General features: G+C 36.6%; 44 protein-coding genes (1 of these 44 running past the window's edge). 8 read left to right on the top strand and 36 right to left on the bottom strand.

Translation table 11 applies throughout. The features are described from left to right. The 3 genes from B9Y84_RS07625 to B9Y84_RS07635 all read right to left on the bottom strand — a co-directional run. On the bottom strand, positions 1-1,016 hold a 1,016-nt coding region (locus B9Y84_RS07625; protein WP_176223742.1), incomplete at its 3' end, for a RagB/SusD family nutrient uptake outer membrane protein. Positions 1,017-1,036: 20 nt separating this feature from the next. Beyond that, the gene (locus tag B9Y84_RS07630) at positions 1,037-4,102 is read right to left on the bottom strand and encodes a SusC/RagA family TonB-linked outer membrane protein (protein WP_085516506.1); all 3,066 of its coding nucleotides are present in this window, start codon (positions 4,100-4,102) and stop codon (positions 1,037-1,039) included. A 624-nt stretch (positions 4,103-4,726) separates the two neighbouring features. After that, the gene (locus B9Y84_RS07635) at positions 4,727-7,189 is read right to left on the bottom strand and encodes a DUF5916 domain-containing protein (RefSeq protein ID WP_085516507.1); all 2,463 of its coding nucleotides are present in this window, start codon (positions 7,187-7,189) and stop codon (positions 4,727-4,729) included. A 375-nt stretch (positions 7,190-7,564) separates the two neighbouring features. Between B9Y84_RS07635 and B9Y84_RS07640 the strand changes: the two genes are divergently transcribed. Beyond that, positions 7,565-9,457: a S9 family peptidase gene (locus B9Y84_RS07640; protein ID WP_085516508.1), complete on the top strand. Its 1,893-nt coding sequence runs from the start codon at positions 7,565-7,567 to the stop codon at positions 9,455-9,457. A 71-nt stretch (positions 9,458-9,528) separates the two neighbouring features. Here the strand turns inward: B9Y84_RS07640 and B9Y84_RS07645 are convergent, their stop codons facing one another. The 4 genes from B9Y84_RS07645 to B9Y84_RS07660 form a co-directional block, all read right to left on the bottom strand. After that, a complete protein-coding gene (locus B9Y84_RS07645; RefSeq protein WP_176223743.1) occupies positions 9,529-10,158 on the bottom strand; it encodes a FecR domain-containing protein in 630 nt (209 codons plus the stop codon). Between the two features lie 92 nt (positions 10,159-10,250). Then, the gene (locus B9Y84_RS07650; protein WP_085516510.1) at positions 10,251-11,270 is read right to left on the bottom strand and encodes an Ig-like domain-containing domain; all 1,020 of its coding nucleotides are present in this window, start codon (positions 11,268-11,270) and stop codon (positions 10,251-10,253) included. Continuing rightward, the gene (locus B9Y84_RS07655; RefSeq protein WP_085516511.1) at positions 11,261-12,361 is read right to left on the bottom strand and encodes a hypothetical protein; all 1,101 of its coding nucleotides are present in this window, start codon (positions 12,359-12,361) and stop codon (positions 11,261-11,263) included. Before B9Y84_RS07655 ends, B9Y84_RS07650 begins: the two co-directional genes overlap by 10 nt. Positions 12,362-12,449: 88 nt before the next feature. After that, the gene (locus B9Y84_RS07660; protein ID WP_085516512.1) at positions 12,450-14,438 is read right to left on the bottom strand and encodes an alpha amylase C-terminal domain-containing protein; all 1,989 of its coding nucleotides are present in this window, start codon (positions 14,436-14,438) and stop codon (positions 12,450-12,452) included. A gap of 144 nt (positions 14,439-14,582) precedes the next feature. Between B9Y84_RS07660 and B9Y84_RS07665 the strand changes: the two genes are divergently transcribed. Next, on the top strand, positions 14,583-14,987 hold the full coding sequence (locus B9Y84_RS07665; protein WP_085516513.1) for an OsmC family protein: 405 nt from the start codon (positions 14,583-14,585) through the stop codon (positions 14,985-14,987). A gap of 33 nt (positions 14,988-15,020) precedes the next feature. Here B9Y84_RS07665 and B9Y84_RS07670 read toward each other — a convergent pair whose 3' ends face one another. From B9Y84_RS07670 to B9Y84_RS07760, 19 genes are all read right to left on the bottom strand, one after another. Then, a complete protein-coding gene (locus B9Y84_RS07670) occupies positions 15,021-15,530 on the bottom strand; it encodes a hypothetical protein (protein ID WP_085516514.1) in 510 nt (169 codons plus the stop codon). An 18-nt stretch (positions 15,531-15,548) separates the two neighbouring features. Then, entirely contained in the window at positions 15,549-16,412 is an 864-nt protein-coding gene (locus B9Y84_RS07675; RefSeq protein ID WP_085516515.1) for a substrate-binding periplasmic protein, read from the bottom strand. Between the two features lie 55 nt (positions 16,413-16,467). Continuing rightward, complete coding sequence (locus tag B9Y84_RS07680) at positions 16,468-17,157, bottom strand: tetratricopeptide repeat protein (protein ID WP_176223744.1); 690 nt, start codon at positions 17,155-17,157, stop codon at positions 16,468-16,470. 64 nt (positions 17,158-17,221) lie between these two features. Beyond that, on the bottom strand, positions 17,222-18,637 hold the full coding sequence (locus B9Y84_RS07685; protein WP_085516517.1) for a CCA tRNA nucleotidyltransferase: 1,416 nt from the start codon (positions 18,635-18,637) through the stop codon (positions 17,222-17,224). A 448-nt stretch (positions 18,638-19,085) separates the two neighbouring features. Next, positions 19,086-20,651, bottom strand: a complete 1,566-nt coding sequence (gene ftsZ / locus B9Y84_RS07690; protein ID WP_085516518.1) for a cell division protein FtsZ — start codon at positions 20,649-20,651, stop codon at positions 19,086-19,088. 28 nt (positions 20,652-20,679) lie between these two features. Continuing rightward, on the bottom strand, positions 20,680-21,996 hold the full coding sequence (ftsA, locus tag B9Y84_RS07695) for a cell division protein FtsA (protein ID WP_085516920.1): 1,317 nt from the start codon (positions 21,994-21,996) through the stop codon (positions 20,680-20,682). A gap of 24 nt (positions 21,997-22,020) precedes the next feature. Beyond that, complete coding sequence (locus B9Y84_RS07700) at positions 22,021-22,785, bottom strand: cell division protein FtsQ/DivIB (protein WP_085516519.1); 765 nt, start codon at positions 22,783-22,785, stop codon at positions 22,021-22,023. After that, on the bottom strand, positions 22,775-24,172 hold the full coding sequence (murC, locus tag B9Y84_RS07705) for a UDP-N-acetylmuramate--L-alanine ligase (RefSeq protein WP_085516520.1): 1,398 nt from the start codon (positions 24,170-24,172) through the stop codon (positions 22,775-22,777). The genes B9Y84_RS07700 and murC overlap by 11 nt, the downstream gene beginning before the upstream one ends. Further along, positions 24,169-25,275 (bottom strand): undecaprenyldiphospho-muramoylpentapeptide beta-N-acetylglucosaminyltransferase, encoded by a 1,107-nt coding sequence (gene murG, locus B9Y84_RS07710; RefSeq protein WP_085516521.1) that lies wholly within the window; start codon positions 25,273-25,275, stop codon positions 24,169-24,171. The genes murC and murG overlap by 4 nt, the downstream gene beginning before the upstream one ends. After that, on the bottom strand, positions 25,276-26,457 hold the full coding sequence (locus tag B9Y84_RS07715; protein WP_085516522.1) for an FtsW/RodA/SpoVE family cell cycle protein: 1,182 nt from the start codon (positions 26,455-26,457) through the stop codon (positions 25,276-25,278). After that, positions 26,451-27,824, bottom strand: coding sequence for a UDP-N-acetylmuramoyl-L-alanine--D-glutamate ligase (murD, locus tag B9Y84_RS07720; RefSeq protein ID WP_085516523.1), 1,374 nt, complete (start codon positions 27,822-27,824; stop codon positions 26,451-26,453). Before murD ends, B9Y84_RS07715 begins: the two co-directional genes overlap by 7 nt. Positions 27,825-27,887: 63 nt before the next feature. Next, complete coding sequence (gene mraY / locus B9Y84_RS07725) at positions 27,888-29,105, bottom strand: phospho-N-acetylmuramoyl-pentapeptide-transferase (protein WP_085516524.1); 1,218 nt, start codon at positions 29,103-29,105, stop codon at positions 27,888-27,890. A 12-nt stretch (positions 29,106-29,117) separates the two neighbouring features. Continuing rightward, positions 29,118-30,584, bottom strand: a complete 1,467-nt coding sequence (locus tag B9Y84_RS07730; protein WP_085516525.1) for a UDP-N-acetylmuramoyl-L-alanyl-D-glutamate--2,6-diaminopimelate ligase — start codon at positions 30,582-30,584, stop codon at positions 29,118-29,120. Continuing rightward, positions 30,584-32,680: a penicillin-binding protein gene (locus tag B9Y84_RS07735; RefSeq protein WP_085516526.1), complete on the bottom strand. Its 2,097-nt coding sequence runs from the start codon at positions 32,678-32,680 to the stop codon at positions 30,584-30,586. Before B9Y84_RS07735 ends, B9Y84_RS07730 begins: the two co-directional genes overlap by 1 nt. After that, positions 32,670-33,053, bottom strand: coding sequence for an FtsL-like putative cell division protein (locus B9Y84_RS07740; RefSeq protein ID WP_085516527.1), 384 nt, complete (start codon positions 33,051-33,053; stop codon positions 32,670-32,672). The genes B9Y84_RS07735 and B9Y84_RS07740 overlap by 11 nt, the downstream gene beginning before the upstream one ends. After that, positions 33,050-33,955, bottom strand: a complete 906-nt coding sequence (gene rsmH, locus B9Y84_RS07745) for a 16S rRNA (cytosine(1402)-N(4))-methyltransferase RsmH (protein ID WP_085516528.1) — start codon at positions 33,953-33,955, stop codon at positions 33,050-33,052. The genes B9Y84_RS07740 and rsmH overlap by 4 nt, the downstream gene beginning before the upstream one ends. 6 nt (positions 33,956-33,961) lie before the next feature. Continuing rightward, a complete protein-coding gene (gene mraZ, locus B9Y84_RS07750; protein ID WP_085516529.1) occupies positions 33,962-34,408 on the bottom strand; it encodes a division/cell wall cluster transcriptional repressor MraZ in 447 nt (148 codons plus the stop codon). A gap of 362 nt (positions 34,409-34,770) precedes the next feature. Further along, positions 34,771-35,907: a CaiB/BaiF CoA transferase family protein gene (locus B9Y84_RS07755; protein ID WP_085516530.1), complete on the bottom strand. Its 1,137-nt coding sequence runs from the start codon at positions 35,905-35,907 to the stop codon at positions 34,771-34,773. A 248-nt stretch (positions 35,908-36,155) separates the two neighbouring features. Then, positions 36,156-37,553 carry an MATE family efflux transporter gene (locus tag B9Y84_RS07760; protein WP_085516531.1) on the bottom strand — a complete coding sequence of 466 codons (1,398 nt, stop codon included), beginning with the start codon at positions 37,551-37,553 and terminating at the stop codon, positions 36,156-36,158. Between the two features lie 89 nt (positions 37,554-37,642). Here B9Y84_RS07760 and B9Y84_RS07765 point away from each other — a divergent pair, with 89 nt between their 5' ends. The 3 genes from B9Y84_RS07765 to B9Y84_RS07775 all read left to right on the top strand — a co-directional run bounded on the left by B9Y84_RS07765 (position 37,643) and on the right by B9Y84_RS07775 (position 40,280). Beyond that, the gene (locus tag B9Y84_RS07765; protein ID WP_085516532.1) at positions 37,643-38,131 is read left to right on the top strand and encodes a QcrA and Rieske domain-containing protein; all 489 of its coding nucleotides are present in this window, start codon (positions 37,643-37,645) and stop codon (positions 38,129-38,131) included. A gap of 77 nt (positions 38,132-38,208) precedes the next feature. Then, positions 38,209-39,108, top strand: a complete 900-nt coding sequence (locus B9Y84_RS07770; protein ID WP_245830838.1) for a glycerophosphodiester phosphodiesterase family protein — start codon at positions 38,209-38,211, stop codon at positions 39,106-39,108. Between the two features lie 167 nt (positions 39,109-39,275). Next, positions 39,276-40,280: an adenosine kinase gene (locus tag B9Y84_RS07775; protein WP_085516534.1), complete on the top strand. Its 1,005-nt coding sequence runs from the start codon at positions 39,276-39,278 to the stop codon at positions 40,278-40,280. Between the two features lie 80 nt (positions 40,281-40,360). On the opposite strand, the gene B9Y84_RS07780 is transcribed toward B9Y84_RS07775, so the two are convergent. From B9Y84_RS07780 to B9Y84_RS07800, 4 genes are all read right to left on the bottom strand, one after another. Further along, the gene (locus B9Y84_RS07780; protein WP_085516535.1) at positions 40,361-40,732 is read right to left on the bottom strand and encodes a VOC family protein; all 372 of its coding nucleotides are present in this window, start codon (positions 40,730-40,732) and stop codon (positions 40,361-40,363) included. Positions 40,733-40,805: 73 nt separating this feature from the next. Then, the gene (locus B9Y84_RS07785) at positions 40,806-42,095 is read right to left on the bottom strand and encodes a vanadium-dependent haloperoxidase (RefSeq protein ID WP_139827982.1); all 1,290 of its coding nucleotides are present in this window, start codon (positions 42,093-42,095) and stop codon (positions 40,806-40,808) included. 113 nt (positions 42,096-42,208) lie between these two features. Next, complete coding sequence (locus B9Y84_RS07790) at positions 42,209-44,506, bottom strand: acyl-CoA dehydrogenase family protein (protein WP_085516536.1); 2,298 nt, start codon at positions 44,504-44,506, stop codon at positions 42,209-42,211. Positions 44,507-45,115: 609 nt separating this feature from the next. Further along, positions 45,116-49,855: a tetratricopeptide repeat protein gene (locus B9Y84_RS07800; protein WP_085516538.1), complete on the bottom strand. Its 4,740-nt coding sequence runs from the start codon at positions 49,853-49,855 to the stop codon at positions 45,116-45,118. 139 nt (positions 49,856-49,994) lie between these two features. On the opposite strand from B9Y84_RS07800, the gene B9Y84_RS07805 reads away from it, so the two are divergent. Together B9Y84_RS07805 and B9Y84_RS07810 are read left to right on the top strand one after the other, a co-directional pair. Further along, positions 49,995-51,065, top strand: a complete 1,071-nt coding sequence (locus tag B9Y84_RS07805; protein WP_085516922.1) for an isoaspartyl peptidase/L-asparaginase family protein — start codon at positions 49,995-49,997, stop codon at positions 51,063-51,065. Positions 51,066-51,584: 519 nt separating this feature from the next. After that, positions 51,585-52,727: a fatty acid desaturase family protein gene (locus B9Y84_RS07810; protein ID WP_085516539.1), complete on the top strand. Its 1,143-nt coding sequence runs from the start codon at positions 51,585-51,587 to the stop codon at positions 52,725-52,727. A gap of 103 nt (positions 52,728-52,830) precedes the next feature. Here B9Y84_RS07810 and B9Y84_RS07815 read toward each other — a convergent pair whose 3' ends face one another. From B9Y84_RS07815 to B9Y84_RS07840, 6 genes are all read right to left on the bottom strand, one after another. After that, a complete protein-coding gene (locus B9Y84_RS07815; RefSeq protein WP_085516540.1) occupies positions 52,831-53,646 on the bottom strand; it encodes an ABC transporter permease in 816 nt (271 codons plus the stop codon). Further along, entirely contained in the window at positions 53,643-54,545 is a 903-nt protein-coding gene (locus tag B9Y84_RS07820) for an ABC transporter ATP-binding protein (RefSeq protein WP_085516541.1), read from the bottom strand. The genes B9Y84_RS07815 and B9Y84_RS07820 overlap by 4 nt, the downstream gene beginning before the upstream one ends. Before the next feature lie 5 nt (positions 54,546-54,550). Further along, positions 54,551-55,135, bottom strand: a complete 585-nt coding sequence (locus B9Y84_RS07825) for a DUF4252 domain-containing protein (protein ID WP_085516542.1) — start codon at positions 55,133-55,135, stop codon at positions 54,551-54,553. A 78-nt stretch (positions 55,136-55,213) separates the two neighbouring features. Next, positions 55,214-55,744, bottom strand: a complete 531-nt coding sequence (locus tag B9Y84_RS07830) for a DUF4252 domain-containing protein (protein ID WP_085516543.1) — start codon at positions 55,742-55,744, stop codon at positions 55,214-55,216. Between the two features lie 191 nt (positions 55,745-55,935). Beyond that, on the bottom strand, positions 55,936-56,454 hold the full coding sequence (locus B9Y84_RS07835; protein ID WP_085516544.1) for a hypothetical protein: 519 nt from the start codon (positions 56,452-56,454) through the stop codon (positions 55,936-55,938). Next, positions 56,423-56,956: an RNA polymerase sigma factor gene (locus B9Y84_RS07840; RefSeq protein ID WP_085516545.1), complete on the bottom strand. Its 534-nt coding sequence runs from the start codon at positions 56,954-56,956 to the stop codon at positions 56,423-56,425. The genes B9Y84_RS07835 and B9Y84_RS07840 overlap by 32 nt, the downstream gene beginning before the upstream one ends. Positions 56,957-57,400: 444 nt before the next feature. Between B9Y84_RS07840 and B9Y84_RS07845 the strand changes: the two genes are divergently transcribed. Continuing rightward, positions 57,401-57,671, top strand: partial view of a hypothetical protein gene (locus tag B9Y84_RS07845; protein WP_085516546.1) — the 5' portion only. It continues 302 nt past the right edge of the window; only the first 271 of its 573 coding nucleotides appear in the window; it begins with the start codon at positions 57,401-57,403; its stop codon lies beyond the right edge, outside the window.

Consider the following 57,671-nt stretch of genomic DNA (forward strand, 5'->3'; position numbering starts at 1 on the left):
TCCTGACCTAAAGTCTCAGTGTTAAACATCCCGCTTCTCACATCACCTGCTTGAGACTCAATAGCTGCAATAAGCTCGTCACTAGCTGTAATAATGAATTGGCTACCTCCTGTATCATTCATTAGCAATGAATGCAAACTGTTATTGGCACCGTCAACTCCATTCCAATCAGCAACACCTAAATCTGATGAAAACACTGCTTCTGGATGAAATACGAAATTAGCATCATCCCATGAAGCTACATAATCAGCAGCTGCCACTAGGTCAGAACCGTCTCCAGCAATCGCTTGCTGAGCGAAGTTAGCTGCGTCACCATTTCTACCCCAGTATAAATATACTCTTGCTAACAAAAGTCTAGCGGCATTTTTATTAGCTCTTGCTACAGCAGACGTTCCAGCACCAGCTTCAGGTAAATCAGCTATCGCTTCCAATAAATCTTGCTCTATTTGCTCGTATACCTGCTCATTGGTGGCTCTTGGTCTATCGTCCGCATTGGCAGAACCAACAGTAGCTTCAGTTCTTAATATAGCAGATAAGTTAAACCCATTCACTTCCTGACCTGGCTCATAGCCTAAAGTTCTCGCTAAATCGTGATAGAATAAAGCACGTAAAAATTTAGCTTCGGCCTTCAACACATTTTTAGCCGCTTGATCTCCAGCAACTTCCTCGCCATCAATCAGGTTAATAACGATATTACATTCGTTAATAGCAATGTAACGATTAAACCAGATATTGATACCCGAATTCACTGCGTTTACATAGTCATCTTCATATCGACCGGTAAACTGTACAAGCTGCATGTTATCAGCTAAAATTTCAGGTGCTATCATCATTTCTTGACCATAATACTCAAAATCGTTCACGCTTTCATAGGCAGCGAACAAAACTGCTTCAAAGCCGCCTGTATCGCCTAGTACCACTTCTTGAGGAAGTGCCTCCTTATTCTCAACATCTAGATCTGTACAAGATGTAAAAAGGATGCCTCCCATTAAAAATATATATAATAATTTCTTCATGATTATCTCTTGTTTAAAAATTATAATCCGATGTTAATACCTGCTGAGAACTGTCTTCCTAAAGGATATGCTCCGAAAGAAGATTCACCGGTACCGTTATTATTGGCCACTACTTCAGGATCAATACCATCATATTCGGTCCAAGTTAAAAGATTCACTCCTTGCACAAATACTCGTGCTTGTCTCATATTCACTCTTTCCATTATTGATTTAGGTAAATCATAAGACAAGGTTAAAGTCTTCAATCTTATGTAAGAAGCATCGGACAAGAATCTATCGGTTACCAAATTAGTACTAGTTTGGGCTACACCTGCTATCGTTTGATTAGGCGTTACCTGAGGATAGTTGGTTAAATCCCCTGGCTGTTGCCATCTGTTCATGATGTCTTGCCTTTTATTTCCAACTCCACCTGTACCAAGAAGATTATACAAATCACCATTATAGGCCATATTACCATACTGGTATTGGAAAAATACATCTAAAGACAATCCTTTGTAAGAGAAGGTATTACTCCATCCACCAAAATGCGTTGGAATAGCACTTCCTGCAACATAGCCATCTTCAAAGTTTTCAGTGTAAGAAAGGTTACCATCTTTGTTGACAAACATTTGACGCCCGTTAGCAGGATTCACACCAGCTGATTCTGCAAAGTAGAAGAAATCTGACGGCTCACCTACAATTAACTCTGGAACTCCTGTATCTGCATCAAAAATAGTATCTTGACCACCAACTAGTTCTATTACCTCATTCTGCAAGAATGAAATATTAAATCTTGAATCAAATCTGAAACCTCCTTGATCGACAACAATACCACCAATCTCGATATCAATACCTTGGTTTCTTACTGCACCCACATTATCAAATATGGAGTTATTCCCTACACCTGCATTTTGGAAGAATGGAACTGCAAATAATAAATCTCTATTATTTGTTCTCCAGAAATCAATATTACCAAATAATCTATTATTCAATAATGAGTAATCTATACCAATGTTGATGGCTTCTTCTTGCTCCCACTGAACAAAGTCGTTACCCAGTTGAGTTATCGTAACAGTGGAACCTCCTAAATATTGACCAGTTGCACCTCCCCAATTGGTTAAAGGAACGTAGTTGGCTGGAAGTCCGTCCTCAGGATCTCTTAACTCAGCGTTTCCTAATACACCGTAACTCGCTTTTAATTTTAAGTCATCCACAAAACTTACATCTTGTAAGAACACCTCATCAGATAATCTCCATCCAAGGGAACCTGCATAGAAAGTACCATACTTAGACTCAGATCCAAATCTTGAATGACCATCACGTCTTACAGTCACACTAGCTAAATAACGATCATCGAAATCGTAATCCACTTTTCCGAATACTCCCAATCTTTTATATTCGTCATAGAAACCTCCTACAGAAGTTGGCTGACCATCTCCTGGTAATCTAAAGAATGGATTAGCAAATGAGTTGGCACCTAAGTTTGCTCCTTCTCTTTCTTCAAACTTATACTCATAACCTACAATACCTTTCACTCTATGAACATCAGCAAATATCTTACTGTAATTCAAGTTATAGTTGGTGTTCACGTTTATGGTTCTTCTATTATTAACCAAAATTGAACCACCAGCGGCAGCAAAAACAGGTATGGTAGATGGCCTTTGTTGATCATCTCTATTCATAGAAAAATCAATTCCAATAAAACCAGTTGCAGATAAACTAGGTAAGATTTGATAGGTTGCATTTGCACTTGATACCGTTTGCAATGTTCTACCTAATCTTACTTCTTCATTAACCCCTTGCAAGATATTGTATCCAAATAAGTGTGATAGACCATTGGTTGGATAAAGATTGTAATCTCCATTTGCATCAGTGGCAGGTGAAGTTGGGATTGCACCAAAAGATGCCACCCAAGGCCCGTTCACAAAGTTACCATTTGCAATTGTACCGAAAGTTTTATTATGCGCTAATGATAATTTAGCTCCTACTGTTAATTTATCAGTTGCCTGATGATTTAAGTTCAATCTACCTGTAAATCTTTCAAAATCAGACATGATTACCTGACCTTCTTGCTTGTTATATGATCCACCAAAGTAGAATTGAGTTTTCTCATCTCCACCTGACATTGATAGGTCATAGGTTCTAAATCTTGCATCTTGGAACATATTATCTACCCAGTCATACTCCTCATAAGAAGACGGATCTTCTGGGTTACCGAATAGTGCAAATGCACCAGTACCTGGAGTAGCAGGATCAATACCTACATTCGTTTGTTGCTCCGCCTGGAAGGTTGTAAAGTCTCGAGCATCTAATACTTCATACAAATTGAACGGCTGTACAACACCTTCTTGAACACTCAAATTCACTTGCGTTTTTCCTTTTCTAGAACCAGTTTTAGTCGTTACGATTACAACACCATTAGCTGCCTGAGCACCATATATCGCTGATGCAGATGCATCTTTTAAGATATCAATAGACTCAATATCATTTGGGTTGATAGAGTTCAATGGATTTGAAGATCCTTGCGTTGTCCCTCCTCCTTGTGTTCCAACCTGAACACCATCAATAATAATTAATGGGTCGTTACTAGAGTTAATTGAACCAACTCCTCTAATTCTGATATTCATAGCACCACCTGGAGCACCACTGGCAGCAGAAATTTGCGTACCTGCAACTCGACCCTGTATAGCTCTATCAAAAGATTGCATCGGTAAATCTTCGATCACATCACCCTTAACAGAAGAAATTGAACCAGTGATTTCTCGTTTCAATTGAGAACCATAACCAGTTACCACAACTTCTGATAATTGTTGCACATCTGTTGCCATTTGGATATCGATTACAGAACGAGATCCAATAGGAACTTCCTGCTTTACCATTCCAATAAATGTAAATACCAATGTACCTCCACCTGAAGGAACTGATATTTTGTAATTACCATCTAGGTTAGTGGTAATACCAGTACCAGTACCTTTTAGTAATACGTTCACACCTGGTAACGCTTCGCCAGTCTCATCATCAGTGACTGTGCCGCTTACCGTGCGATCCTGTGCCCATGCATGTAGCACCAACACCAGCATAAAACATGTCAGTAAAAACTTTCTCATATTTTCTTTTAGATTTAGTTAAAAGCAGTCTCCACCTTGGAAACTGCATAGCATTCTCAAAAGTAGAAATTCACTTATGCTTTTAAATCAGCCATAAAAACTGAATTTATTTATTAAAAAGTAATACAATATGTATTAGTCAAAGGGCAGCAAAAAACCATGTAACCCTGACATTTTAATTCGTAAACCTGCATTAAAACAAATGTCATTTTTGCTATCATTGTGGCTAAACTAATCTGCAGACCTGATTCCAAACAGCTTTAGTGAAAAATGTATTTCCCGACATTCATAAAATGCCATAACAAAATTTGAATTCATTGTTTATAGTCACATTGAGCAGCTTCCATTAAAAGATTAAAAGGAATTGGGAGATGATCTTACTAATTGATCATTTGGAGGGGAATTGGAGCTAATACGTTGACAATATAAAACTTAACTTGATTTATGAGTCTCATGAAATTTTATACTGTAACAGAATAAATGCTTAACAACTTATTTAATTATTTGTGCTCCATTGGTTAATAACTTAATTAATCAAAAGGTTAAGAACTTAATTAATTACCGACACTAATGTTTAAAATCTTATGATTTGGATCTATATAAAATTTAGATTGTATAGACCGATCAGGATCCAGCAGTCATTTTATCTGGCTTAGATCGATTTAGATTCGTGTTATGAGAGAATGCATTTCGTATTCGATTATAATCTAAAAAATAGCTTAGTCTAATAGAAAAACTATTTAACTGCGGATGACTAAAAAGGTAATCAAGATTTTCATTAATACTCTGTCCGCTTTCCTGCAAATAGCTATCCAAGGCATTTCGATAGAGAATGGTAATCTGACTACCTGGAGCAAACCACCATGCAAACTTCAAATCCAGATTCCAGGTATTGAAGGAGACATCATAAATATTTTCCCTTTCGGGCTCTTCAGTCAATTCTCCATTTTGCTCTAAGCTATAGAGCTTTGTGTATAATGCCCCAGAATAATAGTGTCTGAAAATAAGGTTTAAAGAGATTTTATTATTGAAGATGTAATTTCCACCAATGGAATTTTCTACGGTGATCCTGTCTCGTTGCCCGAATATGATATCATTGCCATCCATATCAACAAATCCTTGTTCTTTGTAAGAAGGATTATAAAACAGTCCATAGTTTAAATTGAACTTATTAGAAAACCTATAGCGGGGATTTAAGCTAAGAAAAACACTACTTCTACCCTGCTCAAAATACTTGTACCAATCGATAAAACCCTCAAATGCCAATTTCTTTCTGAAATCTGTATTCATCCAAATCCATTGATCTTGATATCCGGGAAACTTTACGTGTCTTCCATTTATTCTAGGTTCATAAATATCATTTTGCCCAAAGGGAGTAACTTCTACACCCCCACCATAACTAAAGAATTCTTTTGTGGTAAAACTGGAATTAAAATTAAAAGTGAAATTGCTAAAAAGATCGGGATCTAATCTTCTAAAATGGAAAAGATTAAAATTCAAAAACATATTATTTAAGTTTCCTCTAGGCTGCAGATATCTATAGCCGTAATAACCGATATAGCGCACATAATTCGTGTTAGTCGAGAAACCAAGATCATTAATATTATAGTCCAAGCTTCTCAGATCAATCCTACCTTCCACCCTATGCTCTCCGCTAATTTTAGTTGCCGCTGCTTGAATTTCGGTTCCAAAAGTGGTTTCATCTTCTTCGAAAACCCAGCTTCCTTCAGTGCTGGCGCCATAATTCCAAGTATTGGCTTTATTGGTGTGACTCACATAGAGCCCAGTTGCATTGGCATCCCTAAAATTACCAACTCTGTTCACATTGGTATTTACAAAAGATACGGAGCTATTGTCACCAAAACGCTGATCCAAAACCGTTACATTATAGTTAGTATACGGCTCTACTATTTCAGCTCTTGTTTCACCGGTCTCAGTATTTCGAATATTAGCAAATGCCTCATCTGTAACTGCATTGAAAAATCCGATTCCTAGCCCATTCTCCGTTCTACCGGACACTTTTGTTGCGTTAATTAAGTCAACTGTATTGGGTTGAAAGAGCACTTCCTCACCTTCATTGGCATTAGCACTGCGAGAGGGAGCACCCCCCACCCTTCTCGAATAAAACATATCACCCTTAGAAAATAACTCCGTTCCTTCATTGAAGAAGGCCCTTTGTTCGGCAAATTGAACTTCAAATGCAGATAAATTCAGAACGTTATTATCAAAACGTGCTTGTCCGAAATCAGGGATTAAAACCATATCCAGTGTAAAAGCATCTGAAATACCGTATTTCAAATCTAAGCCACCGTTGAAACTGAAATCAGTTTTGCCATCATAATTATTAGCGTATGCTGATATGTAAGGTTGAAAAGATAACCGGGTCGGAGTTTTGATATTTTCAATGCCATGTATTTCTCCATCATAAAGCGAAAAAGCTCCTTTTTGATTATCTACATGATTCCAACTATAGCGTGTTCTGGTTCTAAACACTTCTCGCTCCATATTGAGGCCCCATTCTTGCACAGACTTCTTAGGGAATCTTAAAATAAAATAGGGAATAAAGGCCTCAACTACCCATCCATCATCATTAATCTTAACTTCACTATACCAAACAGCATCCCATGAATTATCCTCGTTTCCGTTGGTCATTTTAGCATCATATTGGACACCTGCTGCTGTTACAATGAACTGCATGCTTTGCTGCCGGTCGTTATATCCATTTAATAAAATAAAGAAGAAATCATCCGCTCCAATATCATCTCTTTCTGTTAATTCTGTAGCTATTTTATGAGGTTCAGGATCTTTCATATAAGCACCAAAATAGACGCCTAAGTCATCATATATAATTTTCACCTCAGTAGCCAAGCTATCGGGTATCGGACTCCCATTAGTTGGATTTCTTTCTACAAAATTTTGAGCAATAGGGGCATCTTGCCAAGCCGCATCATCTAAGACTCCATCTATTTTGGGTGCTTCTGCTATTCTAGGGATGCTGATAGTTTTTCGAAAAATGCTATCATTTTCCTGTGAAAAACTTAGGAAACATACAGAAAGTAATCCAATACTTAAAAAATACTTCAACATGTGAAAAAAATTTAATTTCCTTATTTAAAGTGCTAGCGAGCATTCATCATTACCTACTTAAAACAGCATAAATAGAAGTATTGGGGACGATTCTAATTATTTTGAACAGGTAGATTTATTATATCGATGTCTTCCAACATTCAATAGTTGCATTTTTGCCCTATTTATTTTGGTGTACCAAAAACTAAACCATTCCTTATATACCGTATTTAAATACCATGAGGACACTTCAATAATCAAAAGATGTTCATTTACGAACAAAAGCGAGCGGATTTGGACAAATCAAGAGCACCCGTGAAAATTAATTTTTAACACTCAATATATATCATCTATCAAAAAAAAATCATAAATTCAAACACACCAAACCTACTGACTATGAATAAATTAACAATGATCAGCATAGCATTGCTATGCTCTTGCCTTTTCGCATGCAAAAATGAAAAAGCACAAGAGGAAGAAACGCTCACCCAATATTCGATTGAAGAGTTTTACAATAACATCAACTATTCAGGTGGATACTTTTCTCATGATGAATCAAAACTACTAGTATCAAGTAATGCCACCGGAATTTATAATCTTTACGCCCTACATACTGATGGTTCTCGGATTGACACCCTTTCGAATAATGAAGATGAATCTTGGTTTGCGGAATCCTATTTTCCAAATGATGATCGCATCCTATTTTCAGCAGATAAAGGGGGAAATGAAATCAGTCATATCTATTTATTGGATACCGATCAGAATGTGACCGACCTCACGCCTGCTGAAAATGAGAAAGCATCTTTTATAGGATGGAGTAAGGATTTAAAAAGTTTTAAATACACTTCTAATAAAAGAGATCCGCAGTTTTTTGATATCTACGAAATGGATATTGAAAACTTTGACAGTAAGATGATATTTGAAAATAATACAGGTGGTAATCCTTCTGGCATTTCTGATGATCATAAATATGTGGCCATCAACAAACCTATTACCACATCCATCAATGAATTGATCATAGTGGAAGTGGAAACGGGCGAACAGACCAAGATATCGCCTGAAAACCCAACGGCAAGCTATGGAGCACAGGAGTTCAGTGCAGACAATAAATCCCTCTTGTACACTACCAATGAAGGAAGCCAATTCACTTATCTGAGTAAATTTGATTTGGCTAGCGGTGAATCTGAAAAGGTAGTTGAAACAGACTGGGATGTTTGGTATGCCAACTTCTCTTGGGAGGGTACCTACCGTGTAATGGGAATTAATGAAGATGCCAATACCACTGTGAAAATTACCAACACAAAGGAAAGTGCAGAAGTAGAATTGCCAAAAATAAAGGGTGGCAATATCAATGGAGTAGGCATCTCAAAGAGCGAAAATAAAATGCGATTATCAGTAGGAAGCTCTAAATCTCCTACTAATATTTATGTCTATGATTTTGAGAGTAAAGAACTTAATAAACTCACAGAATCTTTAAATCCTGAAATGGATCGAGAGGATTTAGTTGAGGGAGAGGTCGTTCGCTATCCTTCCTTTGATGATTTAGAAATCCCTTCTATTCTATATAGACCACATCAAGCTTCAGCTGAAAATAAAGTACCCGTATTAGTTTGGGTACATGGAGGCCCAGGCGGTCAAACACGCTTAAATTATTCTCCATTAATTCAATATTTGGTTAATCATGGCTATGCCATTATAGGCGTGAATAATAGAGGAAGTAGTGGTTATGGGAAAACTTTTAACCGACTAGACGATCAAAAGCATGGAGAAGATGACTTAATGGATTGCATTTATGCTAAAGACTATTTGGCCACATTAGACTGGGCCGATACTTCTCGAGTAGGTATAATTGGAGGCTCTTATGGTGGATATATGGTGATGGCAGCTCTAGCCTTTCAACCAGATGCTTTTGAAGTCGGAGTCAATATATTTGGTGTAACCAATTGGATTAGGACACTCAGATCTATCCCAAGCTGGTGGGAAGCTCAAAAAACTGCTTTGTATGAAGAATTAGGCAATCCAAATACTGATGATTCGGTAAGGCTTTATAGAATCTCTCCCCTATTCCACGCGGATAAAATCACTAAGCCGGTGATGGTACTACAAGGAAGTAATGACCCAAGAGTATTACAAGTTGAATCCGATGAAATGGTGCAAAATGTGAAAGATAATGGCGTGCCCGTAGAGTATGTACTCTTCCCTGATGAAGGCCACGGTTTCCGTAAAAAGGAAAATGAGATTAAAGGATACGGACAAATAAAGGTATTTTTAGACGAGTATTTGAAATAAGTCAATCTTTATAAACAAGTAAACAGATCGTCACTTTTTTAATTTTGAAGTGACGATCTGTTTGTTTAAATCTAATCCATAATTTTCTTGATACTTTTACCGATCTGCTCTCCCGCTTCTTCTAACTCTTTCCCAATTTTATCAGCTTCCTTTTCGATTTCTTTAGCTTTTTTGTTAAGCTCTTCTTCTATGCTTTTTGCTTCTTCATTCAGTTCTTTATCCAATCTCTTAAATTCAATTCGCAATTTGGCCATCCATTTCTTAAAACTATTAGATGATTTACCAGTCTTGATGGAATTATCACCTTTCTGGAAAGATGCCATTTGGCCGGTAGAAATATCAATAGAATTCTCCTCAGCTGTAAAATGCACGCTTCCTTCTTCCACTTCCACCTCCATGCTTTCACTATTAGAAGAAACACTAAATTCAGTTCCTAATACTTCAACTTCTCCAACTTCTCCTGTAACAGTAAAAGATTTATCAGAAGGTTCTATTGAAAAATAGCATTCACCGGAAATGGCAACTCTACGCTGATCAAAGGCTTCAATGTACTCCAATTCAGAATATTGATTTAAAAATACAATACTTCCATCAGGCAAACCCACTACCTCGTAATTATCTTGAGTGGTGATTTTCTCTTTAGAACAGGCTGCTAAGAAAACTGCAAGTATAAGTAGACTAAATAGGGATTTGTATTTCATAGCTGTCATTATTAATTCAGCTCAAATGTATTGAATTCTAAGTAACTAATTATTAAATCAACAGACTTTTAAGCTTTAGGATATTCTAATTGCTACTCTATCCTAAATTCTAATTCTACAGCATCATCCTCGGGAATTGTATTATTTCCATGAAGATCCTCCTCAAATAAGCGATTAAAATTATTACCAGCTAAGTCCTCTACCTTAGTGTTAACTCTTAAGATGTAACTCCCTGATTTCCATTTAGCATCTGGCTTAAATGATACGGTAGTATCATTTACAAAATCGGTGCTACCTGAAAAATCTTTGCCACCATATAGGATTTTGATACCAGACACTGTACTCCCATAATCCATAACTTCAAGAGTATTTATCATTAGTTGCTCAGTACTCGATACTACTGGGGTTTCCAGCTTCCAGTTCTGTATAGATGGCTTTATTTCATCACGAGGCAAGATAACTATCCTCTTTCTATAAGTTGAATCCATCTTTAAAGCATTCATTCCTCTTAGTGGCTCTATTAAAATTTCTATGCTATCTGCGGGTTTCAAAATTGATCCAATCATCCTATTTGGACCTAAATCAGTCTTGATCCTGCCGGGCTCCAACCAAACGGTCAATACGGTGCGATCTTCATTCCACAAGGGAGGATCTAATCTAAGAATGGCATGTTCTAATTTCTGATTCCCTTTATATAATGATATTTTTTCATAGGGATTTACTTCACCCATAGAGTTTGAGAACTCAAGATAAAATTTCAAGAAATTAGCCGGTACTTCATTAGAGAGAGGATAAACATTAATCAGGCGTGGTACAGATAAATTCGATTTTACGGTAAACTCAAATAGTTTACTTTTAGAATTCCACACCTCATAGCTTTCATCAGGACTAAAAGGAACTATCGGTAAGAAGGTAACGCCTTTTTGATTTCTTTCTATTTCCCCTATTATTTCAACAACTGATCCCTTCCTTCTAACGCTTTGTACCGTAGAATCAGGTATCGTAATTGATTTAACCTGCTCATCTTTTGTATTTAATGTAAAAATTTGAGCGCCCAATTCTTGAGCGCTCAAACTATAAATCAATATTATAAAAAAAACTCTTACAGCCATCTACTGCCAGAAGTGAATAATTGCATTTGTCCATCACTTTTTCTTTGAAGCATTACAAAAGTGTCATCTGAAACTTTATCCAACTGTAACACATTCACAAAAGGTAAAGCTATGAATTCGACTCCAGCCGTTCCGCCTCTTTGCGTAACTGGTTCAGTTAATGAGCCGCTAAAATTTTTTACATTGTCTAAGGCAATTTTCATTAACGCTCTATTGCTATTTGCCATCAATAGGTATGAACTTCCTTCATTTTGAAGCACTACCATGTCAAGGGGAGTATTCCAATTGCCTAATTCTGCTACAGTTCTACCTTTAACATGTTCATTCGGTTTTAAGTCAGAGGATGGAAAAATAACCAATGGTGTACATGTATAAGCAGCAATAACATATTCAATACCAGCTATAGTGGTGGCTGTAAATGCTTTCACTGGAGAATTAGTTTCAAACTGGCCATGAGCTGCATGATAAATCTCTAAAGAAGACATTTCTTGCTTTTCGTCAAAGGGAAAGGAAATGCTTCTAAAAGTCGAGCCAAATTCCTTATTAGATAAGCCAGTTACCATCACTTTTCCATTACTGTAGTTCAGGTCAGAAATTGCCCACTTTCTCATCGAACGACCCCTGCGATCCGTTGCTTCAGCCTCGATAGAAGCTTCCAGCAAGGCTTCACTAAACATGACCTCTTTCAATGATACAAATTGAAATACTCCATTTTCAATTTTCATTAGGATTGGAGTATTACTGGTATGTTGAACTGCAAAATATATGTTTTTAGAGATTGGATTAACCACTAAGTCTTCTATGCTTATTTGATCTGCTGTTGTTCCCAAGAGTTCAGCAACTTTCACATCAAACTGCTCTAAAGAAATGTCCGCATTGTTTCCTTCAATGGCCTCAGTATCTTGGGTATCAATGGCAAAGACTTTCGCGTTTTCGCTATCGCCAATAAATAAAATTCCTTCAGGACCAAAGCTGAGCGCGTTAATTGATTTCACCATTGGATCACCTTTCTTAAAATGAGCTTTCCAATCTTCTTTAGCTACTAAACTAAAAGTAGCTAGCATGAGTATAACAAATAAAATTCTTTTCATTTTTTTAGTTTTTAGCTTTTTTATTTGTAATAACCATGATTATAATAATTTGTTTGTCAGAAACTTACAAACCTACTCAACCATTATTCTAATTCTTTTTCAAAACCAAAGCTGTCCTGTTCACGCAATAAATTTTAACGAAATCTCCGCCCTCCTTTTTAAAACTCTCATGAACAGTGGATTGATCAATCCTTTCATGACCTCCAAATTTTGCATCATCGCTATTTAAGAGATATTTAAACCTCCCTCCTTTCGGGACCCAAAATTCATAATCTGGAACCGAATTACTCGGATGAAAATTAAAGACAAAAATCAAATTGGATCTTTCAAAAATTAGCACTTGATTGGTTTCATCTATATTAAGCAAATTAGCTGGAGCGGCTTCTAGTAAATTTTCATGCTTCAAAAGCTCCAACATTCGCTCTTCAAAATCATTAAGGTAATGGTATTTCAATTCTTTATTATCGACCAAAGACCATTGCCTTCTTGCATATTTGTAGCTCCAGTCATTCCCTTCCCTTGGAAAATCCATCCATTCAGGATGGCCAAATTCATTCCCTATAAAATTCAAATAGGCTTCCCCACCAGCTGAGGCTGTCACCAACCGGATCATTTTGTGCAGCGCTATTCCTCTATCGATTATTAAATTATCGTCTCCCTTGGCCATGTGCCAATACATTTCCTTATCCATTAGCCAGAAAGCCAAGGTTTTATCTCCCACCATCGCCTGATCATGGGATTCTGCATAGGCCACGGTTTTTTCACTGTATCTTCTATTGCTCAGTACATTCCAGATTTCCTGCATACTCCATTCCTCATCTTGCTTATGCTTAAGCCATTTAATCCAATTATCAGGAATACCCATACCTAAGCGATAGTCAAAGCCTAAGCCACCAGCTTCTACTGGCTGGCAAGTTCCCGGCATTCCACTCATATCCTCTGCTATGGAAAAAGCATGAGGTTTAATTTCATGGATTAAAGTATTCGCTAATTGTAAATAGCGAACTGCATCCCAATCCACTCCTTCCTTGAAATATTTATCATAGTGATCGAAACTGATTCCTTCTCCATGGTGATGATATAGCATAGAAGTTACGCCATCAAAGCGGAAACCATCAAAATGGAATTCTTCCAACCAGTATTTTAAATTTGAAAGCAAGAAACGACAAACTTCTTCTTTTCCGTAATTGAATAATTTGGAATCCCAGCCCGTATGATATCCTCTACCGCCTTCGTGGAAGTACTGATGTCCACTTCCATCAAAATCGTTCAGGCCTTCTGAAAAATTCTTAACGGCATGAGAATGCACCACATCCATAATGACTGCTATTCCCATATTATGGGCTGCATTGACTAATGATTTTAAATCATCGGGCGTTCCGAAACGAGAAGAAGGTGCGTAAAAATTGGCCACATGATAGCCAAAAGAGCCGTAGTATGGGTGTTCAGCCACTGCCATTAATTGGATACAGTTATATCCCAAATGCTTTATTCTGGGTAAAATATTTTCTTCGAATTCTTTGAAGGTGCCCACACCCTCCCTTTCTTGAGCCATCCCAGTATGAGATTCATAAATCACAGGATTTTTAATTTCACTTAATCGGAATTGATCATCTGTCCACTTAAATTGTTCTTTAGGATTCCAAATTCTACCCGTAAAATCATAATTCTCTGTATTTTGAGTAGCATACTGGATGTAAGTAGGAATTCTATCGTGCGTGCCATTAGCGGCCGTCACCCTTACTTTAACTTGAGATAGGTGTTCCAATCCCTGACCTTCTGCTACTTCCACATGCCAAATATCCTCCCCATCCTTTTTCATAGGATGTGCATTTTCATTCCATTGATTAAAATCTCCCACCAAGGACATCGCTTGCGCTTCAGGAGCCCATTCTTTATAGGAGAAACCCATTTTAGTTTTTTGAAAGCCTAGCTCCTGATGCCGATTGGCAAATTTCAATAAACTTCCATGTTGAGCACTCATCCTATCCAATTCCGATTTAAAATAATCAAATCGCTTTTGGATATCACTTTCATAAGGGGCTAACCAGGGGTCATCTTTAATAATTTGTAACATCTATGAAAATTTAGGCTTTTCTAAAAATAGGAAAAGATAATGGAATCTTACAGTGATTGAAAATATAAGTTATAAGCTTACTAATTTATTGATAAGATTGTAGCTTTGCGAACTGCAAAAAAATGAAACTATAATAATAGCAAGATGCGAGTAATTACAAACATGTTAGCGCCCAAAGAATTCGAAAGTAAAAACGAGTCGGGTAACATTTTGAACATTGATATGTATGATGCGAAAAGTAAGGATTACTTTTCGCCTATGGAAAGTCTTCTGGCTTCTTTAGCCTCATGTGCCTCGGTTGATTTGGTAGAAATGATCAAAAAAAGGAGAAAAGACTTATTTGATCTTCAGGTAGAAACCAAAGGGGAGAGAAGAGATGAACATCCTAGATCATACGAAAGTATTCACATGGTTTTTACAGCAACTTCTAATAATCTTAAAGAGGAAGAGTTCATGAAATTGGTGGAATTAGCTGCTGGCAAATATTGCTCCGTAGCGGGCACCTTAAATATAAAAGCTACTTATGAAGTAGTTATTAAGGAGGTTTAACAAAAAAGGCTTTCTCAATAGAAAGCCTTTTTCTTAGGTCATAAGACCTGTTTTATAATCTATATTTTGATACTCTTCTTTACTCAACTTTAAATCCCTCCGCGCATTTTGGATCTCAGGTCTGAAAAATGAACTGTACAGCAACAAACCTGTGAAGAGTCCCATTAAGCCATTATGATAGGTCATGGCAAAGATTGCTATCGTGATAATTTGATAGATGGCTAAACCGATATACTTCACTAAAGTTGCGCTTTTATACTTTCGCATTTTAGAGAGCAAATCTTCATCTTTTGAGGCTAATTTATACTGCTTCGCAGCTAAAAAATGAAGGAAAAGGATCTCTACCACAGCTAAAATAACGGTTATACCCACTACAGTGTCTTCAATATTGGCAGGAATAGCAAGAAACTTAGCATTTCCATTTTCTGCTCTTAAAAAAACAACGGCAAAAAGAAATAATGGTGCCGCTAACAAACCATAGTAGGTCATCTGCAATGATTGGAAAAAAGATTCCCAATACTTAAAATCGGATTTTTGATCCATAAATAATTATCTCTTCTCTTACTCAGAAGCTGAATCAAGCAATTTCACTGCTGAAAGCCCTAAATGATCTACCAAAATCTTCTTATAGTCGGTAGTATTTTTATAGCCCCCATTTGCATTGAAGAACTCTTCAATAATTGGTTGCCAATCACTTGATTGTGGCATTACAAAGGCAAATTCTTCTGAGCCCTCATCACCGACTTGATGTCTTTTTAGTGGTTTTCTTTCCTTCACTGCTGATAGATAAAATGCCAAATCCAAATAAGACAAAGACCTCTTATCTAATAAAATTTTATCCAAAACATCTGGGCTTGAATTTACATAACTAATCTTCATTTCAGGATAATAATTAGCCTTCACTTTATTAATACGCTTCTCATTTAAAGTACCTTTAGCAGTATAAGCCGTAAATCCACTAAATTTTTGCGGTATTTCACTCATTGATTGAATGGTAGGAACACTACTATGCGTAACTAGGATAGCAAAATTGGTAATAAATGAAGGACTGAATAAAATTTCACTTTTTCTTGCTTCGGTTACAGTAATATTTCCTAATCCGAAAACCCCATTCTGTCCATTTTTAACCCCATTGTACATAGCACTAAAACTGCTCCCATTTCCTAAGAAGCGGGCATTGAGATTAATCCCGTGATTCTGTCTCACATATTGTAAAAAATCATTCATGATGTCAACGCAAACTCCTGTTAATTTTCCGCTTTGATCCTTATAGACAAAGCCAGGGGTTTCAACATATGTAAAAGTAACAGTACCTTGACCAGCAGCTTTTGCACTTTCATAGTTATCTCCAGAAAGACTTTGTGAAAATGCATTCAAGCTTAAAGCAGATAAGCCGATTAGAAATATTAATTTGGAAAGCTTCATAATTTTATACTATTTAGATAGAATATGTACTTATATCAGAAAGTAAATAAAGACATTACTCACTAGGATTCAAATTTTCTTGAGGTAAAGCGTATTTTGGCGCTAAAGATAATGCACTATTAAAGTATTTTTTTGCAGATTCCTCATCCCCTTTACCTCTAGCAATCAAACCTTGTAGATTTTTAATAACTGCCTTAAAAGGAACTTCAATCTCATTACCCTCTTTATCTTGAGCGTATACTTGACTGCCTTGCACCAGTGGTTTTCCTAAAAGCAATTCTGTATTAAGCATAGCATCTTCATACTGCTTCAAGGCATACTGCTTTTGAACTACTTCATAAAGCACATACGCATCATCAGAAACTGTGTACAATTTTTGATACATTTTCAATGACTGATCCAATGCTCCCAATTGATCCAAACTTTTAGCTCCAATTTGGAGCATTAACTGATTATTAGGATTTTGCTTCAATGCATCCCTTGTTACCAATGCAGCTGATGCATATTGATTAAACTCAAAATAAATATATGCCAAAGAGTCTAGATAAGAGGAGTTTTGAGGCTCAAGTGCCATCAAATCGTAAATAGCCGTTTTAGCTACTTGAAAATCATTGTATCGGACAGATCGATTGTATTTTGACCTTGCCCTTTCAACCTCTCCTTCATTTTGGGCTAAAGCGCTAAAATTAAATACCATGAAGGTAAATAGTGTAGCTAGCAGTAATTGTTGAGTAAAATTTTGCATGTTCATGATTTAATTAAATTGTTGACTTACCAATATGATGCCAAGATATAAATTGATATGTTTTCTATCCTGTTTTTAAATTAAGTTTCTTTCCAACTTCAAGCATAAATTCGAAAGCTTCCTCTCTATTATTTTGAATTTCTCCATCCAGTATAGCTTCTTTTATCTCACTTTTAATAATACCAATCTCTTTGCAAGGTGAAAGATTAAAAGCATCCATTATATCTTCACCACTAACCGGAGGTTGAAAATTTCTGACTTGATCATTTGCCTCTACTTCTCTCATTTTCTGCTCTACTTTGTCGAAATTAGCGCGAAATTGCTTGACCTTATTCATATTTTTTGAAGTCACATCGGCTCGGCAAAGTGTCATTAAGTCTTCGATGTCATCACCAGCTTCAAAAAGTAATCTACGTACAGCATTATCTGTTATATTGTCTCTGACAAGCGGAATTGGCCTCAAATGAAGCAATACCAATTTTTGAACATACTTCATTTTTTCGTTCAAGGGTAATTTCATTCTCTTGAAAATCTTGGGGACCATTCGTGCTCCCTTATCTTCATGGCCATGAAAAGTCCAGCCCTGTTTTGGATTAAATCTTTTTGTGGCAGGCTTAGCAATATCATGTAATATAGCAGCCCATCGTAACCACAAATCTCCACCGTATTCGGCAGCATTATCTAACACTTGAAGAGTGTGATAAAAATTATCTTTGTGTTTAAATCCGTTCTTTTCCTCTACTCCTTGCAAGTCAATCATTTCCGGAAAGAACTTATCTAACAATTGAGCATGGTATAATAACTTAAAACCATAAGAAGGCCTATCAGTCATAATGATCTTATTGAACTCGTCAGAAATCCTTTCTGAGGAAATAATTTTCAAACGATTAGAATTTTTAATTATACTGTCAAAAGTATCAGGAGCAATATCAAAATTAAGCTGCGAAGCAAAACGTATCGCTCTCATCATCCGCAACGGATCATCTGAAAACGTAACATCAGGCTCAAGTGGAGTTTTGATCAGCTTCTTCTTGAGATCTTTCACTCCTCCAAATGGATCAATTAAGGCTCCATAATTTTCCTCGTTTAAACTTATAGCTAATGCATTGATAGTAAAATCTCTTCTATTCTGATCATCCTCAAGAGTTCCTTCTTCTACTATTGGTTTCCGACTGTCTCTTTGATATGATTCTTTTCGTGCACCAACAAATTCCAACTCCAAGTCTTCATGATGAATACTGGCCGTACCAAAATTCTTAAAAACTTGAAATTTCTTCTTAGGCCCAATGTTAGCTGCTACTTCTTTTGCTAATTCGATTCCGCTACCAACACATACAAAATCAATATCTTTTGACGGACGTTTTAGAATTAAATCTCGGACATATCCACCTACAACATAGGCTTCAATTCCTAGCGAATGAGCGCTTTTTCTAACTAAATCAAAAACTGGATGCTGAGCAAGAAGAGCAGAGAAATTCATTAGTACTGCTTAGGATATTTTTTTACCAAGTATTGAAAACTCAATCGAATGAAAATAACTTCGTATTAAGCAAGTGTAAATTTAGTATAATTTGATGATAAGAGGATGAAAATGATAAGTATTTTAAGCTTAAATTATACTTTTTTATAGATGCTGCAAGATCAATTTTTCAGTGGATCTCATCAGCAAAAGGAGCAAAATTCATTTTCTACAAAATTGTTAAGTGACTTTTCATTCAATTGCAAATGAGTGTAAAGAAATTAGTTGTACACAAGATCCTGAACTTCAGCAAGAATAGATCATTCAACAACTAAAAAAGAATCACCAAACTAGACTAGTTTCTCGTTAAAAATGGGAGTAGCCGTGAAATTTTAGACAAAAAAAAAGCAGCTTCTTTCGAAGCTGCCATTTACACCTGTTCATTATGCCTGTAAAGCTTTTCAAATCTTTAATCTACATTATCATGTAGGAACTTATTATTGCCCAAAATTTGATTATCATCATTCAAGTTAAATCTTGACACATTCTGCTCTGAAGAATGTGGCACATCTTTCAATTTTACCTGCTTACGTTTATAGGCAGGAACTTCCATTTGCTTATATGCTTCAGGAGTATTGGTATGACCACCATTCAAATTCTTCAATTTTTGAATCCGTTCTACAGAACGCTGCTTCAACATTTCCTGACGTTGTGCTTCCTTTTTTTCTATGTCGTCATGACTTTCTGATTTATCCACTATTTCATAATCGTTGGACAAACTTTCTGTAAAATCATCAGCATAATCGCTTTCCTCTTCAGCATATTCCGGCTCTTCCTGCTTTTTTGAAGGAAAACCGAAAGAGTATCCTCTTTCCTCATCCGCTTGAGGTCTTGACTCTTGCGTATTTTTCTTTTCAAAATTAAAGGAGCTTGCCTCTCTTCTAGGTTCCTCTTTGGGTTTCTCCTCCTTCTCATTACCGAAAAGCGTGATCTGCTTATTGGAATCTAAATCATAAACTTTTCTTGCTTCCTTATGAGGAATGGCATTTTCTTTGTAACCACCCTGATCAAAACCTGTCGCAATCACCGTTACAGAAAGTCCCTCGCCTAAAGATTCATCTACACCATGTCCAAAAATCACTTCAGCCTCATCACCAGCACGTTCCTGAATATAATCTGTGATTTCTGTTAACTCATCCATTTGTAGCTCTGCTTTTTCACCAGAGATAATAGAGAGAAGTATTTTTTGAGCCCCTAAAATATCCGTACTATTCAATAATGGAGAAGATAATGCTTCTTCAGCCGCTCTTAAAGCCCGGCCGTCACCTTCCGTTTTCGCAGATCCCATTACAGCAGCACCAGCATTTTTCATAACGGTTTTGACATCCTCAAAATCCACGTTTACTTGACCCGGAACAGTTATAATCTCTGCAATTCCTTTGGCTCCAGTTGTTAATACATTATCTGCTTTCGCAAATGCATTACCAATGGTGAGGTTTCCGTAAATCTCTCTCAATTTATCATTGAGAATGATCAAAACGGTATCACAGTTTTCTTTTAGCTGGCGAATTCCTTCTTCGGCTTGTCTGACCTTTTTCTTCCCTTCAAATAAGAAAGGCGAAGTCACAATCCCAACTGTTAAGATATCCATTTCTTTGGCTATACGTGCAATTACAGGAGCTGCACCAGTACCAGTACCCCCTCCCATTCCAGCAGTAACGAATACCATCTTGGTGTCATTTCCTAACAACTCACGGATTTCTTCTTTGCTTTCAAGTGCAGCATCTTTTCCTTTTTCAGGATTAGCTCCGGCACCTAAACCACTTGTCAGATTTGTTCCAATTTGTAGTTTATTAGGTACAGGACTTGATTTTAATGCTTGCGAGTCTGTATTACAGACCACAAACTCAACATCCCTGATGCCTTGGTTAAACATGTGATTAACAGCATTACTGCCACCTCCACCAACACCTATCACTTTAATGATAGATTTATGGTGTTTTGGAATTTCGAATTTATATGCTCCTTCAGTCATAATAACCGTATTTTAAGTCCTTTGGGTATTAATAGTCATCTTTTTCATCAAAATCATCTATCAAAAAACTTTTCGTTTTATTGATAATTTTCGAAAAGAAGTCTCCTTCTTTTTTAGCACCTTTTTGCCTGTGATTGATAAACATATTTTGATTGTTCAACTTTGCCTCAAGGTACCTATTTTCTCGTTCGTCAATGGAACGATAACCTGCCAATACTAATCCTACAGATGTGGCATACATCGGGCTCTTCACAGCCTCTATTTTTGTTCTTCCTAAATGTTCGTTTGGATATCCAATTCTAGCATCCATTCCAGTTAGATACTCCACCAGCTGTCTGGCACTATGCATTTGCGAACCACCACCTGTGATCACAATACCACCAGCCAATCGACCTTCATAACCTGACGCCAATATCTCAGCATGCACCAAATCAATAATTTCTTCCATTCTGGCTTCTACTATATGCGCCAAGTTTTTAATAGAAATTTCCTTTGGTGCTCTATTTCTTAAGCCAGGAATTGAAACAATTTCATTTTCACTTGCTTCAGTGGATATCGCCCTTCCGAATTTTGTTTTCAACAATTCAGCTTGTTGCTGCATAACCATGCAGCCTTCCTTTATATCAGAAGTAATGATATTACCGCCAAATGGAATCACTCCTGTATGTCGAATAATATTTTCGTGGAAAATGGCTATATCTGTTGTACCTCCTCCTATATCGACCAAGCAAACGCCTGCTTCTTTTTCATCATCAGAAAGCACTGCCAAGCTAGAAGCCAATGGCTCTAAGATCATATTCTCAATATCTAATCCTGCTCTTTTTACACATTTCTGAATGTTGTTAATGGAATTGATATCAGCAGTGATCACATGAAAATCGGCTTCTAACCTTATACCTGTCATTCCCACAGGATCTTTGATTCCATCATCATAATCAACGGTGTATACCTGAGGCATAACATGTATTATCTGATTCCCAGCTGGAATGACCATTCGATGCATATCATTGGTTAAACGATTTACATCCTCCACAGTAATTTCCTCATCTCTGTCTTCACGTGTAATACTGCCTCTCTGAATAGAACTTCTGATGTGATGACCGGCTATGCCTACATTCACTACTTTTATGTCGATACCGGAATTATCCTCAGCTTCTTCCACAGCCTTTTTGATAGCCAAAATGGTTTTTTCAATGTTGATGACTTTGCCTTTTACTACCCCATCAGATACAGCTTTGCCCATACCTAACACATCTAGCTTGCCATAATCATTTTTATGTCCGACTATCACCACAATTTTTGTGGTCCCTATGTCTAATCCGACTACTATTTTATCATTTTGCATGTCCATGTATCGCCTAAGGTTATTCTATTCACAAATGATTTGTTCTTTAAACTGTAAATTTACACGATCGTATCGATTCCACCCACGGTCTGGGAGTATCTTGTCGTAAAAAATTTTAAGTTTCGATAATTTATCAGAATAATTATACACTGAGCCAAATTCAATCAACTGTTTGGTCACTTGCGGGTATATATTAATAATTCCTCTATCATCTACTTCCAATTGAGCAAACTGCGCACTCCAAAATTTATCCTTTTCTATAAATTTTATAAAGTTAAATAAATCAGCACCCGATTCATCGGCTAGCATATCTTTTTCAATGTAAGAATCAAAGAAACCACCAGATAAAACCATCACTCTAGCTGTAAACCTGTCTGAAACCGGTAATATTTTTCCTTGATCACTTATATAATGATCTGCACCGTCTGGATTAAAAATTCTGGCGATAGGTCTCGCTTGTACAGCATCAACCATCATATTTCCTGCTAAGTCCCTATATACCTCGGCTTTTTGGATAAACTTATGAGCATTCACTCTGCTTTCTAAATCCTTCAGTTTGAAGTTTTCATAGGGTAAATTCATCACCATTTCATTACCATTATTAGTCAAAAGACTATTGATGTCTGCCTCGTTAATAAAGAAGTTACCTTGCTGATTTTTAATATTGATAATAATCTTTTTACAAAGCACTTCTTCTTGCTTTTTGCTCACGAATCCGATCGTTACTACAAATATCACTATCGGCAGCACAATCTTCAGGACAATATTTAAACTATTTTTAAGCTGCATTCTGCTTATTAAACATGTTTTTTAATGGTTCAACTAATTGATCGATATTTCCAGCTCCCATTGTTATGAAGACTTCTAAATCTCGATTGCTTAAATATTCAATAATAGACTCTTTCTCAACCTTATATTTTTCATCTGCATGTATAGACTCCAAAAGAATGTCACTACTTACTCCTTCAATTGGTAACTCTCTTGCAGGATAAATATCCAACAACATCACTTCATCTGCCAAGCTCAAACTTTGAGAGAACTCTACGGCAAAATCTCTGGTTCGAGAATATAGATGTGGTTGAAATAAGACGCTCACTTTCTTACCAGGATACAAAGCTCGAACTGAAGTCAGCATTGCCTTAATTTCGCTTGGATGATGCGCATAGTCATCAATAAAGACAAAATCATCTCTTTTCAGCACATATTCAAATCTGCGTTTAACTCCGGTATATGTCTTTATACCTTCTAGAATTTCTTTATCATTTAATCCCAACTGCTGAGCTATAGCAATTGACACCACTGCGTTCTCCACATTATGAAAACCAGGCACCGACAATTGAAAGCCTTTAATGATTTTACTATTTAAGCTAACATCAAACACAAATTTCGCATCTTTAACTTGTACATTTAATGCTCTTATATCACCCGCATTCAATCCATATGAAGTGGGTCTACCACTTATTTTTTTGGACGCTACTTCTTCCCACAAGCCGTCTTTTATGTAGATCTGGCCTTTAGGATCTACATTTTCCAAAAAGAGAGAAAAGGATTTTTTCAATTCTTCCAGTTTACCATAAATATCCAAATGATCTGCGTCAGTTGAGGTCACTACAGCAATATTGGGTTTCAATGTCAAGAATGAACGATCAAATTCATCAGCTTCTACCACTATGATGGCCTTTTTATAATCACCTTGATTCATGACCATGTTTGTGCCATAATTGGTAGTGATTCCTCCTAAGAATCCGGCAATGTCTTTCTTTCCTGCTTTTAACAAATGAGCAATCATAGAACTAGTAGTAGTTTTCCCATGAGTGCCCGCAACTGCCACTGTAAACATTCCTTCGGTTAATTTACCCAAAACCTCTGACCTTTTATAAAGACTAATTCCATTATCCTTTAGGTAATTAAACCCTTTGTGGTCTTTTGGTATTGCCGGAGTATAAACTATTAATACTCCTTTATCTGCTTTAAAAACAAAATTAGGCATCTGCTCAATTTCATCATCAAAATGAATGAGAATACCCTCTTTTTCTAGCTTATTGGTAAGGTCGGTTGATGTTTTGTCATAGCCATACACTTTCACTCCATTGTGATGGAACCAACGTGCCAAAGCACTCATGCCGATGCCGCCAATTCCAATGAAATATGCGCTATGTATATTTTTTATCTTCATTCAATCATTTTAAAAATAATCGATACTATATCCTCTGTGGCTTTAGGTTTAGCCATTTTCTTTATATTCTCAGAAAGCATTTTCTGCTTTTCAGTATCCTTCAATAATTTAAAAGCATCTGGAAGTAATTCTTTAACCGCTTTCGTATCACTCACAATCAATGCCGCATTTCTGGACACTAATGCTTGCGCATTTTTAGTTTGATGATCTTCCGCTACATTTGGCGAAGGAACAAAAATTACTGGTTTCCCCACTACCTGTAATTCAGATACTGATAAAGCCCCTGCTCGGGAAATAATTATGTCTGCAGCAGCATAAGCTTCATCCATGTTTTTAATGAATTCCAAAACCTTCACTTGTTTAGGATCAGAATCATTTGCTCTAGTCGTCATTTCAGTATGATACAACTTCCCAGTTTGCCATAGCATTTGATAATCTTCTTGTGCTAACACACCTAAATTTTGGGCAATACTTTCATTTATAGTTCTTGCTCCCAAGCTTCCACCTAAAACCAAAATGGTCTTTTTGCTTTCATCTAGATCAAAGCTTTTTATAGCTATTGATCGCTTAGGTAAATTCAATAAATTTTTTCTTATGGGGTTTCCAGTTACATTTAATTTTTGAGCTGGAAAATATTTATCCATTCCCTCATAAGCCACACAAATTTGCTTAACTTTTTTCTTCAACCATTTATTGGTCAAGCCTGCATAAGAATTCTGCTCTTGCAACAGACAAGGGATCCCTAAGTTCGAAGCTGCTCTTAATGTAGGCCCACTAGCGTATCCACCCACTCCCACTACAGCATCTGGCTTAAAGTTCTTCACAATCCTGCCAGCTTGTTTCAAGCTATTCAATAGCTTAAATGGAAAACTCAAATTCTTCAATGTCAAGCTTCTTTGAATACCTGCTATAGGTAAACCAAAAATTTTATAACCCGCCTCAGGCACTTTTTGCATTTCCATTTTCCCTTCAGCTCCTACAAACAGAACATCCGCATTTGGCAATTGCTTTTTAATTTCATCAGCAATTGCTAATGCAGGAAAAATATGTCCTCCAGTGCCTCCACCGCTCAAAATAAATCGATATGGTCGTTGCATATCCATTTAAGCTGCCTCTTTTTTAGGTAAATTAGAAAATTGCTTTTTACTCAATGCATCTGGAGTTTCTTCAATTTCACCTCGACTCACACTTAGAATGATTCCCATTGCTATCCCAGTAAATAGCAAAGATGTTCCTCCCATGCTTAGCAAAGGAAGTGGTAAGCCTGTAATGGGACCTAAACCTACTGCAACACCCATATTTACCATTGCTTGAATGACTATGGCAAAACTGAGCCCGGCTGAAAGTAATCCTCCGTAAGCTCTTCCACTAGCTGCTGCAGCTTTCATTCCGCGATAAAGTAAAGTTAGGTAAAGCATAATGACAATGCCTGCTCCGATCATTCCGTATTCTTCTACCACAATGGCAAAGATAAAATCTGAAAAGGCTTCAGGTAAAAAATTTCGCTGACTGCTGTTGCCTGGCCCTTTTCCAGTAACTCCTCCTGTTGCTACTGCAATGTAGGACTGCTGCGCCTGAAATGGGATATTTTCTTTGCTTATGAAGTTTTCTACTCTACTTATGGCCGTTTCCCCTCTTTGCCCTACTACCATGGCAATACTGACCGCAAAAACACCCACAAAAGCCAACATGGCTAAATATTTAACAGGTATTCTTCCAATGAATAGAAGCAGCATACAAGTTAAGAACAACAATATGGCTGTTGACAAATTAGTCATAGCTATTAATCCGCAGATCACACCACACCATAAAAGCATTGGAATTAATGCCTTTTTAAAATCGTTGATATTTTGCTGTCGTTTGGACAGCATTCCAGCTAAATTGATGATTAAGGCCAATTTTGCCAAATCTGAAGGCTGAAACGATTGATTAATAAATGGAATCGTGATCCATCTCGAAGCACTGTTAAGATTCACACCGAACTGCCAAGCAAAAATCAAAAGTGGCACTGATAGCCATAAAGCTAAACGCGATATTTTAGAGTAATACCGGTAATCTACTTTGTGTGCTACCCACATAGCGAAAAAACTCAGCAATACTAAGAAGCTATGGCGCAATAAATAGTATTCTGTATTACCTCCATATTTAAAATAGGCAATAGTACCTGTTGCACTATAAACGACCAAAATACTGAGCATACCCAAAGCGAACACCACCGACCAAATAACGGGATCTCCTTTAAGGTGCTTATCAGCCCAGGCCTTTATGTTTTGAATGCTTAGCATGACTGCGATAACTTTTTTAATTCTATTTCTCTCTCCAGTAATTGAAATGCCAATCGAAATTGGTTTCCACGATCTTCATAATTTTTATACAGGTCAAAACTGGCACAAGCAGGAGAGAGTAAAACGATTTCCCTGTCTTTTGATAGTTTATATCCCATTTTAACAGCTTCTTCCATTGACTGTGTCTCTTCAATTATTGGACATCTATTTTTGAAATGTTCCTTTATCTTGGTATTATCTTTTCCCAAACAAATAATAGCTTTCACATTAGTACTGACCACATCTAATTGGCTATAATCATTTCCTTTGTCAACTCCTCCAACTATCCAAATGATCGGTCTCGTGAATGCATCTAAAGCGTAATAAACAGCATCTACGTTTGTCGCTTTAGAATCATTTATAAATTCAATACCATGGATGCTTCCCACAGATTCTAATCGGTGCTGAATGCTTTTGAATTTTGGAAGGCTATCCGCAATTCTTTCATTCTTAATTTTAGCAAGTTTTGATGTTAAAATTGAAGCCATGGCGTTTGTCTGGTTATGTTTTCCTTTGATGGTCAGTAAATCTTGTGAAAAAGTGTGTCTCTGTTCATTTAAATTAATGATGATACCCGATGGATTTGCGTATGCGCCTTCATAGGGAATATCTTCAAATTTCAATTCAAGTAATTTGGATGCAAACTGATGTTTAGCAAGATTAGCTTTGATCAGATTATCTTCTGTATACAGCAGCGCGTAGTCTGCCTTATCTTGATTCTTAAAGAGGGAAAATTTAGATGCTACATAATTCTCAACTTTATAATCATATCTATCCAAGTGATCCGGAGTAATATTCAGTAAAAGAGCGATATGAGGTTTGAAATCAACGAATCCATCTATCTGAAAACTACTGCATTCCAGCACCCACCAATCATAATCTTGGCTGATTAGCTGTCCTGCCATGCTTTTCCCAATATTACCTCCTAATCCTACTGAGAGCCCTGCTTCTTTCAATATATGATAAGTTAGCATGGTCGTTGTAGACTTGCCGTTCGTACCTGTTATTGCAATAATCTTTCCTTTGGTGTACTTAGAAGCAAATTCTAATTCATCAATTAATGGTATATTTTTAGCAAATGCTTTCTGCACAATCTCCACGGAGGTAGCTATCCCCGGACTCTTGATGATTTTGTGGGCATTCAAGATTAATTCTTCCGTATGCTTCCCTTCTTCAAATGGAATTTCTGCTTGCACTAATTTTGCTTTATTGGCTTCATTTATAATTCCAAAATCAGACACAAAAACATCATATCCCTTTGCTTTTGCCAGCAAAGCAGCACCAGTTCCGCTTTCTCCTGCTCCCAATATGATGATCCGTCTTTTCACTTCTTCTTTTTACCTCTAATTTTTATCTCAATACTTTATTTCTTTTTTAAAAATTGCTAGACTTTATCTAAGCTTTAATGTCGCCACTGAAATAATAGCTAATAAAATACCCATAATCCAAAAGCGGTTTACAATCTTAGACTCATGAATTCCTTTCTTTTGATAATGATGGTGTAATGGAGACATTAAAAATATTCTTTTGCCTTCGCCAAACCTCTTCTTTGTATATTTAAAATAACCTACCTGCAGAATGACTGAAAGATTTTCGATTAAGAAAATACCGCATAGAACAGGTATTAATAATTCTTTTCTTATAACTAATGCTAAGACTGCTATAATTCCTCCGATAGAAAGACTCCCAGTATCTCCCATAAAAACCTGCGCAGGATGTGTATTATACCATAGAAACCCAACACAGGCACCTACGAATGCAGCACAGAAAATCACGATCTCACCACTATTTGGAATAAACATTATGTTGAGATATTGCGAGAAAATAGCGTTCCCAGATACATAGGCAAAGATGGCTAAGGCCAAACCAATGATGGCTGAAGTACCAGCAGCTAGTCCATCAATTCCGTCCGTAATATTTGCTCCGTTACTCACTGCCGTCACAATAAAAATCACCCACAAAACGTAAATGATAACCGTATAGCCATCGGGCATGAAAGGAAAAATATTACTATAATCAAACTCATTGTCTTTGAAAAAAGGGATAGTTGTTACCATCGATTTCACATCTTCAAAGGAGGTTTCAGATACCATTCCCACACCGTCAGAAACACTTACAGGTGACACAAATTCTCGTATCGTCACATCAGGATGATAAAACAATGTTAAACCTACAATTAGACCCAAACCGATCTGGCCAACGACTTTGAACTTACCTTGAAGCCCTTCTTTATTTTTCTTAAATACTTTTATGTAATCATCCAAAAATCCAATCAACCCCATCCAAACAGTGGAAACCAATAGCAAAATGATGTAAATATTGTCGATCTTAGAGAATAGTAACACCGGAATTACAATTGCCAAAATAATCATAATTCCTCCCATCGTTGGAGTCCCCGCTTTCTCAATTTGACCATCAAGCCCTAAATCTCTTACCGTTTCCCCAACTTGCTTTCTCCTGAGCTTATTAATCAATTGTTTTCCGAATGTAATCGTAATCAGTAAAGAAAAAAGTGTCGCCATACCAGCTCTGAAGGAGATATACTGAAATACTCCTGCTCCAAGCAAGTCCATTTTTTTATTTAAGAAGTCGAATAAATAATATAACACCTTTCTCTTTTTTTATTTATTATGTATTAAACTCAACATTTCATTAACTACTTCCTTATCATCGAAATGACTTCTCTCGCCTTTTACTTCCTGATAAGTTTCGTGACCTTTTCCAGCCACTAGTATGATATCACCTCTTTGCGCAAAACTGCATGCTAATTTAATTGCTTCTTTTCTATCAGGAAGATTGGTTACCTTTCTCACCTGAGAAACTGGCACGCCTTTTTGCATATCGGCAATGATTGCCTCTGGTTCTTCGTATCGCGGATTATCAGAAGTTAATATCACACGATCACTAAATCTACAAGCTATTTCAGCCATTAGAGGTCTTTTAGTTGTATCTCTGTTTCCACCACAGCCCACTACTGTCAATACTTGTTCATTTCCGGTTCGTATATTATCAATAGTTTGTAACACATTCTCTAATGCATCTGGAGTATGAGCATAATCAACCACTGCTGTTATTCCAGCAGTATTAGGAACTTGCTCAAACCTCCCGTTCTTCAATTCAATTTGTGACAAATTCAACAGTATTTCTTCGGAGTCTTCTTCCAGCAAATGAGCTGTAGCATATGAAGCCAAAAGATTATAAGCATTGAAATAACCAATTTGTCTGAACCACACATCTTTTTGTTCGATATTAAGCTCAAGCCCTTGAAGTGAGTTACTCAAAACTTTAGCTTTGTAAGTTGCCATCATTTTTAAGGAATAGGTATGCTTTGATGCTTTGCAATTTTGCAGCATTACCATCCCTCTTTTATCGTCTACATTAACCAAGGCAAATGCGTCAGCTGGCAAATCATCAAATAATTTCTTCTTGGCTTTAATGTAATTATCAAATGTTTTGTGATAATCTAAATGCTCATGTGAGATATTGGTGAAAACTGCTCCTGCTAACCTTAATCCTGCCATTCTCTCTTGTTCGATGGCATGGCTGCTTGCTTCCATAAAAACGATATTACACCCGGAATCTACCATTTTCTTCAAAAGAGCATTCAATTGCAATGCATCAGGCGTTGTATGGGTTGCTGGAATTACAGCCTGATTAATTTGATTTTGCACTGTAGAAATCATCCCTGTATGATAGCCCAGATTCATGAATAGCTGATGTAGGAGGCTCACCGTAGTGGTTTTACCATTTGTTCCCGTTACAGCTATCAATTTTAGCTTTTCTGATGGATGTCCAAAATAATTATCGGCTATAATCCCCAAGGCTTTAGCTGAATTATCAGTCTGTACATAGGTTACCTCTGGATGGACTTTCGCAGGAATATCCTCGCATAGCACTGCAACAGCGCCTTGCTCAATAGCTTTGGAAATATATTCATGTCCGTCAACTTGAGTACCTTTAATAGCAACAAATACATCTCCAGCACCCACAATTCGAGAATCGAACTGTATAGCATCAATGCCAATATCAGTCGCTCCCGAAATGCTAATCAATTTAACTTTATATAATATGTCTTTTAAATTCGCCACTAACCTACATCTAGTTTTATTGTACTCCCTTTCAATGCCCGCATACCAGGGTATTGTGATTGCTGACTCACTCTTCCTTTTTTTCCTTTAACTACTACATTTAAGCCTGTATTTTCTAATAAATATAGTGCATCTCTTAATGTCATTCCTCTGACATCAGGCACAAGACCTTGCTGATGCTGATTATTAGGTTCCCATTTGATGGAGTTATTATGAATAGAAGCTCGAACCCATTCCAGTTCCTGACCTTCCGTATGATTTGAAACCCCTAAGTAGTTTAACATTGCTGATAGATCGCTTTTATTACCTGCTTGAACCACCGGAAAGATACCAGTTTCAGGCTTTTCAGCTAATTGGTATTCTTCATGCATATTTAAATCTAAGGCAAAAATTTTATCCGCAATTTCTTTAAAAACAGGTGCTGCTACATCCGAACCATATTGCTGATATCCTTTGGGATTATCCATCACGACAATAGCAGAATACTTTGGGTTGTCTGCGGGAAAATAACCCGCAAATGAGGTGTAGTATTGACGAACATACCTGCCATCTTTTAAACTCTGTGCTGTACCTGTTTTTCCAGCAATTTTGTATTCCGCATTATTAATATTGGAAGCAGTTCCATTTTCCACTACTCCTTCCAGCATAGTTCTTAATTTGTTAAGGGTCTCCTTTGAACATATTTGATCACTAATAACACTAGTTTTAAAAGTATTAATTTCTTTATCTGTGCTCTTGATTGACTTCACCAAAAGTGGACGAATCATCCTACCATTGTTTGCAACTGCATTAAATAAGGTTAAGGTATGTAAAGGAGTCAGCTCCAAACCATAGCCATAAGCCATCCAGGGCAAAGTTATACCACTCCATTGTTTTATTGGTGGAATATTAGGCTTTCCCTCTCCTATCATTTGGAATCCTAAAGGCTGGGTTACACCCATCGTTTTTAGATAATCTAGAAAGCGCTGTGGGTTCTCACGGAAAGTTTCATCTACTAATTTAGCGATGGCAATATTGGACGACTTCTCAAAAGCATCTCTAATGGAAATTGTTCCATATCCGCCTGGTTTATGATCTCTTACTTTTTCCTTATAAAATTTCAGTTCTCCATCTCCTGTATCTATCGAATCAGAAAGCTGAATATTACGCTCTTCTAACAAAGCCATATAAGAGGCTAATTTAAAAGTAGATCCGGGTTCTCTTAATCCGTGACTCCCTACTGCATAATTGTAAACTTCTCCATATTTGCCATTTGACAGCTTCTTCAAATTAGAAATTGCTTTGATTTCACCTGTCTTCACTTCCATCACCACCACACAACCCATATCTGCATCATGCTTGATCAAATGACTTAGAAGTGCTGATTCAGAAACATCTTGTAAATTGATATCAATAGTAGTTTGAATATCAAACCCATCCTTTGGTCTGATTTCAGAACCGTCATTAACGGGCCTCCAACTGCTTCCGGAGATTTTCTGAAATAGCGCCTTACCGTTAGTTCCAGCTAAGTACTTGTTAAAACTATATTCCAGCCCGGCTCCATAATCATTCTCATTTAAAAAACCGATCGTTCTAAAGGCCAAATTGGAGAATGGTCTGAAACGCTTATCAGTCTTGGTAAAGATAACACCCCCGCCTAATCTTCCTTCTCGGAAAATCGGCCATGTTTCCATCTCTTTTTTCTTTTGATAGCCAATTAAGTCATTAGAAAGAAAAATGTATTGTTTGCCTTTTTGTCTGGCAGAAGTGATCTTTTGTTTATAATAAGTAGCGGTTTGTCCAAAGCTTTTAGACAGCATTAAGCTCAAAGAATCAATGCTTTCTCTAAACAAAGACTCTTCAGCGATGGTCGGGTCAAAGGCAACTTTATAGAAAGGCAAAGAGGTTGCTAATAAGCTGCCATTGTCTGAATAAATATTCCCCCGAGTAGCTTTCACTTCCTGATAGCTCATATTAATCTCTTCCGCCATCTTTTGCCACTTATCACCTTCCATCCACTGGATGTGAAAAATTTGGTACATGATGGCTCCTGCAAAAATGACAATCGCCAAAAATGCTAACCTCACTCTGAGCAGTATGGACTTCTTAATATTCACCTTTCTCTACTACTATTTTAAATGGTGGTTTTTCTGATTCTTTTAATCCTAGTTTCTTTACCTTTTTTGCAACTTCCGATTGCTTAGAAGCAAACATATACTCTGACTTCAATGTGGTATAATCTGCTCTTAAATCTTCCACTTCCTGATGGAGCTTATCAATTTTTCGCGTTGTTTTATCCGCATAGTGACTATTACCAATATAAAAAATACCCATCACTACCAAGAACAAAACATAAGGCAGATAATGAACAGGTAATCCTCCTTCAGCATTATTTCCGCCCAAGGCTTTATCCAACTTGGAGAAAATACTTCCGGAAGCTGAATCTTTCGCCTTATTCTTATCTTTTTTCTTAAATGTATTTTCCGTCATAACTTTTCAGCTATTCTTAATTTCGCACTTCTAGCTCTGTTATTACTTTCTAGCTCTTCTTCTTCAGCAGTTATAGGCTTTCTGTTGATGGCTTTAAATGGTTTTAACACATTGCCGTAGAAATCTTTTTCCTCTTCGCCATCTAGTTTACCTTTATTGATGAAATTTTTCACTAATCGATCTTCCAAGCTGTGATAACTCATCACTACCAAACGACCACCTGGCTCAATTACATCTTCCATCTGAAGTAAAACTTCTTCCAAAGCTTTTAATTCTTCATTCACCTCTATTCTTAGCGCTTGAAAAACTTGCGCATAATATTTATTTTCTCTACCGCGCTTAGCAAATCTTCCTAATATCTCCTTTAACTCCCCTATAGTGTTTATGGGACTGGCAGCCCTAGCTGAAACAATAGCAGAAGCCAAGGTTTTTGCATTTCGAACTTCACCATAAAGACCAAATATTTTATGCAAGTCCCCTTCACTATATTCGTTCACAACTTGCTTTGCAGTTACCTCTGCATGCTGATCCATCCTCATGTCTAATTCTGCATCAAAACGAGTAGAAAAACCCCTTTCAGCCTTATTAAACTGGTGAGACGATACACCTAAGTCAGCTAAAACTCCATCAACCTGCTTAATACGATATAATTTTAAATACTTCTTTACAAATCGAAAATTAGCCGGAACAAACTCAAAACCAGGATGATCAATTGCGTCTGCATTCACCACTGCATCTTGATCTTGGTCAAAACTAAAAAGCTTACCGCCTTCAAGTTTATCTAAAATGGCTTGTGAATGACCACCTCCACCGAAGGTTAAATCCACATAAATGCCATTGGGCTTAATAGCCAATCCTTCCAGACATTGCTGTAACATAACCGGTTCGTGATATTCGCTCATATGGGATTAAGATTCAAAAAGGTGTTTCTCAGCCAATTCAGAAAATTCTTTCTGGTCTTTAATGAGATAGTCATCATATTTTGATGCATCCCATATTTCAACTCGATTACCCATCCCGACCACTATAGATTCCTTTTTCAACTCAGCAAAAGCCATCATATTCTTCGGAATCAAAATTCTACCAGCACTATCGAGTTCCACGATTGCATTGCCTCTAAAGAAATTGCGCTGTAGATTTCGGTACTCTGCATTGAATTCATTCAAACTGGCAATCTTTGAAAAAATCTTTTTGTATTCGAGCATTGGGTACAAAACTAAACAAGGCTCGAATCCTTTGCGCACCACTATTTCATCACCGCTACCCTCAGGTAGAGCATTTTTGATCTTGGCAGGCAAGACCATACGCCCTTTGGCGTCTAGCTTACAATCATATTCACCAGTGAAAAATGCCATGCTTATAGTTTACACAATTTCTTATATGCAAAGCTAAAACAATATGCGACATTTCATACCACTTTCCCCCACTTTTTTACACTTTTATTAAAAAGATTACATTTTGGATATCAAAAAGTCAAGAAAAAGAGGCTTGAAAGTATCGTGTTGATGTTTTCGACCAAATAGAATCATCACGAGGCTACAAAGTTATTACTTTATTAAAACACTGATAACCAATATTTTATACCCCATAGTTTTTAGTCAAGTGAACAAGACAAGCAATTGATTATCAGCTAAAAACGAAAAATGATGAAAAATTAGAAGGTGTAATATTTGAAGATCTATACTTTGTTCAAAACTACTACAAATCAAAGGATAACCTAGATTATAGCTAGAATTTCATCTCTATGCTCATCAAATGCGGGAGGTGGGGGAAGGTGGGAGACTTTTTCCATAAAAGATAAATAACCTGCAAAATTGCGCAGACCGATGCTCCCTTGAACTGGATTTAATATCATGTTTGAAGCATCTTTTCCCTTTAAAGCATCTGCAACTGTCTGTAAATTACCTGCTGGAATTTGAGCATTTTTCATTCTACCGATTAAGAAGTCAGATTGGAAGCTCTTTGCCTTCTCTTTTAGCATTTGATTTAAAATCTTTCTGTTTTCTACTCGCACAGAATTAGTATTAAACCTTGCATCTTTATACAGTTCAGGTATATGCAACAACTCACAAAGCTTTCGAAATTGGGAATTTATTCCAACCGCAATCAAAATTTCTTTTTCATCGGCAGTCTTCAATATTGTACCATATGGTGCAATATTAGGATGCTCCGCTCCCATTTTTCCAGGATTATGACCAGCCACTAAGTAATTTGTGGCTTGATTTGCAAGTGAAGCAATAGCGGACTCAAATAATGAAACCGATACTTTTGAACCTTGATCTGTTTTAAGCAAATTGATATATGCTAACAAGATTGCTTCTTTTAAATGGTGCGCTGCCAAAATATCTATCAAAGCAACTGGCATTTTTATAGAATTTCCTTCTGGCTCGCCATTCATGCTCATAAAACCACTTTCTGCCTGAATTATAGCATCGTAGCCTACTCTTTCATCTTCATCTCCATATCCCGTAATTTGACCATAAATAATATTCGGATTAATGGCTTTAACCGACTTATAATCTACCTTTAATTTTTCGGCATCTCCTGCTTTATAACTGGCAATTATAATATTAGATTTAGCTATTAATTTATACAAGATGGATAAATCTTCTTCCTGACTGATATCCAACGCAATTGATTTTTTACCGCTATTAGCTGAGGCGAAATATGCTGATATGGAATTGCTAGTAGTTTCTTTTTGGAGTTTCCAAGAGCGGGTCACGTCTCCTTTAGTATGAGGGTTTTCTATTTTGATCACTTCCGCACCGAGTTCAGCAAAAAACTGACCAACAGAGGGGCCTGCTAATACATTGGCTAGTTCTATTACTCTTAAATTATTGAAAATTGGCGGCATATTTAGTTCTTAAATTGAAGCTGAAATTGAAAAAAGCTAGCAATGCAAATTTAAAAATATTTTCTTTTGCTAGCCTGCGGCTAGTGGAAAATACTAACGTCTTTCCCGGATTTTATTACTTAATTTGAAGTAATAAGATATTGTACTGTACCGTAGGTACAAGTAACCATCACTAGCCAGAGACTAGCGATAGAAAGCCTATTTTTTTTCCACAAATTCAAAACTAAATTTTATTTCTACTGTGAAATTTACACCTCCGTCAACTTCCACTTCCCTCTTTTAAACCAGATGATCGAAATTATGGCCAAAAGCGAGAAGGCGAATACAATACCCAAATAAACACCATCCGAACCTAAACCCAAATTATTAGCCATGAAATAGGCTAATGGGATTTGAAATAGCCAAAAGCTTACAAAATTGATAATGGTTGGAGTTTTGGTATCCCCTGCACCATTGAATGAATGGCTCAGCACCATGCCATAAGCAAAGAAGATATACCCAAAACAAATATATCGAACAGCTTTAACTGCTTCATTTTTTACTGCATCAACATCTGTAAATATTCCTACAATTTCATGAGAAAAAATATAGAAAATTAATGATACAGAGAACAAAAAAATCATATTGTATCGTGCTGCTAGCCAAACAGATTTCTCTGCACGGTCAGGAAGTTTCGCACCTAAATTTTGTCCTACTAATGTGGCTGCAGCATTGCTAATACCAAAGGAAGGCAAAATAGTGAAAATTATAATTCTCAAGGCAATGGTGTAGCCCGCTAAAACTTCACTACCAAAATTGGAAATTATTCTTACCAGAAATATCCAGCTAGCCGACTCTATTAAAAATTGTCCCACCCCTCCCGAAGCAATTTTTACGATTCTTTTGAGAATTGAGAGATCAGGCTTAATATGCTGAAAGGATACAGTAATCACTCCTGTCCCCTTTAACAAATGATAAAGTTGATATACCACACCAACACTTCTTCCAATCGCTGTTGCTACTGCTGCACCTGTCACTCCCATGGCGGGAATCAGTCCCCACCCGAAAATAAAAAGCGGATCAAGTAACATATTCAGGATGTTGCTAATCCACAATGCACGCATGGCAATTGCAGCATTACCTGCTCCCCGAAAAATTCCATTGATCAAGAATAGCAACATGATGGTGCCATTACTGGCAAATAGAATTTTAGTATACCATCTTCCTTCTACAATTAATTCTTCCTCACCTCCCATCAGACGCAAAACATCTTCGCCATAAATGAAACCAGCAACACTTAAGATTAAAGAAACCGCAAGCGTTAAGAGAATGGCTTGAACAGCTGTATGAGAAGCTTCTTTTTTCTTTTTCTCTCCTATTCTGCGCGCTATCATTGCTGTAGCTGCCATACTTAAGCCAATACCCAAAGAGTAAACGATGGTGATAACGGATTCTGTCAGCCCCACTGTAGCAACAGCATTAGTACTAACTTGCGCCACAAAAAACACATCTACCACAGCAAAGAGGGACTCCATCACCATTTCCAAAACCATAGGAATGGATAAAAGAATAATCGCACGACTGATTTTAATATTGGTTAGGTCTTCATTAGTGCCTTTTATGGCATACTGTAGAAACAAAACATATTTTCGGATTCTTTGGAGCATGTACTACAATTGAAGAGGGCAATATAAAATTAAATTCTGGATGTTTTAAGAACATTAAGTCTCACAACTAGTTTTTCAAAATAAAAACTATGAAAAAACAGCCTATCAAGATCGAAAATCAAAAGGGTCAGCTTAGTATTGAAAGAAGAGAGTTTCTTAGGAAAGCTGGTGGCTTTGCTATTATGGGATTATTTGGTACTTCATTTTTTACTTCGTGTAGCGATGACATCCAAGACCCCATAAATATTGACTCCAATTCGGAGGGCATAAATGTTGATGGCGATACGATCACCATTGACCTCAGCATCATTGAAGAACTTAATTCATCGGGCGGCTGGTTGCTGATTACTCAAGCGCAAACACTTGTCGTGAATGACGGAGAAATAAAGGCTTTAACTTCTGTTTGTACCCATAGCAATTGTGATAGAAATTGGTCGTTAAGCGATGGGAATTTTAGATGTTCTTGTCATGGCTCTGTATTTACAACCGATGGTGAAGTCATTACAGGTCCTGCGACTAGGCCTTTAAGTCAATTTGATGTGCAGATCGATAATGATATAATTACTATCACAAAATAAACTATTGTAAAATTAACGTTATCATAACTCAATTTTAGAAGAAAATGTAGAAATTAGAGTCCATATTATCATGTACTATGAACAAATTCTTAATTCTATCGCTTGCATTTCTACTATTGATGAACTGTACTCAAAGTCCCGAAGATTACGAAAACATAGATTGGCAAGGCCATCGTGGAGCTAGAGGTGCTTTTCCTGAAAATACTTGGGCCGCCTTTGAACATGCCATTGATCAAAATATGGCTACTTTGGAAATGGACGTAGTCATCACTAAAGATGAAAAAGTGGTAGTATCCCATGAGCCTTATTTGAATCATAAAATTTGCTTAGATACTACAGGAAACCCTATTACCGAAAAGGCTGAGAAAGGATGGAACATTTATAAAATGACCTATAAAGAATTGCAAAAATGTGATTGCGGTAGCTTGAAAAATCCTGACTTTCCCAAACAAAAGCAGGTTAGCTCTCCAAAACCTTTGCTTAATGATATTATTAAAAAAACAATTGCATATTGTAAGCAAGAAGGTAAAGAACTCCCACACTTGAATGTGGAAATTAAATATGAAGACGGCATGCAAGATGTTTACCATCCCGACATTAAAAAATATAGTCAGCTTGTATTCAAAGTACTTTTCATGGAATATCCGCAGGAGAAATGGAATATACAATCTTTTGATTTTGAAGTATTAAAACACTTTCACAAAACCTTTCCTAAGGTCCCATTAGCAGCATTGGTTTATGAAAGTGGAGCCTGGGAACAGCAATTTGAAGAATTAGGCTTCATACCTGCCATTTATAGCCCGAATCATCAATTAGTAGATAAAAATATGGTGAAAAGGCTTCATGCAAAAGGTGTGAAGATTATCCCGTGGACTGTAAATGAGGAAAAAGATGCCGAAAGATTGCTCAAAATAGGCGTTGACGGGATAATCACAGATTATCCTGAATTAGCAGATGTATTCCGCAATAATCCTTAATTTTGCCTAAATTTTAGAGATACAAAACCTGTCAGATTTAAAAATTTAATGGCCTTGTCGCTATTCTATTCTTCTTTAATTTTAATAGAAAAACTTAACAGGTTTCTGTTTTCGTAAAATGAGAGGGATCTCAGATTTACTAATTACTAATTATTAATTAAAATATTATGTCCAACAAAAAATATGATGTCTACGGAATAGGAAATGCTTTGGTAGATATTATCACTGAAGTATCAGAAGATTTTGTACTTGAAAATAAAGTAGAAAAAGGGGTAATGACCCTTGTTGAAGAAGATCGTCAGGCAGAATTGCTCAATTCTATGAATATTACGGAAGAGCATATGCAAGGTGGAGGTTCTGCTGCGAACACTTTAGTTGCTGCCAGTCAATTAGGAGCTAAAGGTTTCTATTCTTGTAAAGTGGCTAACGATACAGAAGGAGTGTTCTTTCTTAATGATTTAAAAGCCAACGGAATTGATACTATTTTAACGCCAGAAAGTGCCCCTGTTGGTACAACAGGAAAAGTATTGGTTATGACAACTCCTGATGCAGAACGTACCATGAATACCTACCTAGGTATAACTGCAGACTTTTCTGAAAAAGAAATTCATGAATACGCGCTCAAGGATTCAAAATACTTGTATTTAGAAGGATATTTAGTGACTTCTGAGAGTGGACTAGCAGCCATGAAAAAGGCGAAACAGATCGCTGAAGAAAATGATGTTAAAGTTGCATTAACATTTTCCGATCCATCAATGGTGAAGTACTTCAAGGAGCAGATGGAATCAGTAGTGGGTGCAAGTGTAGACCTATTATTCTGTAATGAAGAAGAAGCTGCCTTATTTACTGGTGAAAATGATCCGGATAGTATTAGAGAAGAATTGAAAAAAGTAGCTAAACGATTTGCCATTACTCAAGGTAAAAACGGAGCGATAATTTATGACGGTGATACCTTTATCGACATTGAGCCATATCAAGTAAAAGCAATGGATAGCAATGGTGCTGGAGATATGTTTGCTGGTGCATTTTTATATGCTATCACTAACGGACATAGCTACGCTGATGCCGGAAAATTAGCCTCTTTAGCAAGTTCAAAAATCGTAACGCAGATGGGGCCAAGATTAACGTGGCCTGATGCGAAAGAAGTATTGAATAAGTGGAAGGGCGCTTAATTAGCATTTACGAATAAGTAAGCTTTCCTTAAAACTGGATATGAAAGCCTCTGAAAAAATTTTCAGAGGCTCTTTCGTATTCAGATATGCTGATCAACCAATATTGTATTTCCATCAGGATCAGCAATCACGAAACTGGCGGGGCCATTTTCGTTCTCACCTGTTTCTTGTATAAACTGGATCCCCTTTTCTTTTAACTCTTTCTCGATAGTTCTAACATCATCAAATCCATCCAGATTCTGAGCACTTGAATCCCAACCGGGGTTGAAAGTCAAGATATTATCTTTAAACATGCCCTGAAATAAGCCTACTAAAGAATCCCCATTTTTCATAATGAGGTAATTTTTTTCCATATCTCCACCTAGCTGCTTGAATCCAAGCTTTTCATAAAAGCTTTTGGATTCTTCTAAATTTTTTACTGCTAAACTGACTGAAAATGCTCCTAACTTCATATCTGAAAACGCTTTTAATTGGACATTAATTTAATTAAAATTTATGAAGTTATTGATTCTTAAAGCTTTCTTTTTAATCCTGAAAGTTTTCGATCACAAATTCTCCAACTCTCCTTCCCATTTCCAATCCGATTTCGTTATCCGTCCTAAAGTGAACCCCACCTTCAAAGCGAGACTCTGAGCATTCTGAAGCAAGGTTGCGGAACATACTTTCATCTCTAGGAAACAAATGAGCTAGCACCTCTGCCAATGCTCCGGCTACAGTGGTATGCCCGGCCGGATATCCCGGAAAATTAGGGGTCTGAACCAAAATTGGTTTGAATTCGGGATCATATTGGAAGGGACGAATCGTCCAATAGTGATATTTCCCGTCCCATGCTGCGATCGTAGCATCAAAACGAGCAGCATGAAACAGAGCCGTTGCATAACTTGATTCAAATGGCTCTAGATTGTATTCTAAAATTTTCCTTTCCAGCAATTCATCCCAGATTGGTAAACTTTTCCATTTCCATGCAATGTCGCTTGTTGCATTATTTTTATTAAATTCTCGCAGTTCTTCCATATCCTGCTCCCAATTTTCTGGAGGAGGACCAGGCCTAAATTGTTTCTGACTTTCTAAAGTAAGGGGTTTCCATTTTGCTTTCATAGGATCCCATTTGCTAGGGGTTCCTGACCAAAGGTTTATACCTTCTGGAACTTTTGCCGACCAAACTGCTTCAGTTCCGTCATTTTCAGCATACTTAATATATTTTTGAGCAATCGTCCTCCCAATCGTAATCCCATTTTGAATATCCGTAGGAAATTGTAAAGCAGTTTTTAGTCTTGAAGATTTGAATTGAATTAAAAGGCTATCCAATTTTCCCTTGCTTTCGGGAAAGTAATATGGAATTATTTGATGTGCCACCCCTGCTGCTGCACTCCACTCGCAAATAAAGGAAGAATAGTCTGTAGCTTTGCCATAAGCTACTAATCGTTTATCTTTTTGATAAGGCCTAGCTTGCTTAATGAATTGTTTATGCTTCCAAACTTCCACTAAGGCATCATAAATAGCTAAATGTAAAATAGCGACTCTTCCACCATTCTTATGCCCTTTATATTCTTTGCCAATTTCCATCAAAATTTGGTGCCACCGATAAGAAGGATAAGAATTATTCCAATAGTTAATCTCTTGAATAATGGAGTCTTCTAAGATTCTCTGGGCATGAATAATTAATTCTATCTCTTTTTCCTCTTGCTGTGCACTTAGCACTTCAAACTTCTCGTCTAAAGAAAATTTAAATGACTTATAGTCGTGCTGTTGAGCAACAGCTGAAGAACCTAGAGAAAGAAATAGTAAAAGGCTAATGAATTTAACAGTGCTCATAAAATGAATGTCTTTGCTAATGGACTTTCAAAAGCCCTAAATGAATAGGTAGCAAATTTAGAATAACCATTAGTCTTTTAAAGAGAATTCATTCTTAATTTTAATTACAAAAATTAGGACTGGAAAGCGATTGGGGCAGCCAATAACTGATTTGGAATTCCAAATGCATCTGTCAAAGCAATTGCGTCTTGCCGGACCTCCCAACATAATTGATTAACCATTTTTCGAATCGCTTTGGTTTTTACTCCTTCCATGTAGCCTTGCTCTAAATACCAGCCCCGATTTTGCTCGATTGTGTGTAGGGCGTATAATTGACATAATTGTTGAAGGGATCTTTTACAAGCAGCATTTTGGGTAGTTTCCACCGCCAATTGAAATTGCTCTAGCACCTTTCTTTCGATGTAAGACTGCCCCACATTTACCAAGTGGTGCTGTGCAACGTTTACTGCGTCAAATGAATCCATGCCATCTTCTACAAGTCTTTTAATTCGCTGCCCTGCAGATGCTACAATAGCACCTTCCCTATACTTGAAAGCGTTTAAATGAAACTCGAAATCTAGCAAATGTTTGTCATCTGTGCTTCTTACAACGATGGGGTTCTTTTCAGCAAATGAGGTTTTTGCTTGTTTAGTAAGATAATTAAAAATAGCGGTGAAATTCATATCACCCATTTCCTTCTTAAATTCAGTTAACCTACTTTTGGCCACTAGTTGCATCAGGACTGTATTATCTCCTTCAAAAGTAGTATAAACGTCAGTGTCATTTTTTAAATCACTTATTCTGTTTTCTGAAAGGTACCCTTTGCCGCCACAAGCCTCACGACATTCCTGCAATGCTTCAGTAGCAAACCATGTACCGTAAGCTTTCATTCCAGCAGCTAAGGCTTCAATTTCTTGCCCTTCATCCTCAGATTTGGTTAGGAAACGATTGGTCAAATACTTTAAAGCAAAATGCATAGCATAACTTTTAGCCAAAAGTGGCATCAGTCTTCTTTGGTGCATTCTATAGTTTAAAATAGGAACTTCTCCTCCACCTTCCGGTCCAAATTGTTTGCGGGTATTAGCATATCTTATAGCAATCGTCAAACCTGATTTTGCTGCAGATAAAGCAGAGCGGGGTATTCCAATCCTACCTCCTACTAAAGTGCCTAGCATAGTGAAAAATCGCTTATTATCAGATGAAATAGAGCTAATAAATTTGCCCTCATCACTAACAGAAGCAAATCTATCCAGCATATCATCTTTAGAAACCAATACTTTATTAAAAGCAATTAATCCATTATCCACTCCATTTAAGCCCATCTTATGGCCGCAATCTTCAATCTCTACTCCAGCATGCAATTCCCCTGACTTATTTCTTAGTGGCACTACAAATGCATTCACTCCATAATCCTCACCATTAATGATTAATTTTGCAAATACTGTAGCTTTTTGGCCATGCAAAGCAGCATTACCTATATATTCTTTTCTTGCATTTTGATGAGGTGTATGGATCGTGAAAGTTTTATCATCATGATTGTACGTTGCGGTTGTTTCTAATCCTCTTACATTAGAGCCATGGTTGGTCTCCGTCATAGCAAAGCAACCAGGCAATTCTAATGAACCAATTTCTTTCAAATACTTTTGATGGTGTTTTTCAGTTCCCAGGAAATAAATACTCATTCCCCAAAGACCAAACTGCACTCCAAATTTAATAACCATACTTAAGTCATGATAACTTAAAGTTTCCATGATGGTGAAATAGCCTTCCATATCAGCTCGACCACCGAATTCTCTAGGAAAAGCCCATGATCCATAACCTTCCTTAGCTAGTATTTTACACCATTCTAAGACTTGTGCTCTTTGATCTTCTATTTTATCATATTGATGATAGGCAAATTCAGCTTTAGTCAATGTATCCTTCACTTTTTGAATCAAGTCTATTTTAGATCCGTCCAAAATCTCTTGCATGAGTTTAGGATCAAAAGAAGATTTTGACTGCTGCAGGGAAGTAACAGTCGTATGACTATCCTCAAATCGGTAAGCGGCTTCATTAAAAATTAAGCCCAATTCCTTTTCAGCTTTTTGAAAGGCTTTCAAGTCTTTGTCTTGAATAATTACTTCATGCCCATTTTGCTGAGATTTGGCCAACTCAAAACCTAGAGTAGTCAGATTTTTCAGGTTTTGAGGCTTAATAAATTGAATCTGATTTTTCCAACTTTTTAATTCCTCAGCCGAAGGCTTTTGATCGGGATTCAAGTACTGCTCCAATAAATTGATCTCCTCTTTTTTTAGCCATGACTGAGAATTAATCAGCTTCTTCATGGTATCAATATCAGTAGTAGTCAGATTAAAATCTTCCCAAAGCGTAAAATAGAAAGGTAAAAATATACAAAGATTAGGGTTTTCGGATAGTAAATCTGAATTCAGCATAGACTCTTTTTATAAAACAAAACTTAAGAGAGTAAACGCATGAATGAAGCCATAGTTTAAAACAAATCAACTTCAGTAATTATTAAAATGGATATGGACAGATCGCTATTACTATACCACACACTAATTTAACCGATGTTAAAAGTGACAGTCAGTAGCAATTTTTAAGAAAGCTTTGAAGAAAGAAAGTCTATTTACTTAACCTGAATTTGTTTACAATTAAATTCAGGGTGAAAAAAGCAGCTAAAACAAGTGTAATTATTAGCAAATAACCAGTCACAAAACCAATACTATATCCTATTTCTCTCCCCCATTCATATGCAGTGAAGGAAGCTTGAAGATTAGAGGTAATTGAATAAATAATGGTTAACAAATAAGCTATACCAACAAAACCAAACAAGATTTTTAGGAATTTTTTAATACTAAGGTCGATCATGATTATAAGTTGAAAAGTTCGAAATACAAAAAAGCAATAATTTAAGAGAATTACAAGATTAGTTTTTAAAAAACAATCTTACAACTATGCTCTAATCCATCATTTCAAAAGCGTCCACTTACATTAAGCCAATTTGCTACTTCCCTCAAAGTCAATTTTAGAAAATCGTGTTATTATTCACAATATTGTTGCAAATAATAATTAACACTGTCATCCCCCATGTTTTTTGCGCTTTCCCAGTCTTGACAAGCTTTAAGATCCTCTTCCAGTTGATACTGAATATTTCCTCTTAATTTATAAAAAGAAGCATCCTCCGAATTAAGCTCAATCGCCTTGTTCAAATCCTTTAAAGCAGGTTGATAGTTTTCCAGTACTGCTTTCACGTTTCCTCTGTAATAATAAGCTGAAGCATCCTCTGGATTTAATTGAACTACCTTATCGTAATCTTCTAAAGCTCCCTCCCAATTCTCTGTCTCTTCTCTCAAAATAGCTCTATTGTAATAGGCATCTGTATTTTCAGGTTCAAGCGTGATGGCTTTGGAATAGTCCTCTGCTGCAAATCTAACATTCCCAAGATACAAATAGCATTGAGCACGGTATAAGTAAATGCTCGCATTTGAAGGATCAGTTTCTGCTGCACGATTCAAATCGTCTAAAGCGGCTTGATAATCTTCTAATTCCAAATAAGACCTTCCTCTTTTGAAGTAAGAATCGGACTTGATCACATCTCCCTGAATGGCTCTTTCAAAATAAGAAATAGCCCCTACCCAGTCTTCTAAAGCATAATAAGACTCGGCTTTGATATAAAATAAACTAGGTGTTGCTTGATCCAAGTCTTCTAATTGATCTACATCATCAATAACTCCAGCATATTCTTTCAGTTCAAATCTGGCTGAAGCTCGATTTTCATAAGCTCGCCCATATTCGCTATCCGTTGCAATCGCTCTGTTGTAATCTTCAATAGCTTGTTCAATATTACCATTCAATTGCTTGGCTTTTCCTCTATTATTAAAATATACTGCCTCTTCAACACCCCCCTCGATCGCAGTATTATAATCAGTGATAGCACCTGATAAATCCTCTAAGCGGAACTTTGTATTCCCACGAAGGGCATAGGCTTCATATAACTTTTGATCAGCAGCAATTGCTAGGTTAAAGTCCGTCAACGCTTTCTGCCAGTTATCCAAAGCATAATGTGTTTTAGCACGTAAAAAATATAACTGTTCCGCATTACTTCCATACTCCTCCGCATTATTGAAATCAGATAGTGCCAATTCGTACTCTTCTTTTTGAAAATTCAGTTGACCTCGGTGATAGTAAGTCTGAGGGTGCTTATCGCCAAAAGTAGCCGCCTGGTTTAAATCACTATAAGCTTTATCTAATTCTCCAAGTTGGAAATATGCATTTCCTCGGCCGTAAAAAACATCAGATGACTGATTTCCAGTCTGGAATGCCTGATTCATATACTCTATCGTTTCAGGATAATTTTCCAGATTATAATTACATAATCCCATCTTCACAAAAGTATCATTCTCCGTTTGACCTAATTCAACTGCTCTATCAAAGTCAGCTAAAGCTGCTTGCCAAGATTCTTGTTCAAAATAAGCATTCCCTCTATTCAGGATGGCCTGCCCATAATTTTCTTCTATTGATAAAGATTGATTATAATCTTGAATAGCTTGCTCAAACTGCTCTAATTTTGCTTTAGCCTTACCTCGATTATTATATATTACCTCATCTCGCTGTCCTAAACCAATAGCTTCATCATAAGATTTAATTGCATCCTTAAATCTATCCTGACGGAACAAAGTATTCGCATAATGATAATGTGTCCTTGGATTTTGAGTACCTGAAGCAATTGCTCTTTGAAGGAACTGAGCAGCCTCCTCGTATTGCTTTCCTTCATAAAATGCATTTCCTAAATTCTCAATGACCGTTTTGTCAGTAACGCCTTTGTCCACTGCTTTGGTAAGTTGCTCAGCTGATTGCTTAAAATTCTCAATTGCAAAAAAAGCATTCCCCAATTTAGCATATAAATCTCCTTCGTTTATCCCACCTTCTTCGGCTTTTTGATAATCACTAATGGCCTGACGATATTCTTCTTTATCATATAAAATATTCCCTTTGAAATAAAACAGTTGAGCATTCTTAATACCTGCAGAGATTGCAGTTTGCATATTCTCTAATGCTTTTTCATACTGCTTAGTTTGGTAATATGCCAAGCCAAGCATTTCAGCAACCTCCGGACTCTTCTTCTCTGTTTTTTCCAAATCTGAAATAGCCGCTGAATAATTCTTTTGTTGGTAATAAGCCGATCCTCGATTCAGTAGAGCCTGATCATAGCCTGGGTCTTTGGTCAAAGCCAAATCATAATCTGCAATGGCTTCAGCAACCTTATCCTGCAAAAATTTAGCTTTACCTCTATTATTATAGATAATAGCATCCGTTGCACCTAAACTGATGGCTTTATCGTATGATTCTACAGCTTTGAGGAGATTTTGCTCTCTAAAATACAGATCTCCTAAGGTAGAGTAAACAAGGATTGTCTGACTGCCTTTTTCAGCTGCTTTTGATAAATCAGTAATAGCAGGTTGGGCAGATTTTAACCCATTGTAAGCCAATCCTCTTTTTTCATACAAAATCAGACTGCTTTCTCCTTGCTCTTCGGCTTTGCTTAAAGCATCCACTGCACTTTTGAAATTGCCCAGCTCATATTGTGACTGTCCTAAGCCAAAATAAAGCGACTGATTACTAATTCCGCCCTGGATTGCCGAATTTAATGCTCTGGAAGCTTCTTCGTAGTTCTCTACTTTAAAATATGATTGACCAATCAATTCATAATTCTCGCCTGACCGATCTCCTAATTGAAAGGCTTGCTTCAAATTGTCTATAGCAGCTGAATAATCACTTTTATTGTAATGAGCTTTTCCTAATGCAGCAAACAATCCTGGTTCTTTTATTCCACCCTCTTTTGCTTTTTGCAAAGATGATATGGCTACATCCCAATTTTTATCAACTAAAGCCAAATACCCCTGATACAAGTATATTTTAGCTCCTTTCGCTCCTGCAGACAATGCTCTTTGAATGTTGACTTTGGCTTCCTGAGTTTGACCTGCTTCAAAAAGGAGAATTGCATATTGTTCAAAAACTTCTGGAGCCTTTGCTCCTGCAGCAAGAGCTTTCTTAAAATACGAAATTGCTACCTCATTTCTATTAAGTTGTTTGCTCGCTATGGCAGCATTTCTAAAAAGACTTGTATCAGTTACTTCAAATGAAATTGCTCTTTCTAGATTTTGAATTGCTTCTTGATAAATACCTTTTTCGAATTGGGCAGTTCCCAAAAGTTGAAATATCACACCATCATTAGCTCCCCTCTCCACGGCTGCATTGAAATCAGCAATAGCTTGATCGTTGTTCCCTTGCTCTAAATGCGCAATTCCTCTCTTCCTATAAATATCCGATTCATTTTTACCTCCATTTATCGCTTTATCAAAATTGGCAATAGCGGAAGCATAATTTTGAGATTGGAAGTATGCTTCAGCTAATTGCAGGTAGAGATCTGCATCATTTGAGCCCTCCTGAATAGCTTTTTCGTAATCCTGAATGGCTTTTTCCCAGTCTTCAGTTTGATAGTAAGCAGCACCCCTGTTTTCCAAAGCAGTTTGATAATTCGCCTTTAGACCTAAAGAAGTGGTGTAATCTTCAATTGCAGCGATATACTTTCCAGTTAAAAATTTAGCTTTTCCTCTATTATTGAAAAGTACTTCAGAATCGTAGCCTAATGCTTCAGCTTGGTCATAAGCAGTTACAGCTTTAGCATATTCCTCGTTTTTAAAATGGGCATTACCCAAATAATAGCTAACCTTAGGATCCTTAAATTTTAATTCAACAGCCTTTTCCAAATCCGGAATTGCCTGACCTAACTGCTCTAGTTCGTAATGTGCAATACCTTTAAAAGCATGCCATTTGGCTTCGTTCACTTTTTGATCTTGAGCCTGCGCAAAATCATTTATCGCTTCGGTATATTTCTTTTGCTCAAAGTGCGCAAAAGCTCGAATAGAATAGGCCCTTGGACTTGATTTTATTTTAAAAGCATTAGTTAAATTACTAATCGTTTTATCATAATTATTAGCTTCATAAGCGGAAAAACCAGCCATTTTCCAAGCAAACTCATCCTTTGGGTTATTATTAGCAAATTCCTCAAAAGCATTTAAAGCATTCGACCAATCTTCACTTGCATAAGCATCCAAGGCAGATAACAAATGTCCGTTTGCCTTAATTTGTTGACTGAAATTGGAAAATCCATTGGTTATAGAATTTATGTTTTCAAGACGGCCTAAATCGACTATTACTGCACCATTTATCCCTGCCGCTTTGTTCAATACCAGTCCTAAGATTTTGCTTCCTGAAGTAGCTACTGAACCTATAGCAGATTTACTCAGATTATCAGGAATAACAGCAAATTGACCATAGCCTTCAATTTGCGCAGATTTGGATATTTTTACATCACTCGTTTCTGTTTTTTGGATATCGATCGCCTGTACAAGCTTTAAATTACCGCCTTGCTCAAATATAGCCGTTGCAATAGCTGCTTTTTCAAACTTAGTGCTCAAGTTATTATCTACAGCAAATTTTACCAGCCCACTAGCGGGATCAAAGGCATTAAATGTCGAAATATTATGAATAGTACTATCATTAGTAAAAACCTTTGCACTAGTAGCCCCTATAAATAAATTTTGATGAGTAGCACCAGTACCTTGTCCATCTAGAATGATGGCCGTCCCTTTTTGTAAAGGTTGACCAGCATTATCATAAGTCTGTACGAAATACAGACTTTTCTCAACTTGGGAATAAGAAACAAGTGAGCTTATAGAAAAAATGATGGTAAATAAATTTCTGTAAATTTTCAGCATAAATCAAAGATTTAAAAAGATTGACGAAAATTATTGAATTTTTGGCGCTTATGGAAGAAAATCACCGCTTTAGTTATTCATCTTGTAAAAAGATACAGAGTTAATTATATTGGATTCTAAAATATATAAAAATAAACCTATGAAAAAGACTTATCAGTACTACCTATCCATATTAATATTCTTCTTGCTTATGGCCTGCGACCCAACTACAAGAGAAGCAGTGGAAGATCGCGAAATCAGTAATGAAGAAAAAACCGTGAAACAGGGCCCAATAAGCTTAGTGATTCACGGCGGAGCAGGCACAATCAAGCGAGAAAATATGACCGAGGAGCAAGATGCTGAATACAGAGCTAAATTAGCTGAAGCACTTGAAGCCGGATATTCCAAATTGGAATCTGGTGCACCCGCGATGGATGCTGTAATAGCTGCTATCCAAATTATGGAAGCCTCTCCACTTTTTAACGCTGGAGTGGGAGCCGTTTTTACTAATAAAGGTAAAAATGAACTAGATGCAGCAGTAATGGATGGCAAAAACAGAAATGCAGGTGCCGTAGCCGGTGTGTCCACTATCAAAAGTCCCATCTTGGCTGCGCTTTCAGTAATGGATGATAGCCCTCATGTGATGATGTCAGGACCCGGAGCTGAAAAATTTGCCGAAGAGCAAGGACTAGAATTGGTAGACCCAGAATATTTCTTCACTCAAAGTAGATATGATGCTCTTCAAAGAGTTAAGAAAAGAGAAGAAGAAAAAGGCAATAGCGCTGCATTATTGGATTTCCCTGACAGTAAATTTGGGACAGTAGGCTGTGTAGCGCTGGACAAAGATGGAAACATAGCAGCAGGAACCTCCACTGGTGGTATGACCAACAAAAGGTATGGTAGAATAGGAGATGCACCCATTATCGCAGCTGGCACCTACGCAGATAATGCTACTTGTGGTGTTTCAGCAACAGGACATGGTGAGTATTTTATTCGCTCTGTAGTGGCGTATGATGTAGCAGCAAAAATGAAATATGCCGGTATGAGCTTAGATGGAGCGGCTAATAAAATCGTTTATGAGGAATTAGTGGAATTTGGTGGGTCTGGTGGTTTTATTGCCCTAGATAAAGCTGGAAATATTAGCATGCCATTCAATACGTCTGGAATGTATAGGGGCTATATGAATGAGAAAGGTAAACCTAATGTTTTCATTTATAAAGACGAAAAATAGCGACTGAGTCCAAACTATTTTTACTGCCATGCTTAACAAAAAAGCATGGCTTTTTTATGAGCTATCCATAAATTATTTTTTTTCATCTATTTTAAATACATAAGTATAAATGACTATCGCTCATTAAACTGTTTAAGTTATGTTTAGCCCATCATTCTAATCATTAAACATAAATGGATTTTTCAAAGATTTACGCCTTTTTCCTTGGGTAAATGCTGAAACTGAATTAGGTTCAAGTTATTAGAGAGAGAATTATAAATAATTGATAAAATAGGCTGAAAATAAAGCATTTAGAATATATTCTATTCGTTGCTTGGAAATAAGACGTACTGAATATACTAAACTCATCTAAAAATTTTTCCAATCATTAGAATTGATTGCGTTTAACTAAATGTACTTTTCTAATATTAAAAAGAAAAATTATAGATGTAATTCAACATATTTATGTTCGTCTAAAAAACAGTGCTAAATGACGGATTTGCTTGAATTTAAGCTACCTTGTAATATTAACAAATATTTATGAACAAGAACACAGTAAAATTTAACAATAACGACAGCCCCGAATTTGTAAGTACCTTAAGACAAAGAGTCAACCAATATTTCAAAGATAATCAGGTATCTAAGTACGCTAATAATCAAATGATAGTAAAAACAGCTTTCATGCTTTTGTTATACTTTATTCCATTAGCGTTTTTACTAAGCGGACTAGTCACCACTTTCGCAGTTGCATTTCCACTTTTTATAGTGATGGGCTTCGGTATGGCTGGAATTGGATTGTGCGTGATGCACGATGCAAATCATGGAGTCTATTCCAAAAACAATAACATTAATAAAGTATTAGGATTTACTGCCAATTTTTTAGGCGCTTATCATATTAACTGGAAAATTCAGCATAATGTCCTGCATCATTCCTTTACTAACATTGACGAATATGACGAAGACATAGATAAAAAAGGCATTATTCGATTTTCTCCGCATCAAGAACGTAGGAGCTTCTTCAAATTCCAAGCTTTCTATGCGCCCATTTTATATGGACTAATGACTTTCTATTGGTTGATTGCTAAAGATTTAGACCAGTTAATACGATATAACAAAAGAAATTTACTAAAGGGGCAAGGCCTTACTTTTAAGAAGGGATTAGGTTTAATGATGCTTAACAAAACTTGGTATATTGCCCTAACCCTAGTGGCTCCAATCATCGTAACTGGAATAGTATGGTGGCAAGTAGTTTTAGCATTCTTATTAATGCAATTTATAAGTGGATTAGTTTTAGCATTAGTTTTTCAACCAGCTCATGTAATCACTGAAACAGATTTTTATAAAGTAGATGAAAACGGAAGTGTAGCAAATAATTGGGCGATTCATCAAATGCGCACTACTTCTAATTTTGCTAATTCATCTAAGTGGTTCTCTTGGATAGTAGGTGGATTAAATCACCAGATTGAGCATCACTTATTCCCTAACATTTGTCACATTCACTATGATAAAATAGCTCCAATCGTAAAGCAAACAGCAAAAGAATATGGTGTTCCCTATCATCACCATAAATCATTCGGTTTAGCATTGAAAAGTCACTTCACGCTTTTGAATCAATTAGGGACAGGCAGTTATGATAAGAAAGTGAAGAAATTAAAAACTGCCCCTGTTACTGCACTTGCATAAGTCTAAATTATTTTAAAGAATTTCTAAATACTCGTGGTTTAATAAAGGAGAAAAACCCTTCTTAAACCACGAGTTTTTTTTATTGCAAGAAATCCTGCAGACACTAATTTATATCTCTTTTCGCAATCAAAAAGTAGTTTAATCCTATGCTGATAACAAGCCACGCCCCAGCTATTATAGCACTACTGACTTTTACATAATCCTGAATTTCCATGAACACATATCTTTGAAAGGGTATTTCAATTAAATTATTGACTGCATGAATTGGAAAAAGTGTGATTAACCAATGATCATCAAATACATAATTCAGAATTCCAACTAATGCTGGTTCCAAAAATATGGCGTAAAAACATAGACCTATGATGGCAAAACCAGCTTTTTTCAAGACTACAGAAATCAACATGGCCAGATTCAAGAATGTTAGCAGCTCTAGAAAATGAGCTAATAGAAACTCCATATCCATTGTATATAGACCAAAGCTGAATCCGGAACCATAGAAAATTCCCATAAGTGTTCCTGCCAACCAAATAACCAACATATTGAATAGACTAAAACCGAATATCATACTTTGCTTGGCTAGCAGAAAGTCGGTGGGCGACATTCCATCAATTATATTTTGCCGAATTGTTCTATAAGAATATTCATTGGTTACTGAAATGATCACTATAAATGCCAAAAAGAATTTCAAGTAAGATGCCAGATAGGTTAAATTTTGCCAGACATCTGGAAAATCATAGAAAGGAATTATATCGGGACTGATACCTTCAAACTCCATTCCCGAGCTTGACATCCATGATAATAATAATTTTACACTGCTTAAAATCAGCAGTAACAACAAAAAATAAAGCGAAGCCAGTCTGATAAAAGTCTTATAATTTTTAAGCTTCAACCATTCTATTTGTAAATATTTCAATATCATGACTTAGCGGATAAAAGTTGTAAAAATTGTTTTTCCAAAGATTTATTAATGTAGGCTAAGTGCGTAAGCACTATGCCTTTTTCAATCAGGTATTCATGAAACTCATGGATTGCAGTCTCTTTTGATAATTGTACTTCCAATCTCCCTACATTATTGAGTTTCATGTCTATAAAAGACGGAAAAGTACCAATAACTTTTCTTAAACTTTCAGTATCATCAGCTAATACCTCCACTCCCTCATTCCCCATTAAACTTTCTGCCACTGTACCATGAAAGATCTTCTCACCTTGCTTTAAAACTGCAAAATGAGTACAAACCTTTTGAACTTCATCTAATAAATGACTTGCTAGAATGATGGTTTTTCCTTGGCCTGCAATATCAAGAATCAGTTCTCTAATTTCTGCTATTCCTTGAGGATCTAATCCGTTTGTCGGTTCATCCAGAATTAAAATTTCGGGGTCGGATAATAAGGCAGAAGCAATGGCTAGTCGCTGCTTCATCCCGAGAGAGTAAGTCTTAAAAGGCGATGTTGCACGATTTGCCAGCCCCACCTGCTCCAAAACTTCCAAAATTCTGCTTTCTGGAACCTCTTTGATCTTACAAACTATTTGAAGATTTTGAATCCCAGAGAGGTAAGGATAAAATGTTGGACTTTCTAAAATAGCTCCTAATCTTCTCCTTTGCGATGCAGTTGGTTCTTCTCCAAACCATTTAAAATCACCAGAATCTTTTTGGACTACTCCCAACAAAATACCCAATGTAGTACTTTTACCACTTCCGTTGGGCCCTAATAAACCAAATACAGTTCCTTTTTCTACTTTAAGTTCAAGATTATCAACTGCCTGAATATTTCCATATCTTTTATTCAGCCCTGAAATATCTAGTATATATTCTGCCATAAAAATTATTCTTGAATGCTATCACTATCTACTTGAGAAGAATCTTTTTCCACTTCTTCACGCACCTTTTGCCATTTTTCTCTTTGCTCCTTTTTCTTTTCCCGGTCTTGAACAAAATCGGTTATTGGTCCCAAATCAAAATCAGCCTTCATAAGTGCAGGAACTTGTGAAATATCGAATTTACCTTCTAAAAAACCAACAAAAAGCCCTTCCTTTGTATCAGCAGAAGCATATAAAACATCGTCTCGTCCTTCAGGTGCCTTTATTTCAATGTCTGTATTTTGAATTCTAGCAGTAAAAATCGACTCCCAGTTGGTAAAGTCTTGTTCGCTTTTCCATTCTGCATAAGCTTCCTTTTTCGATTCATCATCCAAAATGATTTGCAGGACATGCAATTTTTTAATGCCCTTGGTAGCCTCCTCAAACTCAGGATTATTTTTTGAATTAATCATTTTCAGATTACTAGGGTATAGATTAATATTCAGACTGTGAATTTCTTTTTGCTGCAGGTCTTTTAAGGGATCTTCTATTTTTTTTTCGCAAGCAGAGAATAAAACTAAAATGAATAAGGTAAGGATTAGTATTCGCATGATTTCAGTATTTAAAAATGAAAAAAAGCAAGGTAAGCTATTGCTTGCCCTTGCTAAAGTTGGTTTTATTTTTCAAAACTATTTTTGGTCATCTTCCATATTCTCCAATTGCTCTAAATTTTCCATTCCGGAAATATTAAGTCCCTTAGCCATTTTGGACATTTGTTTTAGGTCGATCTCACCGAAGATACTTGCAGCAACAAAACTGCTATCACTTCCTACCAACATTACTAATTCGCTTACTTTTCCTCCGTTCTCTTGAATAAGGAATCTAATATCAGAATTCCCATCTCTCACGGTCATCAATTCATCGTAGCCTTTTAAAAATGCTGCGTTTGCCTCTGAAAATAAAGCTGCGCCTTCACTAGTTTTACTGTTGGCAATTAATTTAATGCCTTTCAAACCTGTCACTGCTTTCTTCATGGCTTCTTCCTCTTCTCCCTCCACTTCGAAGTTGGAGAATAATTCTATCATACGCTGATTCACCGAAACTATTGTAAATGACTCGTTTGTCGAGTATTTATTGTAAAATTTCATGAATTCAGTATTCTGTGCCTGTGCTGCTATACTTACTAAAGCAAATGCAACTATTAATCCTATCTTTTTCATATTTATTCGAGTTTTAAGTACTGAGTTTTAAGTTTTAAGTATTAGGTATTGAGATTTAAATCAATTGATAATTATCTATTTTTAAGCATTTTCCGGTCTGACCTCCGGTACTGACCTTTTTGTCTATTTTTCCCGATTCGTACCTCTCGGGATCTTCGCTACGCTACGACTAGAATCTTGATTCTATCTAATCATCCATCCTGCCCTTTCTTCTTTTCCTTCCTTTCTGGTTGAAAAGTGTTTTTCACTTTCTCTTGAGCTGTATTAATCATTTCAAGTGAGCTTAAATGTTTTTTGCCATGATTCATCATGGAAGCCATCAATTCCAAAGTGGCTTTTGCTTCTTGGTAAGCTTTTTGCTCTTCTTGAGCCAACTGCCTTTGCTCTTGCTGTTGTGGCATCCACCATGCAAAGAATCCTAAAGCCATGATTACTAGAACTGAAGCGGCCACTTTCATCCAATTCCATTTATCTTTAGGCTGAGACTTCTTATGAATCTCTTTCATAATATTCTGATCGAAGTCATCCCCTAAACTTAGTTTTTGCTTTGCATCTTCATGGCCTTCAAACCACTCTGCCATCTGTCGTAGCTCACCACTTAATTCGTTCCTATTTGCCTGCAGTTCACTTTTGAACTGACTTTCTTCTACTTGACTGAGCTCTCCCAGCCAGTATTTTTCAAGCTGTTGTTCGAGTTTTTTTAATGCCATGGTCATTTATTTTTTGCATGCTTGCTTTCAAAAATTTTCTTGAGCGGAAGAGGTCAGATTTCACTTGTGCCTCTGATATTTCCAAAGTTTCCGCTATCTCCTGATAGCTATTTCCTTCCACTTCTCTTAAAATGAATACAGTCTTTTGCTTTTCACTCAACTGCTCCATCACTTCCTGCATAATTTTCCATTGATCTTGCCAAAGGGAAATCGTACCGGGGTCTTGCCCAAAAGTCTTTTCTAACTTGAGCGAATCTTGATGCTTCTGGACCGTTTTCTTCTTTCTTAATCTATCCAAGCAAATATTTTTAACTATTTGCATACCCCATGCCTCAGGGTTTTCAACTGATTCCCAATCTGCCCTTTTATCCCAAATCTTAATCAAAGCTTCTTGGGTAGCATCTTTAGCTTCCTCTTCATCTTTCAAGAAGTAGAAGCCAAAGCGGAAGAGCTTATTCTTTTGGCTCAGGTAGATATTTTTAAAGTAGTTTTCTTCGCTCATTTCATATAGGAGATGCACTAGTGAAGTGAAAGTTACAGAGAATTTGAATTTATTTTTATAAATAAGGATATAATGATTTATTTAACTGATAATCATCATCTTACAAAAATTATTAAATTCAATCCAGATTTAATTAGTCTTATTTTCTAAGTATAATTTAAATGCTAAGATTTAACTTACTTTCTTTTTGCATAAACAAAAAGAAACAAAAATTCTAGAAAGTTTAATGCATCAACCCACAAGGCCAACGCTGGCCCGCTAAACTTTCCTCCTTCCCGTTTTTCCGAGTTCCTCGGAAGTGGTCGTGTAAATTCACTTCTCACCAATTAATAAAAATCATACTTTTCTACTATAATATAAGTTTCTATTTAGTTTTTTTGATTAAAAAAATGGAGGAAATCCAGTAAAGAAGTATCTTTCGGACTTTACCTAGAAAATCTCAATATGAAAATACTTTTCAGTCTAACAATACTAGTATTCACATTTAATTCAATTCTGACAGCCCAAGACGAAAAAGACAACCACCTGCTGTTTTGGGAAAAGCTAGAACAACATTGTGGAAAGGCCTATGCAGGGAAAGTGGTGACCGCTCCTGTTCCTAAGGATTTTCTACAACAAAATTTAGTGATGCACTTCAAGTCATGTGGAGAAGGACAGATTAGAGTTCCTTTTGTAGTAGGTGAAAATCGCTCAAGAACCTGGATTTTTACTTTGA

This window comes from Marivirga sericea (assembly GCF_900177665.1).
In the GTDB taxonomy this organism is placed as follows: Bacteria; Bacteroidota; Bacteroidia; order Cytophagales; family Cyclobacteriaceae; genus Marivirga; species Marivirga sericea.

Excerpts from the sequence above, each read along its gene's own strand:
- B9Y84_RS07630 (WP_085516506.1), bottom strand. The coding sequence starts at position 4,102 with ATGAGAAAGTTTTTACTGACATGTTTTATGCTGGTGTTGGTGCTACAT.
- B9Y84_RS07635 (WP_085516507.1), bottom strand. The coding sequence starts at position 7,189 with ATGTTGAAGTATTTTTTAAGTATTGGATTACTTTCTGTATGTTTCCTA.
- B9Y84_RS07640 (WP_085516508.1), top strand. The coding sequence starts at position 7,565 with ATGAATAAATTAACAATGATCAGCATAGCATTGCTATGCTCTTGCCTT.
- B9Y84_RS07645 (WP_176223743.1), bottom strand. The coding sequence starts at position 10,158 with ATGAAATACAAATCCCTATTTAGTCTACTTATACTTGCAGTTTTCTTA.
- B9Y84_RS07650 (WP_085516510.1), bottom strand. The coding sequence starts at position 11,270 with ATGGCTGTAAGAGTTTTTTTTATAATATTGATTTATAGTTTGAGCGCT.
- B9Y84_RS07655 (WP_085516511.1), bottom strand. The coding sequence starts at position 12,361 with ATGAAAAGAATTTTATTTGTTATACTCATGCTAGCTACTTTTAGTTTA.
- B9Y84_RS07660 (WP_085516512.1), bottom strand. The coding sequence starts at position 14,438 with ATGTTACAAATTATTAAAGATGACCCCTGGTTAGCCCCTTATGAAAGT.
- B9Y84_RS07665 (WP_085516513.1), top strand. The coding sequence starts at position 14,583 with ATGCGAGTAATTACAAACATGTTAGCGCCCAAAGAATTCGAAAGTAAA.
- B9Y84_RS07670 (WP_085516514.1), bottom strand. The coding sequence starts at position 15,530 with ATGGATCAAAAATCCGATTTTAAGTATTGGGAATCTTTTTTCCAATCA.
- B9Y84_RS07675 (WP_085516515.1), bottom strand. The coding sequence starts at position 16,412 with ATGAAGCTTTCCAAATTAATATTTCTAATCGGCTTATCTGCTTTAAGC.
- B9Y84_RS07680 (WP_176223744.1), bottom strand. The coding sequence starts at position 17,157 with ATGCAAAATTTTACTCAACAATTACTGCTAGCTACACTATTTACCTTC.
- B9Y84_RS07685 (WP_085516517.1), bottom strand. The coding sequence starts at position 18,637 with ATGAATTTCTCTGCTCTTCTTGCTCAGCATCCAGTTTTTGATTTAGTT.
- ftsZ (WP_085516518.1), bottom strand. The coding sequence starts at position 20,651 with ATGACTGAAGGAGCATATAAATTCGAAATTCCAAAACACCATAAATCT.
- ftsA (WP_085516920.1), bottom strand. The coding sequence starts at position 21,996 with ATGCAAAATGATAAAATAGTAGTCGGATTAGACATAGGGACCACAAAA.
- B9Y84_RS07700 (WP_085516519.1), bottom strand. The coding sequence starts at position 22,785 with ATGCAGCTTAAAAATAGTTTAAATATTGTCCTGAAGATTGTGCTGCCG.
- murC (WP_085516520.1), bottom strand. The coding sequence starts at position 24,172 with ATGAAGATAAAAAATATACATAGCGCATATTTCATTGGAATTGGCGGC.
- murG (WP_085516521.1), bottom strand. The coding sequence starts at position 25,275 with ATGGATATGCAACGACCATATCGATTTATTTTGAGCGGTGGAGGCACT.
- B9Y84_RS07715 (WP_085516522.1), bottom strand. The coding sequence starts at position 26,457 with ATGCTAAGCATTCAAAACATAAAGGCCTGGGCTGATAAGCACCTTAAA.
- B9Y84_RS07740 (WP_085516527.1), bottom strand. The coding sequence starts at position 33,053 with ATGACGGAAAATACATTTAAGAAAAAAGATAAGAATAAGGCGAAAGAT.
- rsmH (WP_085516528.1), bottom strand. The coding sequence starts at position 33,955 with ATGAGCGAATATCACGAACCGGTTATGTTACAGCAATGTCTGGAAGGA.
- mraZ (WP_085516529.1), bottom strand. The coding sequence starts at position 34,408 with ATGGCATTTTTCACTGGTGAATATGATTGTAAGCTAGACGCCAAAGGG.
- B9Y84_RS07755 (WP_085516530.1), bottom strand. The coding sequence starts at position 35,907 with ATGCCGCCAATTTTCAATAATTTAAGAGTAATAGAACTAGCCAATGTA.
- B9Y84_RS07760 (WP_085516531.1), bottom strand. The coding sequence starts at position 37,553 with ATGCTCCAAAGAATCCGAAAATATGTTTTGTTTCTACAGTATGCCATA.
- B9Y84_RS07765 (WP_085516532.1), top strand. The coding sequence starts at position 37,643 with ATGAAAAAACAGCCTATCAAGATCGAAAATCAAAAGGGTCAGCTTAGT.
- B9Y84_RS07770 (WP_245830838.1), top strand. The coding sequence starts at position 38,209 with ATGAACAAATTCTTAATTCTATCGCTTGCATTTCTACTATTGATGAAC.
- B9Y84_RS07775 (WP_085516534.1), top strand. The coding sequence starts at position 39,276 with ATGTCCAACAAAAAATATGATGTCTACGGAATAGGAAATGCTTTGGTA.
- B9Y84_RS07780 (WP_085516535.1), bottom strand. The coding sequence starts at position 40,732 with ATGAAGTTAGGAGCATTTTCAGTCAGTTTAGCAGTAAAAAATTTAGAA.
- B9Y84_RS07785 (WP_139827982.1), bottom strand. The coding sequence starts at position 42,095 with ATGAGCACTGTTAAATTCATTAGCCTTTTACTATTTCTTTCTCTAGGT.
- B9Y84_RS07790 (WP_085516536.1), bottom strand. The coding sequence starts at position 44,506 with ATGCTGAATTCAGATTTACTATCCGAAAACCCTAATCTTTGTATATTT.
- B9Y84_RS07800 (WP_085516538.1), bottom strand. The coding sequence starts at position 49,855 with ATGCTGAAAATTTACAGAAATTTATTTACCATCATTTTTTCTATAAGC.
- B9Y84_RS07805 (WP_085516922.1), top strand. The coding sequence starts at position 49,995 with ATGAAAAAGACTTATCAGTACTACCTATCCATATTAATATTCTTCTTG.
- B9Y84_RS07810 (WP_085516539.1), top strand. The coding sequence starts at position 51,585 with ATGAACAAGAACACAGTAAAATTTAACAATAACGACAGCCCCGAATTT.
- B9Y84_RS07815 (WP_085516540.1), bottom strand. The coding sequence starts at position 53,646 with ATGATATTGAAATATTTACAAATAGAATGGTTGAAGCTTAAAAATTAT.
- B9Y84_RS07820 (WP_085516541.1), bottom strand. The coding sequence starts at position 54,545 with ATGGCAGAATATATACTAGATATTTCAGGGCTGAATAAAAGATATGGA.
- B9Y84_RS07825 (WP_085516542.1), bottom strand. The coding sequence starts at position 55,135 with ATGCGAATACTAATCCTTACCTTATTCATTTTAGTTTTATTCTCTGCT.
- B9Y84_RS07830 (WP_085516543.1), bottom strand. The coding sequence starts at position 55,744 with ATGAAAAAGATAGGATTAATAGTTGCATTTGCTTTAGTAAGTATAGCA.
- B9Y84_RS07835 (WP_085516544.1), bottom strand. The coding sequence starts at position 56,454 with ATGGCATTAAAAAAACTCGAACAACAGCTTGAAAAATACTGGCTGGGA.
- B9Y84_RS07840 (WP_085516545.1), bottom strand. The coding sequence starts at position 56,956 with ATGAGCGAAGAAAACTACTTTAAAAATATCTACCTGAGCCAAAAGAAT.